Source organism: Massilia sp. MP_M2 (assembly GCF_039123635.1).
GTDB lineage: Bacteria > Pseudomonadota > Gammaproteobacteria > Burkholderiales > Burkholderiaceae_D > Telluria.
This window is the reverse complement of record NZ_JBCHJF010000014.1, coordinates 57,672-103,141: the sequence shown is the minus strand read 5'-3', so window position 1 is coordinate 103,141 and position 45,470 is coordinate 57,672. Positions and strand designations below refer to the sequence as shown.

The following is a 45,470-nucleotide window of genomic DNA, read 5'->3' as shown; positions in this document are numbered from 1 at the left end:
GTCCAGCGTGGTCAGGTTCTGGCGAAGCCAAACTCGATCAAGCCGCACAACCACTTCACCGGCGAGATCTACGTTCTGTCGAAAGATGAAGGCGGTCGTCACACTCCGTTCTTCAACAACTATCGTCCACAGTTCTACTTCCGTACGACTGACGTGACCGGTTCGATCGAACTGCCAGCAGACAAAGAAATGGTCATGCCAGGCGACAACGTGTCGATCACTGTCAAGCTGATCAACCCGATCGCGATGGAAGAAGGCCTGCGTTTCGCAATCCGCGAAGGCGGCCGTACTGTCGGCGCCGGCGTGGTCGCAAAGATTCTGCCTAACTAAGCAGAGTAGAGGGAAGCGGAAGTCATTTCCGTTTCCCTCGAACAGCATTGTCAGTGGGCGCACGCTTGCTGTATAATGCTGGATTCAGATGGAAGTTTTCGTAGGGGTGTAGCTCAATTGGCAGAGCGTCGGTCTCCAAAACCGAAGGTCGCGGGTTCGATTCCCTCCGCCCCTGCCACCGAATTCTGGTGCCAGGCACCGAAAGTAAAGAAGAATGTCTAATCAATCCGTGCAAACTGTCAGCACCTCGAATGACAAGTTCAAGGTCGCGCTGGCGGTGGTTGCAGCGATTGCAGGCGTCGTCGGGTTCTTTTACCTGACAGGCCAGAACAAACCAGCCTTGGTCGCCGCAGGCGCACTTTTGGCTGGTTTAGTTTTTGCTGTCCTGCTTTTGTGGACTTCCACCACCGGCCGTGATTTCCTGAGCTTTGCCAAGGAATCGGTGCGCGAGACCAAGAAGGTCGTTTGGCCGACCCGCCGCGAAGCCTTGCAAATCACCGGCATCGTGTTTGCCTTCGTGGTTGTGATGGCAATTTTCCTGTGGGGCACCGACAAGATTCTCGAGCTCCTGTTGTACGACTTTGTCCTGGGTTGGAAATAAACATGAGCGAAAACGTACAAGAAGATACCGCGCCGGAAGAGATTCCGGCGGCCGGCGCTCCGGCGGCCGGCGCTCCGGCGGCCGGCGCTCCGGCGGCCGGCGCTCCGGAAGAAGGTGTTCCAGAGCAGGAAGCAGCACCAGAAGCAGCTGCACCTGTGAGTGTCCCGGTCAGTAACAAGCGCTGGTACGTCGTTCACGTCTACTCGGGTATGGAAAAGAGCGTCATGCGCGCCCTGACCGAGCGGATCGAACGCGGCGGCATGCAAGAACAGTTTGGCCAGATCCTGGTGCCAACCGAGGAAGTCGTCGAGATGCGCAACGGCACCAAGGCCGTTACCGAGCGCCGCTTCTTCCCGGGTTACGTGCTGGTCGAGATGGAAATGACCGACGAAACCTGGCATTTGGTGAAAAACACCAGCAAAGTCACCGGTTTCATCGGCGGCAAGTCGAACAAGCCAACCCCTATCCCGGCGCGCGAGATCGACAAGATCATGCAGCAGGTCCAGGAAGGTGTCGAGAAGCCTCGGCCAAAGACGCTGTACGAAGTGGGCGAACAGGTCCGGATCAAAGAAGGCCCGTTCACCGATTTCAACGGCAACGTCGAAGAAGTCAATTACGAAAAGTCGAAGGTGCGAGTTTCTGTTACCATCTTCGGCCGCGCGACTCCAGTCGAACTGGAATTCGGGCAGGTAGAGAAAGTATGACCATTGTGGGAAAGAGTTTAGCGAAGCCTCGCGCAGCGCGGCGCAGCGGTACTCTGTCCCCAACATATCAAATACAAACGCCATAATCGGAGCGTCGCAGTTGTCAGGCGGAATCCGGTAAGAGGAGCCCCGCCGGAGACGAGTAGTCGCGGTGGGGCGCTACTACTCAAGTCAAAGATAGGAGCCTTTCATGGCAAAGAAAATCATTGGCTTTATCAAGCTGCAAGTTCCAGCTGGTAAAGCAAACCCATCCCCACCGATCGGTCCAGCACTGGGTCAGCGCGGTCTGAACATCATGGAATTCTGCAAGGCGTTCAACGCCCAGACCCAGGGTGTCGAGCCAGGCATGCCAATCCCGGTCGTGATCACCGCGTTCGCCGACAAGTCGTTCACCTTCGTGATGAAGACTGCACCGGCAACGTACCTGATCAAGAAAGCCGCTGGCATCACCAAGGGTTCGGCCAAGCCGCATACCGACAAGGTTGCATCGCTGACCCGCGCTCAAGCTGAAGAAATCGCAAAAATCAAGCAGCCGGACCTGACCGCCGCCGACATGGACGCAGCAGTGCGTATCATCGCTGGCTCGGCACGTTCGATGGGCATCACGGTGGAGGGTCTGTAATGGCTAAGCTGTCCAAACGCGTTAAAGCTATCAAAGCTAAAGTAGACCGCAATAAAGTCTACGCCTTCGACAACGCTCTGTCGCTGGTTAAAGAATTCGCCACTGCCAAGTTCAACGAGTCGATCGACGTCTCGGTGCAACTGGGCGTGGACCCGAAGAAGTCGGACCAAGTGGTTCGCGGTTCGGTCGTGCTGCCAGCTGGCACCGGCAAGACCGTGCGCGTTGCTGTGTTCGCAACGGGCGAGAAGGCTGAAGCTGCACGTGCAGCCGGCGCCGACATCGTCGGTATGGAAGACCTGGCCGAGCGCGTCAAAGCTGGCGACATGCCTTTCGATATCGTCATCGCGTCGCCAGACACCATGCGTATCGTCGGTACCCTGGGTCAGATCCTGGGCCCACGCGGCCTGATGCCTAACCCGAAAGTCGGTACCGTGACGCCTGACGTCGCTACCGCTGTCAAGAACGCCAAAGCCGGTCAGGTTCAGTACCGTACCGACAAGGCAGGTATCGTTCACGCAACGATCGGCCGTGCATCGTTCACCGACGCAGATCTGAAGAGCAACCTGGTTGCCCTGATCGACGCTCTGAACAAGGCCAAGCCAACCACGTCGAAAGGTGTGTACCTGCGCAAGGTTGCCCTGTCGTCGACGATGGGTGCAGGCGTGCGCGTTGATCACGCTTCGATCGCTGCTGCTTAATCAGCAAATTCAAGTCCTCGCGCTGTTGGCGCGGGGCGAATCTTTGGGCTGTCGCAGCAACTGAACGCTGCGGCAGACAATCAAAGACCGTTGGGCCAAATGCAGAGGTTGAGCATGCGGTTAAAAGACAACCCAACGCAGATGGTGTACCCGAACAAGTTTTGTAGTCCAGCTGCGTGAATTCATCCGCTCAGTTTAAGGCTTCTTAACTTCGGACGCCGTGTGTTCGAACCGATGTGAACATCTCGTTCTCATCATTTAAGGAGATTGACCGTGGGTCTTAATCTGAATGACAAAAAGGCCGTCGTCGAAGAAGTTTCCGCAAAAGTAGCATCTGCGCAAACCATCGTCGTCGCCGAGTACCGTGGCATCCAGGTTAGTCACTTGACCAAGCTCCGTGCATCCGCACGTGCCCAGGGCGTGTACCTGCGTGTTCTCAAGAACACGCTGGCGCGTCGCTCTGTCGAGGGCACGCAGTTTGCCTCGCTGGCTGATTCCATGACCGGTCCGCTGATCTATTCGATCTCGGACGATGCCGTTGCTGCCGCTAAAGTCATCAATGACTTCGCTAAAACCAACGACAAACTGGTCATCAAAGCCGGTAACTACGCAGGTAAGCAGCTCGACGTAGCTGGCGTTACCTCGTTGGCAAGCATCCCATCCCGTGAAGTTCTCATCTCGCAGCTGTTGGGCGTCATGTTGGCTCCGGTGTCGGGCTTTGCACGTGGTCTGGCTGCCCTGGCAGCGAAAAAAGGCGAAGGTTCTTCCGAAGCAGCTCCGGCCGCAGAAGAAGCAACTGCAGAAGCGTAAGCTTCCCTTTTTTTTCAAGTACCAACCTGAACTACATACAAATCAAAACTGGAGTTTCAAATGGCAATTAGCAAAGACGATATCCTGAACGCAGTGAGCGAAATGTCCGTCATGGACCTGAACGAACTGGTCAAGGCATTCGAAGAGAAGTTCGGCGTGTCGGCAGCTGCAATGTCGGCTCCTGCAGCTGGTGGTGGCGCTGGCGCCGCTGCTGTTGAAGAGCAGACCGAGTTCAACGTTGTTCTGACCGAAATCGGCGCGAACAAAGTCGGCGTCATCAAGGCAGTCCGTGAAATCACCGGTCTGGGCCTGAAAGAAGCCAAAGACGTCGTCGACGGCGCTCCTAAGACGGTTAAAGAAGCCCTGCCAAAAGCAGAAGCTGAAGCCGCCAAGAAGAAGCTGGAAGATGCAGGCGCCAAGGCTGAACTGAAGTAATACATAGGCAAAGGGCGCTGTTCGCAGCGCCTGATGCGGGAGTCAAAGCTTGCAAAACTTGCCGGAAGGCGGGAATTGCGGCTTTGGCTCTTTTGTCGTCCCTGCGACAGACGTCGGCAAGGAATGACAGAATAGAGTCGGCAGCACCGGCTCCGAAATATCGTAACACAGCAGTTTGCTTGTCCTTTTCATCTGGCGCGAAAGAGTAAGAGACTTCAGGAATTGTGTGTGGTGGTGGCGCGTGCCACTGGCAAATCCTGAATTCTTCATCCTTTCTGTCACTCACGGAGTGTCCATGCACTACTCATTTACTGAGAAGAAGCGTATTCGCAAGTCGTTCGCGAAACGCGCCAACGTTCACAACGTTCCCTACCTGCTGGCTACCCAGCTGGAATCCTACGAGAACTTCCTCCAGGCTGATGCTGTCCCATCGGGACGCAAGGCCGAGGGTCTGCAGTCGGCTTTTTCTTCGATCTTCCCTATCGTGTCGCACAATGGTTTTGCGCGCCTCGAGTTCCTGTCGTATGTGCTGGGCGATCCTGCGTTTGACGTGAAAGAGTGCCAGCAGCGTGGCCTGACCTTCGCGTCGCCGCTGCGCGCCAAGGTGCGTCTGGTGATCCTGGACAAGGAATCGCCGACCAAGCCGGTCGTCAAGGAAATGAAAGAGCAAGAAGTCTACATGGGCGAGCTGCCACTGATGACCACGAACGGTTCGTTCGTGATCAACGGCACCGAGCGCGTGATCGTGTCCCAGCTGCACCGTTCGCCGGGCGTGTTCTTCGAGCACGACCGCGGCAAGACGCACTCGTCGGGCAAGCTCCTGTTCTCGGCACGGATCATTCCTTACCGCGGCTCGTGGCTCGACTTCGAGTTCGACCCGAAAGACATCCTGTTCTTCCGCGTCGACCGTCGTCGCAAGATGCCAGTGACGATCCTGCTCAAGGCCATCGGCATGACGCCGGAACAGATCCTGGCGAACTTCTTCGTGTTCGACAACTTCGTCGTGCGCAACGACGGCGGCGAACTCGAGTTCGTTCCTGAGCGTCTGCGCGGCGAAGTGGCGCGTTTCGACATCGTCGATCCGAAGTCGGGCAAGACCATCGTCACCAAGGACAAGCGGATCAACGCCAAGCACGTCCGTGACATCGAAGCTGCCGGCATCAAGACCATCTCGGTCCCTGAAGACTACCTGCTCGGCCGCGTGCTGGCCAAGAACATTGTCGACCAGGACACCGGTGAAGTCATCGCCGTCGCCAACGACGAACTGACCGAAGAACTGCTGGGCAAGCTGCGCGACGCAGACGTGACCGAAATCCAGACGCTGTACACCAACGATCTGGACCAGGGCGGCTACATCTCGCAAACCCTGCGCACCGACGACACCGCTGACCGCACCGCGGCGCGCGTGGCGATCTACCGCATGATGCGTCCTGGCGAACCGCCAACCGAAGAATCGGTCGAAGCACTGTTCAACGGCCTGTTCTACATGCCGGAACGCTACGACCTGTCGGCAGTCGGCCGCATGAAGTTCAACCGCCGTATCGGCCGTGATGAACTGACCGGCGACATGACCATGTCGAACGAAGACATCCTGGCCGTGATCAAGATTCTCGTCGAGCTGCGCAATGGCCGCGGCGAAGTCGATGACATCGATCACCTGGGTAACCGTCGCGTCCGTTGCGTCGGCGAACTGGCTGAGAATCAATTCCGTGCTGGCCTGGTCCGCGTGGAACGTGCAGTCAAGGAACGTCTCGGCCAGGCCGAAGCGGACAACCTGATGCCGCATGACCTGATTAACAGCAAGCCGATTTCGGCCGCGATCCGTGAGTTCTTCGGTTCGTCGCAGCTGTCCCAGTTCATGGACCAGACCAACCCGCTGTCCGAAGTGACGCACAAGCGTCGCGTCTCGGCTCTGGGCCCTGGCGGTCTGACCCGCGAACGTGCTGGCTTCGAGGTGCGCGACGTGCACCCGACCCACTACGGCCGCGTGTGCCCGATCGAAACGCCTGAAGGCCCGAACATCGGCCTGATCAACTCGCTGGCACTGTACGCTCGTCTGAACGAATATGGCTTCCTGGAAACCCCGTACCGCAAGGTCGACGGTTCGAAGGTCACCGAGCAGATCGATTACCTGTCGGCAATCGAAGAAGGCCGCTACATCATCGCCCAGGCGAACGCTGCGATCAACGAAGAAGGCCGACTGGTCGACGAGCTGGTCTCGTCGCGTGAAGCCGGCGAAACGATCCTGGTCTCGCCAGAGCGCGTCCAGTACATGGACGTTGCTCCAGGCCAGATCGTGTCGGTCGCTGCCTCGCTGATTCCGTTCCTGGAACACGATGATGCGAACCGTGCACTGATGGGCGCCAACATGCAGCGTCAGGCCGTGCCTTGCCTGCGTCCTGAAAAGGCCGTGGTCGGTACCGGTATCGAACGTACCGTGGCAGTCGACTCGGGTACCACCGTGCAGGCTCTGCGTGGCGGTATGGTCGATTACATCGATGCGGGCCGCGTCGTCATTCGCGTGAACGACGATGAAGCGCAGGCTGGTGAAGTCGGCGTCGACATCTACAACCTGATCAAGTACACCCGTTCGAACCAGAACACCAACATCAACCAGCGTCCGATCGTGCAGGTTGGTGACCGCGTCGCCCGTGGCGACGTGATCGCCGACGGCGCATCGACCGACCTGGGCGAACTGGCCCTGGGTCAGAACATGCTGGTGGCGTTCATGCCGTGGAACGGTCTGAACTTCGAAGATTCGATCCTGATCTCGGAAAACGTCGTCAAGGATGACCGCTACACGTCGATTCACATCGAAGAGCTGTCGGTCGTGGCACGTGACACCAAGCTGGGCGCGGAAGAAATCACCCGCGACATCTCGAACCTGGCAGAAAACCAGCTGGCGCGCCTGGATGAATCGGGCATCGTCTACATCGGCGCCGAAGTGCAGGCTGGCGACGTGCTGGTCGGTAAGGTCACGCCAAAAGGCGAGACCCAGCTGACACCGGAAGAAAAGCTGTTGCGCGCGATCTTCGGCGAAAAAGCGTCGGACGTGAAAGACACCTCGCTGCGCGTGCCTTCGGGCATGGTCGGCACCGTGATCGACGTCCAGGTGTTCACCCGCGAAGGCATCCAGCGTGACAAGCGCGCCCAGCAGATCATCGATGATGAACTCAAGCGCTATCGCCTGGACCTGAACGACCAGATGCGTATTGTCGAGGGCGATGCCTTCGAGCGTCTGGAGCGCATGCTGATCGGCAAGATCGTCAATGGCGGTCCGAAGAAGATGGCCAAGGGCGCGGCGATCACTGCCGACTACCTGGCGGACCTGGACAAGTTCCACTGGTTCGACATCCGTCCGGCAGAAGACGACACCGCGAACGCCCTCGAAGCGATCAAGGAATCGATCAACGAAAAGCGTCACCAGTTCGATCTGGCCTTCGAAGAGAAGCGCAAGAAGCTGACGCAAGGCGACGAGCTGCAGCCAGGCGTGCAGAAGATGGTCAAGGTCTACCTGGCCGTCAAGCGCCGCCTGCAGTCGGGCGACAAGATGGCAGGCCGTCACGGTAACAAGGGTGTGGTCTCGCGTATCGTTCCGGTGGAAGACATGCCGTTCATGGCGGACGGTCGTCCTGCCGACGTCGTGCTGAACCCGCTGGGCGTGCCATCGCGCATGAACGTCGGTCAGATCCTGGAAACCCACCTCGGTTGGGCGGCCAAGGGCCTGGGCTGGCGCATCGGCGAAATGCTGCAGGCGCAAGCGAAGGCACAAGACCTGCGCGTGTTCCTGGACAAGATCTACAACGAAACCGGCCGCAAGGAAGACCTGGACAGCTTCAGCGATGAAGAGATCCTGACCCTGGCGGGCAACCTCAAGAACGGCGTGCCGTTCGCGACCCCGGTCTTCGATGGCGCCCACGAAGAAGACATTCGTCGTATGCTGGATCTGGCGTTCCCGGATGACATCGCTGCCAACCTGGGCATGACCCCGTCGAAGAACCAGGTCACGATGTTCGACGGTCGTACCGGCGAAGCATTCGAGCGCAAGGTCACCGTCGGCTTCATGCACATGCTGAAGCTGCATCACCTGGTTGACGACAAGATGCACGCGCGTTCGACCGGTCCGTACTCGCTCGTGACGCAGCAGCCACTGGGCGGTAAAGCCCAGTTCGGCGGCCAGCGCTTCGGTGAGATGGAGGTGTGGGCACTGGAAGCGTACGGCGCATCGTACGTGCTGCAAGAGATGCTGACTGTGAAGTCGGATGACGTGAACGGCCGTACGAAGGTCTACGAGAACCTGGTCAAAGGCGACCACGTGATCGAAGCCGGCATGCCAGAGTCGTTCAACGTGCTGGTGAAGGAAATCCGTTCGCTGGGTATCGACATCGATCTCGAGCGCAACTAAGCAGGCCAGCAAGGCCGCCAGCCTTCGGGCTGGCTCTTCGACCTTCGAAGTCGTCGCCCCGGAGCAGTCCGGGGCCTAAGCCCGGTGAATCAGCCGGCAAACTTGGATTCCCGCCTGCGCGGGAATGCCGGTTTCTAGGGTAGTGGGTTATGCAAGCACTGGCGAAAATCAGTGAGGAGCTGGCGGCAAGCAAGTCAGTAAAGAATTCAATCACCTGGAGTGATACATGAAAGCACTGCTCGATCTATTCAAGCAAGTTCAGCAAAACGAAAGTTTCGACGCCATCAAGATTGGCCTGGCGTCGCCTGAAAAAATCCGTTCGTGGTCGTTCGGCGAAGTCAAGAAGCCGGAAACCATCAACTACCGCACGTTCAAGCCTGAGCGCGACGGCCTGTTCTGCGCAAAAATCTTTGGTCCTATCAAGGACTATGAATGCCTGTGCGGCAAATACAAGCGCCTGAAGCACCGCGGCGTGATCTGCGAGAAGTGCGGCGTTGAAGTCACGCTGGCCAAGGTGCGCCGTGAGCGCATGGGCCACATCGAGCTGGCTTCGCCAGTCGCGCACATCTGGTTCCTGAAGTCGCTGCCATCGCGTCTGGGCATGGTCCTGGACATGACGCTGCGGGACATCGAACGCGTGCTGTACTTCGAAGCATACGTCGTCACCGATCCAGGCATGACCCCGCTCAAGAAGAGCCAGATCATGTCGGAAGACGACTACGCCGCCAAGTACGAAGAGTACGGCGACGACTTCACCGCCTTCATGGGCGCCGAAGGTATCCGTGAACTGCTGCGCTCGATCGACATCCACCGCGATGCCGACGCGCTGCGCGTGGAACTCAAAGAGTCGAAGTCCGAAGCCAAGATCAAGAAATACGCCAAGCGCCTGAAAGTGCTCGAAGCGTTCCAGCGTTCGGGCATCAAGCCTGAGTGGATGATCATGGAAGTTCTGCCGGTCCTGCCGCCAGAGCTGCGTCCGCTCGTCCCGCTGGACGGTGGCCGTTTCGCCACGTCCGACCTGAACGACCTGTATCGCCGCGTCATCAACCGTAATAACCGCCTGAAGCGCCTGATGGAACTGCGCGCACCAGAGATCATTACGCGTAACGAAAAGCGCATGCTGCAAGAAGCAGTCGATTCGCTGCTGGACAACGGCCGTCGCGGTAAAGCGATGACCGGCGCCAACAAGCGTCCGCTGAAGTCGCTGGCCGAGATGATCAAGGGTAAAGGCGGTCGTTTCCGTCAGAACTTGCTGGGCAAGCGCGTCGACTACTCGGGCCGTTCGGTCATCGTGGTCGGTCCACAGCTGAAACTGCACCAGTGCGGCCTGCCGAAACTGATGGCTCTGGAACTGTTCAAGCCATTCATTTTCAACAAGCTCGAACTGATGGGTCTGGCAACGACCATCAAGGCGGCGAAGAAGCTCGTCGAAGTGCAAGAGCCAGTGGTCTGGGACATCCTTGAAGAAGTCATCAAGGAACACCCGATCATGCTGAACCGCGCGCCGACGCTGCACCGTCTGGGTATCCAGGCGTTCGAACCGGTCCTGATCGAAGGCAAGGCCATCCAGCTGCACCCACTCGTCTGCGCGGCGTTCAACGCCGACTTCGACGGTGACCAGATGGCTGTCCACGTCCCGCTGTCGATCGAAGCACAGATGGAAGCACGTACGCTGATGCTGGCGTCGAACAACATCCTGTTCCCATCGAACGGCGAACCGTCGATCGTGCCGTCCCAGGATATCGTGCTGGGTCTGTACTACGCATCGCGCGAGGCAATCAACGCCAAGGGCGAAGGCATGATGTTCCCGGACGTGTCGGAAGTCATCCGCGCGTACGACAACAAGGAAGTCGAACTGGCGACCCGCATCACCGTGCGTATCGTGGAATTCCCACGCAACGCCGAAGGTGGCTTCGACCAGACCCTGACCCGCTACGAGACCACGGTCGGCCGTGCGATCCTGTCCGAGATCCTGCCAAAAGGCTTGCCATTCTCGGTGCTGAATCGTTCGCTGAAGAAGAAAGAAATCTCGAAGCTGATCAACACGTCGTTCCGCAAGTGCGGTCTGCGTGCGACTGTCGTGTTTGCCGACAAGCTGATGCAGTCGGGCTTCCGCCTGGCAACGCGCGCCGGTATCTCGATCGCCGTCGACGACATGATGATCCCGGACGTCAAGAAGGGCATGATCGCTGCCGCTGAAGCCGAAGTGAAACAGATCGAGCAGCAGTACAGCTCGGGTCTGGTCACCGCCGGCGAGCGCTACAACAAGGTCGTCGACATCTGGGGCAAGACCTCCGATGAAGTCGGCAAGGCGATGATGGACCAGCTGAAAATCGAGCCGGTCACGAAGCGTGATGGTACCCAAGGCACCCAGGAATCGTTCAACGCGATTTACATGATGGCCGACTCGGGCGCCCGCGGTTCGGCAGCCCAGATTCGTCAGCTGGCCGGTATGCGTGGTCTGATGGCGAAACCGGATGGTTCGATTATCGAAACGCCGATTACCGCGAACTTCCGCGAAGGCCTGAACGTGCTTCAGTACTTCATTTCGACCCACGGCGCTCGTAAAGGTCTGGCCGATACCGCGCTGAAGACCGCAAACTCGGGTTACCTGACCCGTCGTCTGGTCGACGTGACGCAGGATCTGGTGGTGATCGAGGACGATTGCGGCACCAACAACGGCACGCACATGAAGGCGCTGGTCGAAGGTGGTGAAGTCATCGAAGCCCTGCGCGACCGTATCCTCGGCCGTGTCACCGGTACCGATGTCGTCAATCCTGAAACCCAGGAAACCCTGTTCGAAGCCGGCACGCTGCTGGACGAAGACATGGTCGAAGAGATCGAACGCGTCGGCATCGACGAAGTCAAGGTTCGTACACCACTGACCTGCGACACGCGCTTCGGCCTGTGCGCCAAGTGCTATGGTCGCGACCTGGGCCGTGGCAGCATGGTCAACGCCGGCGAAGCAGTCGGTGTGGTTGCAGCGCAGTCGATTGGTGAGCCGGGTACCCAGCTGACCATGCGTACGTTCCACATCGGTGGTGCGGCATCGCGTGCGGCAGTGGCCTCGTCGGTCGAAGCCAAGTCGAACGGTACGGTTCGCTTCACGGCAACCATGCGTTACGTCACCAACGGCAAGGGCGCGCAAATCGTCATTACCCGTTCGGGCGAAGTGCTGATCACGGACGACCATGGCCGTGAGCGCGAGCGTCACAAGGTGCCGTACGGTGCGACCCTGATCGTCAAGGATGGCCAGGCTGTCAAAGCCGGTATCGCCCTGGCGACCTGGGATCCGCTGACCCGTCCGATCATCACCGAGTACGCCGGTATCATCCGCTTCGAAAACGTGGAAGAGGGCGTCACCGTCGCTCGCCAGGTCGACGATGTGACCGGTCTGTCGACCCTCGTCGCGATCGATCCGAAGCGTCGTGGTTCGGCCGGCAAGGTGCTGCGTCCGCAGGTCAAGCTGCTGAACGAAGAGAACCAGGAAGTCAAGATCGCGGGCACCGAACACGCCGTGGCCATTGGTTTCCAGATCGGCTCGCTGATCATGGTCAAGGACGGTCAGCAAGTGTCCGTCGGTGAAGTGCTGGCACGTATCCCGACTGAATCGCAGAAAACGCGAGACATTACCGGTGGTCTGCCACGCGTTGCCGAGCTGTTCGAAGCACGTTCGCCAAAAGACGCCGGCATGCTGGCGGAAGTCACAGGTACTGTCGCATTCGGTAAAGAGACCAAGGGCAAGCAACGCCTTGAGATCACCGACATGGACGGCAACAAGCACGAGTTCCTGATCACCAAGGACAAGCAAGTGCTGGTTCACGATGGTCAAGTCGTGAACAAGGGCGAGATGATTGTCGACGGCCCAGCCGATCCGCAAGACATCCTGCGCCTGTTGGGTATCGAATCGCTGGCCCGCTACATCGTCGACGAAGTGCAGGACGTGTACCGTCTGCAAGGCGTGAAGATCAACGACAAGCACATCGAGGTGATCGTTCGCCAGATGCTGCGTCGTGTTCAGATCGTCGAAGCAGGCGACACCGACTACATCATCGGCGAGCAGGTCGAACGTTCGGAACTGCTGGACCAGAACGACCGCATGAACGCTGCAGGCAAGCTGCCGGCAACGTACGAAAACGTGCTGCTGGGTATTACCAAGGCATCGCTGTCGACCGATTCGTTCATCTCGGCCGCATCGTTCCAGGAAACCACCCGCGTGCTGACCGAAGCGGCGATCATGGGCAAGCGCGACGGTCTGCGCGGCCTGAAAGAGAACGTCATCGTCGGTCGCCTGATCCCGGGCGGTACGGGTCTGGCATTCCACCGCGCTCGCAAAGAGAAGGAAGTGTGGGAAGCGGAAGAACGTCAGGCACTGCTGCAGCAAGAGAAGGCCAATATGGCCGCCGAGCTGCAAGCGATGGAAGACCAGCAAGTTGCGTCGGCTTCGGCTGAGCAGCATAACGACGGCGAGTAATCGTCTGAGTTGAAAATGAAACGACACCCTGCGGGGTGCCGTTTTTTTTTGTCTGCGTTTTCGGCAAACGCCGTCAGCAGATACTGCCACCGATGCTCTTGCCGCTAACGAGGTCGAATCCGAAGCTGCACACGTAGTCGTTCTTTTTGCCCAAGGTACAAGTCAGATGCTCGCGATCCTTGTGACGGACTCGCATCCCGCTACCTTCTGTGCACGGGTCACGCTTGTCCGGTCCGATGGCATCGAAAATCTGCTTCGCCGCCGCGCCTTCGATGGAAAATGCCACTTTCTTGTCGTTCGGCCCGGCCGCGATTGGATCCCCAAGCCCGCCGCCATAGATTCGGTACGAGGCAGCCGTTTGCAGATACGGCCCCGGATCGGTGTCAGCTGCGATGACAGGCGACGCGAGTAGAAAAATGAGCGGGTATAAGCGCTGAATCTTCATGGAGGAGCCTCAGTGTAGATCGATATGGACATGAACGTCATGCCTCTGGTGGGGTACGTCAGGTCACGCTTTTTCGATGCCAGACATAGCCTGCAAGTAGCCCACACAGCGGCAGGCCAAAAGCCGCATATGCCTGCAGGAAGTAAATAGCGCCTTGTTCGAGACGTAGGTGAGGGCCAACATCAGAAAAGTGAAGTTCCAGGAACCGGCTCCCGAACCACATTGCAACGGGTAGAAAGCAGATGATGCCGAGCCACGGTTTCATGCGGGTGCCGAGTAAGCAGATGATTGCTGCAGCCAGGCCGATTTTCCAGAACAGATCTGCAGAGGGCTCCTTGTCACTGACCTCGGCGAACACGGTCGCTGGGTAGACCAGCATCGTCAGCGTGACAAGTTTCAATATTGCACTGTGAGTGGAATGTAGCATTCCGGACGCCCCCCTGATTGATGTCCTCGATGACTAGATGGCTTGGTGGGATGCACCACCTGAGGATAGTCTGCCATTCCGCATCGTTCTGGCTTATGCGCAGTCAAGCAGCAAAGTTATCTCCGCAGCAGGGCCAGACGCTGTCTTGGGAACGGCTGCATATCTGCCGCAAAAATGACGAGCGAAAGGACGCGGCCATGTTCACCAGATGCAGATTTTTTAGAACCCACGACCTAGCAGATTGACACTGGTTGCCGAATATCCTGCTGTGTTAGTTTAGCCATTCCGCCATAGAAGAATCAGCATGCCCCAGCCACCAGCCCTGATCATGATCGACATGCAGCAAGACATGCAATTCGAAACCCTGCCACCCCGCAACAACCCGACCGCCGAAGACACGATCGCCCGCTTGCAAGCCGCCTGGCGCCACGCAGGGTATCCAGTCGTCAGCGTCCGCCACATCAGCCGCTCACCAGATTCCGTCTTCGCACCAGGCCAATCCGGTGTGGAATTCCAGCCCCGCTTCCATCCACTGGCCCATGAACACGTCGTCGAAAAGAATGTCCCCGATGCCTTCGTCCACACCGGACTCGAGCGCTGGCTGCATGCGCGCAGCATCACGCACCTGGTCATCGTCGGCGTCAGCACCAACAATTCGGTCGAGGCCAGCGTACGCACCGCAGGCAATCTGGGGTTCTCCACCATCGTGGTGTCGGATGCGACCTTCACGTTTGACAAGACGGATTTTGGCGGCACGCAGCGCAGCGCCGAGGATGTTCATTTGATGGCGTTGGCGAATCTTCACGGCGAATACGCCGACGTCACGTCGTGCGACGACGTGCTGCGCCGCTACGAATTAGGCACCGCGTGACAGAAAAATAGCCATCCAGCCCCGACCAGCGTGCCATTGCCATTACCCGCAAGCCCTGGTCAGCCGAACACCCCCTCCGCATGGAATGCTCTACACTGACTTGTCTTTTCAATATCCCAAAATTCTGCCAAGGAGTGAACCATGAACAAACAATGGATGAGTGCTGTCCTGTTCGGCGCCGTGTGCGCCTCCGCCAGCGCGGCTGACATGTCGGTCACGCTGAAAATGGCCACCGATAAAGGCGAAGGCGCCAGCATCGGTACCGTGAAGGTCAGCGAAACCCAATACGGCGTCGTGTTCACTCCCGAGCTCAAGGACCTGACCCCGGGCCTGCACGGCTTCCACGTGCACGCCAACGGCAGCTGCGCGCCAAACCAGGCGGACGGCAAGACCGTCCCGGCAGGCGCCGCCGGCGGTCACCTCGACCCGGCCAACACCAAGAAGCACAGCACCCCATGGGGCGATGGTCACCTGGGCGATCTGCCAGGCCTCTCTGTTGACGCCAAGGGCATGGCCACCAACCCGGTGCTGGCTCCGCGCATGAAGATGGCTGACCTCAAGGGCAAGGCACTGATGGTGCACGTCGGTGGCGACAACCACGCCGATCATCCGGCGCCACTGGGTGGTGGCGGCGCCCGCATGGCTTGCGGCGTGATCCAGTAATCCGGTAGACGCACCAGCAGCAAATGCGCAGGGCCCATCGCTTGTACAACAAGCGATGGGCCCTGCGTCGTTTCAACTATCCCTGGAAGATTCCCGCGGCCCGCTGCTGTCCCGGGCCGCGCGAAGCCACTGGTCTGACCAATAGCGGCGCGCGATCGACTGCGCGCCGCCGTCGTTACGGCTGCGGGTTCCAGCCTTCTCCCGCCCCAAACGCCGAGAACACCTGGGCGCGGGTCGCAAAACCTGCTTCGACCTCATCGGCGCGCAGCAGGTAGCCGCCGACGCGGCGCGACAGGTCCAGCGGCACGCCGGCCAGGTCGGTGCTGCCGTATTCGCGCCAGCCGCTGACCGCATTGGGCACCACCGGATTGGGTGCGGGCTGGCTGTTCACGCCCAGCCCGGCCCAGCCTGCTGGTGCCACATGCCGGTCCATCCGGGTGTTGATGAACGCGATGTTATCGTTGGTTGCGGTGCCGCCCGGGCTGCGCGCCAGCCAGGTGGCGCCGTCCGGCACCTCGCTCTTGAGCGGGCCGCGTCCCGGGCCACGCGTCAGCGCGCTGTTGAGGAACACAAAGCCCTTGTCGGCCGGATTGATCACGCGTGCCTGCAGCACGTAACCGCCGCTGGTCGGGCTGGAGGTGTCGCCGATCGTGCGGATCTCGCTTTCTTCGAACAGCGCGGCGCGGCTGCCGCCCCAGATGAAGTCGACGTTGCCCGATACCAGGCTGCGGTAGAACCAGTTGAACCCCTTCAGGTTGAGCGTGTCCTGCTCGCTGTAGAACGCGCTGTTTCGCGCGATCAGGCGGCCGCCATCATTGTTGAAGTACAGCGTTTCGGCCTGGCCGGTGGTGGGACCGCGCAGCGTCGTGTTGTCGATGCTGAGGTTCTCCAGGCTGAGCATGTCCGACGTCTCGACCAGCATCACGGCGCGCCCGCCAGTCGCTGCTGCGGTGGCGTTTGCCACCTGGCTGGGGCCGGTAAATGGATTGAGCGTGTTGTGGTTGGTATAGCGGATCACCACGCCGTCGCGGCTCTGGCCCACGATGCTGACATTGTCCTTGCCACGCAAAAAGAGCAGCTCCTCGTACGCGCCGTTCATCACCCGGATCGTCACCGGCTCGGCCTTGGCGAAGTTCTTCATCGCGTAACTGAGCGCGCCCTGCACGGTGCGGAAATCGGCCACGCCATCGTCGTCGACCGTCACGCTCGCACCACTCGGCGCAGCCGCCCGGGTGGTGAATGCCCATCCACCCGGCTTGCCGATGCCCCGGAACGGCACACCGCCGAGGCTGGTGCCGGTGAATACGCCGTCGGCGATCGCCACGTAATACCCGGTGTTGTAGTCCAGTTTGTTGCTGTGCAGCTTGATGGTCACCGTGTTGCCGGCAATCTGGATCGGCGTCGTGTTGACCTTGCGGATCTGGTCCTGGCCCGGGTAACCGATCATGTCGGTTTCAGCGGTCAGCTTGATCACATCCACCAGCGCGTCATCGGCCTGGCGGAAGACGCGGATCGTGCCGCCCGCGCCGAGGACCGGCGGTTTGTCGAATACCAGCCTGAGCGTGCTGTCGACGTAGGCGGCGCCTTCCATCGCCGCCGGAGCGACTACGCCGTCGAGCTGATACACCTGGGTCGGCTGGACGAATTGCGGCGAAATCGTCACTGCAATCGAACGCGTCATGGTCGCGTCCGAACCGGCCCGGAACAGGATGTTGGCCGTGCCCGCGCCCACCGGCGTGATGGTCGCCGTCGCGCCGTCGAGCGTGACGGTGGCCACCGCAGGATTGCTCGATTCGGCGGTGAAGCTGTCGGGCGTGCCATCGGCCGCCACGGCATTGACCTGCACCTGCAGCGGGGCATCGCCGGCTTCGGCGGCCCAGGTGGGCGTGCCGGGGGCGAGCGTGAGCTGCACCGGTTTCATGCGCGGATCGCCAATGCGCACGTCGTCGATCTGGAAGCTCTTGTTGGCCGTGTACAGGCCGACCCTGCCGCGCGCGGCAAAGCTGCTGTCGGTCACCGAGCCGAGATTTTCACCGTCGAGATACACCGTCAGCGTGGCGCCGACCATCTCGAAACGCACCGTATAGAACTGGGCATCCATCGCGATCGGTTTGCGTACCGCGCGCTGCCGGTTGAGTGCTCCGGCGAGCAGCTTGACGATCTCGACCTGGGTACTGGTGGTGGCATTCTGCACATTCAGGCCCGCGCCGTACCAGTTGCTGACATCGACGTAGCGGGTCACGAGGAACAGGAACTTGTTCCCGGTGGTGCCATTGGTCATCGGCCGGATGCGGGCTTCAACGAAGTAGTCGCCCGATGGCACGGCGCCCATCTCGCTGTCCTTGATCAGGGCGAGCACGCCGCCGGTGCTGGCTGCGGTGTATTGCAGCACCTTGTTGGCGCTGCCGGCAGCTTCCGTCACCACGCTGAAGCTGCCGTTCGGGCCCGGCAATGGCTTGAGGTCCCACTTGGCGCTGCCGCCATTCTGGAAGTCGTCGCAGAAGTAGAAACCTGTCGCTGGGCAAGCCAGGCTCGGGCCGGTATCGACGACGACCTTGCCGGTGCCGCTGATGGTCGTTACCAGCTTGCCGCCGCCGGCCTGCGCCAGTGCGTTGGCCTTGACCAGCGGGATCGGCCGCGCGCTGAAGGCATACGGCGGGGTCCAGGTGACGGTCGTCGGCACGCCGCAGGCGCCGAGCGGTTTGGCGTTGAGCAGCGAACCGGTGTCCTTGAAGGCGCCGGGAATCGTGCCGCCGAAATTCTCGACGACGTCGCTGCAGGCGGTAGCGCCCGCGACCTCGAACACATTATTGTTCGACAGGATCTTGGCGGCCTGGCCAACGCCGACGAAATAGCTGGTGGGGTAGACCGGATGCGACATCGAGCCGGCGTGGTAGTTGTTGAACAAGTGCACCTGGCCATAGCGCACGCGCGGCGCGCGGCTGGCCACGTCGCGGAACACGTTGTTGCTGAACGTGACGCGCAGCTTGCCTTCGTCAGTCGTTGCACCGTCGCTGCCGCCGACCAGGTTGTTCTTGTTGTGCTCGCCGAAAACGTTGTACGACACGGTAACGTAGTCGGACGCGTTCGTGATATCGACCGCGCCGTCATGGCACTGCTTCACCTTGCCGTTCTCGACAGGCAGGAAATTGTCCGTGCGCGGCGCGTCGGTGAAGCTGTTGTGATCGATCCAGACATGGCTCGAGCCGGTCACGGAAATGGCGTCGAAGGCGCTGTTCCAGTTGCCGCTCGCGCCGTCGTTCGGGTCCCAGACGGGCGCAACGTCGCACGGATTGACGAGCTTGAGGTTGCGGATGATGATCTGCGAAACGTTCGACAGAATGATGTGGCCGTTGACGATGCCCGCATTGGCGTCGCCAATCAGCGTCGTGTTGCTTTTCAGGCGCACCGCGCCGCGCGCCGCCTGGTCCGCGTTGCTGGCATAGGGCTGGCCTTCGCTCATGTCGAGCACGCCGACGAGCTTGATGATCTTCCGGTTATCGCCGCCGTTCTGGATCGCGGCCAGCAGCTGGGCGCGGTTGGTGACCGTGTAAATCTGGGATTCGATGGCATTTGCGCCGCCGACGGTGCCGCCAGCTTGGCTGGCCCAGCCGTCGGCAGGGGCGCTCTGGCGCGCCGGATCGACTGCGGCCGCAGCGTGCGCGCCGCTGGCAAAGAGTAGCGCAGCGCACAGCGCTGCATGCAAACCTGGATAGTGCATGTGTTTCTCCTGGTGGAGGAAATGAGGCCGCAAGCAGGCCGCCGCGCTTGAAGCGCTGCCGTACTGCCCTCGAGCGGCTAAAGCGGTGAGGTCAGGCGCGTGGTTTGCGTCCGCGACGCCCGTTTTGCACGAGCGCCAGTGCTGCCAGGCCGCCCATCAGGATCGCGGGCGCACCGGGTTCAGGCACCGCCACCGCCGGACCGGTTTCAAGGCGCGCGCTCAGTGAGCTAAATTCGCTCCAGTCGACCCCGCTCAGGTCGAGCGCAATCGTGTGACTGTCGATGATCGACAGGCCAGGAATGCCGGTGAGGCCTTCCATGCCTGTCAGCGTGAACGCCGTAATCGGACTGATCGGCAATGCGCCACCAAGATCGAAACGCATGCTGTAGGCGCCGGGCGCGACGGCATAGTTGGCGATCACGGTCAGCAGGCCGTCAGCGGAAAAGTCGATGCCGAACAGGAAATCGGACGTGAGAAACTCCACGCCGGTGTCAGTAGGATCGAGCTTGGTGGTATTGGTGCCCGGTCCGGCTGCGAAGTCGTGATCCAGTCCGAGCATGCCGTCGGCCGCGCCGTTGTACGTGGCAGTGATGCTGGCGTCTTGCAGCATCAGGGGCGCCGCGTGCACGGCGCCCTGACCCAGTGCGACGAGCGCAAGGGCTTCCAGTAGATGTTTGGTTTTCAAAATGTCTCCGGCTTGTATTTTTTTAACTGCGAAGAGCGTCGCTGGCAGCGAATCGCTGAATGGAACACGTCGCGTGTCCCGTGCCATATCGACGAAGGCTCGATGTCAGAGCCTGGGCCGATCTGGTTGATGCGGCAGGTCGCCGGACGATGGAACCGGTATCCGGTTCATCGATTCTAGATTGGCCTGACCAAATTTGCAATTTGGTTAACCAAAGATGGGAGATTCTTACAACAATTTTAATAATTGACGCCAGGTAGCCCAGCGTCAGTTCAGCCAGCCAATACGCTTTAACTGTGCTTTGACGAAGGCGTAGATCACGGGCGCGGCGACCATCCCGGCCGGCCCGAACATGATTTCGAACGCGAACAGCACGATGAGCAGTTCCCAGACTTTCGCGCCGATTCGATGCCCCTGAATACGCGCGCTCAGGAAATATTCCAGCTTATGGATGACGAGGAGGAACACCGCTGACATGACGGCGGCCGGAAACGCAACGCTCAGCGCGATCGTGCAGATCAGGGTGTTCGACACGATATTGCCCACGACGGGCAGCAGACCAAACAGGAACGTCGCCAGGATGAGGGTTTTGACGTAGGGCAGCTCCCAGCCCAGGGCCGGCATGACGGCCAGCAGGTACACCCCCGTCAGCGTTGCGTTGATGGCGGCAATCTTGGTCTGTGCCCAGGCCACGTTCCTGAAAGCGGTGGCCAGCATGCTCCAATGGCGGTGCCAGGTCCTGTAGAAGACGGAATGCCTCGCTTCGTCGGTTGGTGTGACGGTAATGCTCACTGCGGCCAGCACCCCTGTGATCCAGCCAATCACAGTCAAGAGCAGGCTGCGGAGGATGCCCGAGCCAAAGCCCGCGACTGCATTGACATGCTCTTTCAAGGTGTCCGACGCCAGTTCGCGCATCTCGAAGAGTGATTGAGGCACGTAGTCAGCCAGCGCTGGCGGCAGGAATTGCTTGATCTGCGTGATCGTCTCGGCCAGTTTCAGCGAGAACGCCCGCAACGATTCGCCCTCGAGCAGCCGGACCACCAGAATGGTGATGATGCCGAGCACGGCGATCGAGCCCAGGCCGACCACGAAGCTCGCAATGAATTCATGCGAGCGCAGCTTTTTGTACAGGTCGCGCGTGCGCAGGACGTCCAGCAGGCCGCGCGTGAGCACGAATGCCAGGAGTCCAGCCAGCAGCGCCGGTACCGCGTGCAGCATCAAGGCCAGAAGCAGGCAGACGACGAAGATCGCGGTCGCCGCCTCGCGCGGGAGGTTGAATTTGTAAGGGGTCATGACGTGATGATGAGCGGGGAGCATTCGTTTGCGCCCAACAGGGCACTGGTGCAAGCCGGTGTGACCGGAAACCTGAACAGCAACGGTCAGCGTACCTGTTACCCGTCGCTGGCCTGCTCCCGCAACCACGCCAGCGCCGACGCCGCACTGTTCAATACCGAGATATGCCCGTCATCCGGCCGCTGCCACAGCCGCGCCGAGCGGCAGCTGCGCGCCAGCCATTCGCTGTGCGCGCACGGCACCACGCGGTCCTGCGCGCCATGCACCAGCAGCACCGGCTGCACGATGCGCGCGCAATCGAAGCCCCACGGCGTGACATACGCCAGGTCGTCGTCGATCAGGCCACCCGGGCCTTCGCTCAGCGCCGGCCGGACCACGCTGTCGAACCACGACCACGTGCCGGACAGTTCGGCCCAGTCCTCGGGCGTGAACATCTCGCGATCGAACTCCTGATTGAGCCCTTCGTGCTGCACCTTGGCCGCGTGCCCCTGCGCAGCGGCCCGCAGCGATGCCGCGCCCGATGCCGTCATTCCCCCGAACCAGTCCAGGCCCGCGGCATCGAACGGCGCCAGGCCCGCGATGCTGACGGCGGCAATGACGCGCTTGGGCAGCAGCGCCGCGCAGGCCAGTGCGTGCGGTCCGCCGCCCGAGTGGCCCATCACGGCGAAGTGTTCGATCCCGAGCTGGTCGGCGATGCGCGCGACGTCTTCGGCGCACGAGGCGACATCGCGCCCGCTTCTTGCGCTCGAGCCGCCGTAGCCGGGCCGGTCGTAGCCGATCCAGCGGATGCCCATCTCGAGCGCGGCGGCAAACAGCGGGGCAGGCGGCTTGCCGATGTTCGGGGTGCCGTGGTGCCAGAACACCGTCAGCTCAGGTTCTTCGAACTCCGGCTTCCAGTCGTAATAGTGCAGCACCCGGCCATCGCCCAGCGTCAGTTCGTTCTCCTGCATTGCATGCCTTTCATCGCTCGATGGGGTGATGCTACAACGAGAAACGGGCTGGCGCGCATTCGTCATGCATGCCAGCCCGTTCAGGTCCTGCTGCCAGAGCGAATTACTTGCTTGTTTCGCGCGCTTTGCCGAACGGATCGCCCGCCTTCCAGGCCGGCATCTTCGGCGCATCGGCCACCGCGCGGCCCAGGTTCAGCGTGAACTGCGCCTGCTGCACCATGCCCGCCAGATCCCAGCTCGGATCGTATTCGTCGCCCACCTGGTGGTATTTCTCGCGGTAGGTCTTGGCCTTGGCGTTGTTGGCGTCGACGTCCTTGACCCAGCTGCTGCCGTAGCCGACCGAGAAGGCGGGCACGCCGGCCTTGGCGAAGCTGAAGTGGTCGCTGCGGAAGTAGCCGCCGCTCAGGTCCGGCTTGCGCGGCGCAATCACCATGCCCATCGATTTGGCGACGCCCGCCGCCATGGCGCCCAGCTCGGTGCGCTCGCTGCCCGGCACGCTGACGTCCTTGACCAGGCCAACCCAGTTCAGGCTATCGAGGTTCAGGTTGGCGGCGGTCTTGGCGATCGGCCACAGGGGGGCGGCCACATAGGCGGCGCTGCCCAGCAGGCCTTGCTCTTCGGCGCCGACCCACAGGAACATCTGGCTGCGCTTGGCCGGGTTCTTCACCGCTTCGGCGGCCATCGCCAGCAGCGCGCCGGTGCCCGATGCGTTGTCGACGGCGCCGTTGAAGATCGTGTCGCCCTCGGTGCCTTGCTTGCCCATGTGATCCCAGTGCGCCGAGTAGATCACCACTTCGTCTTTCAGCGCCGGATCGGTGCCCGGCACGACGCCGGCCACGTTGAACTCTTCCAGCGAGCGCACCTGCGCGCGCGCTTCGCCCTTGACGCGGGCATTCAATGCGACCGGCTTGAAGTTCTTGTCTTCGGCGGCCGCGCGCAGCTTGTCCAGATCCTGGCCGCCGGCCGCGAACACCTTGCGCGCCGTGTCGTCGGTCATCCAGCCCTGCAGGCCGCTGCCCACTTTGCCTTCGGTGAGCTGGAAGCGCTCGGCGTTGGCCCAGCTGTTCTGCACCACGCTCCAGCCATACGAGGCCGATGCATCGGTGTGGATCAACAGGACACCGGCTGCGCCCTGGCGCGCCGCTTCTTCGAGCTTGTAGGTCCAGCGACCGTAGTAGGTCAGGCCGGCGCCATTGAAGCGGTTCGCTTCGGCGGCGGTGGGCGCCGGATCGTTCACCATCATCACGATCACCTTGCCCTTGACGTCCATGCCCTTGAAGTCATCCCACTTTTCTTCTGGTGCCACGATGCCGTAGCCGACAAAGACCATCTCGGCGTCGAGCGTGTGATCGGCCTTGCCATCGCCCGGCCCCCAGACCCAGTCTGCGCCAAACTGCAGCGGCACGGCCTTGCCGTTGGCGACGATGCCGACATTGCTCTTCTCGGGCAGCGAGCGCACGCCGGCGATCTTGACCGGTTGGCGGAAGCTCTTGCCGTTGCCGGGTTTCAGGCCCACGGCGGCGGCTTGCGTTTCAAGATACGTGACGGTCAGCTCGCCGCCGCGCTGGCCGGTACCGCGGCCTTCGAGCGCGTCGGACGACAGGAACGCCATGTGCGCGCGCAGCGGCGCTTCCTGCACGGTGGCTTTGGTCCTGGTCTGGGCATGGGTGGGGAAGGCCAGCGCCAGGCTGCCGGCGAGGGCGGAGAGGATGAGGGAAGAGACGATCTTGTGCATGGATTCCTGCTGCGAAGTAAATGCCGCGAAGTTGACGCTGCATAGTTAATCAAGCCATTCATCGGGAAGGGCGCACTCGTGGCGCGCGCGGCCATTTTATGACAACTTGTCAGTAAAACCGCAGGATATCGGTCGACACCGTCCTGCCCAGCTGCGGCGCCACGCCTTGTGCGCCCGCTGGCAAGAGGTGCCGTGGCAGGCCTGGCATGTGTTCCTGCACCGTGATGGAGAAGATCTCGTTGGGCGCACTTTCGATCTCCAGCTGCAGCACCCGGTCCCCCATCCCGTACAGCGACAGCGACCACGCGCTTTCTTTGTCACTGAGCGTGACGCCATCGACGCGCGAGCGCAGCGCCCTGGCGCCCTGCATGGCCAGTGCGATGTGCGGGGCGCGGTTGGCCGAGCGCACCGTGAATCTGGCCAGCCGCACCTTGCCGACGTGGTTGCGCAGGATGAAGCAATCGGGGAACGCGATCGCATCGTCACGTGGCGCGACGGCGTACCACTGGGGCGCGCTGCGCAGGCCAAAGACCTCGGCAAAGGCGGTCGGCCTGGTGCGGCCCGCGAACAGGTCGCGGCGCCAGTCGGCGAGCGGCTGCTGCGGCAGCAGCCAGTAGGCGCGCCACGCGTTCATGTCCTTGTAATAGACCAGCCCCTCGAGGTCCCCGGGTGCGACCGCCTGCCCATGTGGCGCCACCGCGTCCTCCGGCAGTGCCAGGCAGGCCGCCAGCGCCAGCACCAGCGCGCCGGTGACGGCAAACCCGCTGCGCAGCATCAGCAGGGGGCCGGCAAAGCACAGCATGGGCAGCGCCATCAGCATCGGCGGAACATGCATGTGGCCTGGAGCGAGCAGGATCCAGGCATCGCGCAGCGCCGGCGGGAGCAGGCTCGCGGCCGGGGCCAGGCCGGCCAGCAGCACCAGCAGGCGTACGCCGTGGCCTTGCCGTTCGCCCCAGCGCGTATGCAGCAGCGTGAAGGCGCCGAGCGCCGCCACCAGTGGCCAGGCCAGCAGCGGGGCGAGCGTCGGCAGGAACACGGCGGCAAAGAGCAGCACCAGCGTCGGCCAGGCCAGTGCGCCGAGCACCGTCGCGGCCGTGCCGACACTGCGGCGCAGCAGGTACAGGCCGGCCACGAACACACCGGCCGTGACGACGGCAACGGTCAGCGGCAGGCGGTGTTCACCGGCCAGGCCGTCGGCAGCCAGCTCGCGATCCCAGCTCCAGGTGCCCACGCGTACCACGAGCAGCAGGAAGCACACGCCGAAGGCGCCCTGCGCTGCATCCAGCACACCGTCCTGGCCGAACTGGCCGCGCCATGCGCGCGCCAGCATCAGGCAGGACAGGATCGCCGGCACCCACACCAGCCACGCCGCATGGTGGACGGGGCCGATGACCGGCAGCGAAAAGTGGACGTGCGCTGCCTGGCGGTGCGGTGCCAATGGCGCCGCACCATAGGCGCGCGCGAGGCGCAGCATGGCGTCGCCCAACTGGCGCGGTGCGGTGCCGGCTGCGCGTAGTTCGCCACCACCGAACAGCAGCACCGGCGCATCGAGCCGGGTCAGCGGGCCGATATGGGGCGCGTCGCCCAGCAGCCATGCCAGCGTCGCGTTCGCGGACGTGCCGCGCAGTTCGGGCGCAGCCTGCATCCAGCCCGCCAGGGCCGGCGCACCCGCGCCGCTCGCCTCCAGCATGCGTAGCGGGCCATGCACGGCACCATCGAACCGGAGCGCCATGCCGATGCGCCCTGCCAGCGGGTGCTGTTCGACAAATCCCCTGGACCCGAGCATGCCAATGCGCTCGCCGTCGGCAAACAGCAGCACGATATCGTTGGCCGGCGGCGTGGCCCGCAATGCCCGCGCGGTGTCGAGCAGGGCGCTGACGGTGGCCGCACCTGGCAGGGCGTCACGCGGCGCCGCGCCGCTGTCGTAGTGGGTTGCCAGCAGCACGGCGGGGCGCCGCGCTGCATCGGGCGCGGTGCCCGGAATCGTCGCGACGATGTTGTGCACGACCCCGATCGTGTGGTGAATGCCGCCGAACAGTCGGGTGACCGAGGTGCGCACGGTGGTGCGCTGCACGGCAGGCGCCAGTCCCATGGCGCGCAGTTGTGTCATCAAGTAGGCGCGCGCGTGCGCATTGTCGCTGCCCCCGATCGAGCGGGGGCTGGCCGCCAGTACCCGTTGATGTTCGCTGACGCGCGCGGCCCACGCGGGGGCCGCAATCGAAGCGCCAGGTGCCGGGATGACGGGTGGCGCCAGCGCCAGCCAGGCCAGGACGGCGAGGGCGGCCAGAGCGACAGCGCCGGCGACGGCATGTCTGAACCCCGTGATGTTGAAGGCTGGTGTTACGGCGCGGACGGCATCCATCGGTTGTTCTCCATGCACCTGTCATAAGGGCGAAAAAAAGCCCGCCGGGTCAAGAGGGGCGGGCGAAAGAGGGGCGGTGTTGACTACTCGAGTGTCCAGACATAGGCCAGCCTGGCCCACCCGGCTTCGGCGACGCCGCCCTGCATCGCTGGCTGGAAGGTGCACGTGCTCAGGGCGTTGACGGCGGCGCGATCGAGCTCCCGCGAGCCGCTCGACGACTGGATGCGCGCGTCCTGTACGCGGCCATCGGCGCCAACCAGCAGCGCCAGCGTCACGGTGCCGGTGTCGCCATTGCGCGCGGCGCGCACCGGATAGTCAGGCTTGGCGCAGCCATTGGCATCGGCCAGCACGACGCTGCGTAGTTGGCCGCTGTTGGTCGATGGTTGGGCGGGTGGCGCCGGTGGCGCTTCCGCTTGCAGCGGCGGGGTCGGCTCTGGTGCTGGCTCGGTGCTGGCCTGGACGGCAGTTTGGGGCGGCGGCGTGGCAATCTCGACCTCGACCTTCGGCGCCACGATGTCGGGCAGGGCAGAGCGCACTTGCGGCTTGGGCGGCTCTGGCGGGGGCGACGGCGGCGGTATCTCGGGGCTCATCCACACCATCGGCGCATCAAACACGGCGGGCAGCGATATCGTCTTCGCATTCATGACGTGCATGACGCCTAGCGCAACCAGCACATGCAGGCCGGTGACGAGGACAAACTTGCCGGCCTTGCCGCCAGCGCCATCGTGGATGTGAGAACCATGCATATCGACCTCCCGGGTATGGTTGAAGGGTGCATATCTACCGCTGATGGAATCAATATATGCTAGAGGCTAGCAATTTGCAAATCCATAATGAGGTAATTCTTGTTCTATTTGTGTGAGCATACGAATGCGCGGAGTTGGCGCAAACATGCCTGATGCGTCAAGCCGGTGCCCTGGCCCGTCACGCATCGCATGCCTTGCGCGCCCTTTTACCCATCGCTTCCCCGCCCGTTGTGTGAAATAATTCCCCTCTATTCCGGGGCCCATCGCCCCGGCCGTGCATGCCGCACCCAGGCAGCGCATGTGCACCACAGGCCCCCGCGCCAGGAGAACAAATTGGCAGATCAGAACAAACCCATCCGCGTCATGCTGGCCGACGATCACCCCATCGTCATGACCGGTTTTGCCATGTCGCTTGAAGCGGCCGGCATGCAGGTGGTGGGCCAGGCCAAGACCCCGAGCGAAGCCACCGCGCTGTATGCGACCGAACAGCCGGATGTCGCCGTGCTCGACATGCGCTTTGGCACCGAGCTGACCGGCATGGACGCAGCCCAGGCCATCCTCAAGGCCGACCCGTCGGCCAAGATCGTTTTTCTCAGCCAGTTTGACCAGGATAGTCTGATCAAGGAAACCTACCGCCTCGGCGCCCACGCCTTCGTCACCAAGGATTGCGACCCGGCCGATCTGGCCACCGCCGTGCGCCACGCGCACGAGGGCAAGCTGTACTTCCTGCCGCATATCGCCTCGCGCCTGGCCAGCATGGCCGTGCGCGGCGAAGTCACGCCGCAGTCGCAGCTCGACGAGCGCGGCCTGGAAATCTTCAAGTTCATGGCCGAGGGCATGACCAACGCCGAAATCGCCGAGCGGCTCGATCTGTCGACCAAGACCATCAGCAATATCAGCCAGTCGATCAAGGAAAAGCTGGGCGTGCACCGCCAGGCCAGCATCACCCTGCTGGCCGTCAAGCATGGCCTGATCGAGCCGTAAGCGATGGCCACGCTCCTGCGCCGGATGCAGAACGCTTCACGCGCGCGTTCACTGGCCCCCTTGATCGCCATGACGCTGGCCTTGGCCGCCACCGGCGCCCATGCCGTCCAGGCCCGGCAAACGGAGCGCGAGCGCGAAGACGTGCAGGGTTACCGCTTCCAGATCATCACCGGCGACGACAGCGCGGTCACGCACCGCATCGTCGACGACCTGTACAAGCGCCTGGTGCCGACCTTCGCCGCGTTTCGCACCGAGCTCGCGCAAAAGCGCCGCATGCTCTACATCGCGATCGGCCCGACCGCGCTGCGCGACGCGCTGTCACGCCGCTGCGATTGCGTCGTCATCTCGGCCTATACGTCCAGCCAGGTATGGCGCGGCCTGACGGCGCGCCTGCCCAAGCCACGCCGCACGGCCATCACGGCGGTATACGCCGAACCGGCGCCGAACGACCAGATGCGCCTGGCCGAACTGGTGTACGGCCGCCCCGTGCGCGTGGGCGTGCTGCTCGGCCCCGACACCGCCTTCCTGCGCCCGGTGCTGCACGACGCCACCGAGATCCAGATGTTCACGCCGGGCGACGATTTGAATCACACGCTGAACAGCATGACGCGCGCCGAGACGCTGCTGGCGCTGCCCGACAGCGACATCTACAACGCCGAAAACGTGCGCAACATCCTGCTCTCGACCTACCGTCGCAAGCAGGGCGTGATCGGTTTTTCGGCTGATATGGTCAAGGTCGGCGCGCTGGCGACCACGTATTCCGAAGTCGAAGAGATCAACGCCCAGGTGGCCGAGCTCACGGCCGATTTCGTGCGCACCGGCGAACTGCCTGCGCCGCAGTTCCCGCGCTACTTTCGCACGATCATCAACGAAGGCGTGGCCAGCTCGCTCGATCTGCGCGTGACGGACACCGCGCGCAACTTCGCCCGCCCAGTGCCGGCGCCGGCGGCGCGATGAACCTGCGTTTCTGGCGCGGCTGGGGTGTCGGACGGCGCATGGCCGTCATCACGATGCTGCCGGTGATCCTGCTGTTTACGTCCTTCGTCTGGTACTCGTGGTACGCGCACCGCGCGCAGGTGGCCGAAGAACTGGCCGAGCGTGGCCGCATCCTGGCGCGCGCGTTGTCCGAGACGTCCGAGTACAACGTCATCTCGGGCAACCTGTCCGACCTGCGCCTAACGATCAATGGCCTGGTGCAGTCCGACCGCAGCATCTACCGCGTCGACGTCATCGACGGCAGCGGGCGCGCCGCCGTGCGCGTGGTGTCCGAATCGGCCCTTGACGCCCAGTCCCACTACTACGAAGCGCCGATCCGCAAGCAGGTCGTGTGGATCAACCTGTTCTCAGACAACGGCACGCCGCACGTGTCGGCGTCGAGCGATTCGCGTCCGCCCACGCTTACCACCGAAGTGGTGGGCTGGGTGCGGGTCACGATGTCGCCGGCGAACATGATGGCCAAGCAGACCGACCGCTTCCAGATCGAGCTGTCGATGGCGGCGCTGGCGCTGGCCGCCAGCGGCATCCTGGCCTGGGTATTGGCGCGCTCGCTGATCGTGCCGCTGCGCGAGGCGATCGGCACGCTGCGCCAGATCCGGGGCGGTAACTTCCGCGTTCATCCGCCGGTCACCACCGGCGGCGAGATCGGCGAGCTGCAATCGTCGATCGGCGAGATGTCGCTGGCCCTGGGCGAATCCAAGCGCGACCTCGAAAACAAGGTGGCCGAGCGCACGCGCGACCTGCTGGCCTCGCGCAACGAAGCGCTGCGCGCCGACGCCGACAAACGCAAACTGATCCAGAAGGTCAACGAAATCATCGAGGACGAACGCAAGAGCATCGCGGTCGAAATCCACGACGAACTCAATGCGTCGCTGATCGCGGCGCGCCTCGAAGCGCAGGCGATCGGCCTGCTGGCGGCCAAGGCCCCGCCCGGCCCCGAGGTGGTGGAAATCAAGCGCAAGTCTGAAGCGATCACCAAGCTCGCGCTCGACCTGTACGCCAACGGCCGGCGCCTGGTGCGCCGCCTGCGCCCCGAGGTGCTCGACATGCTCGGTCTGCACGGCGCGGTCGAAGAGATGGTGCGCCACTATGACACCACGTCCGGCTGCCGTTTCGACCTGCACAGCGAGGGCGACTTCGCGCGCCTGTCCAACGAGCTGGCCATTTCGGCCTACCGGATCGTACAAGAGGCGCTGTCGAACGTCATGAAGCATGCTGCCGCGCGCTCGGCGCACGTCAGCCTGCTGCTTGACGAAGGCAAGGGCATGCTGCGCATCCGCGTGGTCGATGACGGCGCCGGCTTCGACACGGCCAGCGCCTCGGAAGGCATCGGCATCATCGGCATGCGCGAGCGCGCCTATGCGCTGCACGGCACGATCGAGGTGCGCTCGAGCCCCGGCGAAGGCACCGATGTCGCCATCGCCCTGCCGTTGACGCTGGCGCCGCCGGTGCCTACCGCGCCTGCCGCACCCTCCAGCGTCATTCTGTAAGCCTTACCTTTATTAGCGAAGACCACCATGGCTACTGCAACCCTCACGCCCTACGAACAAGGAAACCTGAACCAGACCACCACCTGGGCCGATTGCATCGCCTGGTACGACGAGCTTGCGCGCCTGTATCCAGCGGTGCTGCGCTTCGAGCAGGTGGGCGTGTCCGATGCCGGCGTGCCGATCCACGCTGGTGTGGTCAGCAGCGACGGCGCGTTCGACCGCGCCGCGATCAAGGCTGCCGGGCGCGCAGTCTTCTTCAACAACAACGGCATCCACCCGGGCGAGCCGGAAGGCGTCGATGGCTGCATGGCGCTGGTGCGCGACTTTTGCGTCGATCCCGAGCGCCTGGCTGCGCTGGGCACGACCGTGTTCCTGTTTGTCCCGCTGTACAACGTCGACGGCGCCTTCAACCGCGCCGACACGTCGCGCGTGAACCAGGACGGGCCGGAGCAGTTCGGCTTTCGCGGCAACAGCCGCCACCTCGACCTGAACCGCGACTTCGTCAAGTGCGACACGTTGACGGCGCGCGTGTTCAACGAACTGTTTACGGCCTGGGACCCGGACGTGATGGTCGATACCCACACGTCCAACGGCGCCGACTACAGCTACACGATGACGCTGATCCACACGCAGGCCGACAAGCTCGGTGGTGGCCTGGGCGAGTTCCTGCGCGCCGAGATGCTGCCGGCGCTGTACGCCGGGATGGATGCGCGCGGCTGGCCGACCTGCCCGTACGTGAACCCGGTGCAGGACAGCCCCGACCACGGCATTGCCGAATTCCTGGAAACCGCGCGCTTTTCCACCGGCTACGCAGCGCTGCACCACACGATCGGCTTCATGCCCGAGACGCACATGCTCAAGCCGTTCAGGGATCGCTACGAATCGATGCGCGCGCTGGTCGATGTCGCGCTGGCCTTCACCGTGCAGAACGCCCCGCGCATCCAGGCGCTGCGCCGTGCGGCGAAGGATGCGGGCCGCACGCAAGCCGAGTGGCCGGTACGCTGGAAGATGGACGAGACCAATCCGTCGAGCTTCCGTTTCAAAGGGTATGAAGCCAAGTATAAAAAGAGCGTGCTGGGCGACTATTCGCGCCTGTACTACGACCGCAGCAGCGTCTGGGAGCGCGACATCGCCTACTACAACCGCTTCCCGGTGGATGCGAGCGTGCCGGCGCCGCAGGCCTACGTGGTGCCGCAGCAGTGGCGTGAGGCGATTGAGCGCCTGCAGTGGAATGGCGTGCGCATGGAGCGCATCGACGCCGACCGCATGCAGCATGTCGCGTACTATCACATCGACAGCGTGACCTCGCGCCCGACGGCGTACGAAGGCCATATGTTCCATGACGACGTGGTGCTCGAACGGCGTCACGCCAGCGTGCAGCTGCGCGCCGGGGATTATCTCGTGCCGCTGGACCAGGACAATGCGCGCTACGCGGTCGAGACGCTCGAGCCGCTGGCGCACGACAGCTTCTTCCGCTGGGGCTTCTTCAACAGCGTGCTGGAAAAGAAGGAAGCGTATTCGGAGTATGTGTTCGAGGACGAGGCCGAGCGACTGCTGGTGCAGGAGCCTGCGCTGGCAGCGAAGTTCGAACAGTGGAAGAGTGAACATCCTGGCTTGCTGACGAATCAGGAAGCGGTGCTGGACTTCATCTTCGCCAACTGCGCGCGTTACCGCGAGCCGGAATGGCGCCGGTATCCGGTGTTCATGATCGAGCGTTGAACCTGACGGTGGACGGCCTGGCCGTCCACCGTACCGGTCTTACTTCGACGCTGCGATCCAGCGATCGACCTTCGCCTCAAGCACTGCCAGCGGCAGCGTGCCTTCATCGAGCACCACGCGGTGGAATGCGGGCAGGTTGAATTTGTCATCCAGCGCCGCCTGCGCGCGCTGACGCAGTTCCATGATTTTCAGGGCGCCGATCTTGTACGCCAGTGCCTGGCCCGGCATGACCATGTAGCGCTCGATCTGGGCGCGCGCTTCCAGTTCCGAGTACCCCAGCGTCTCGCGGAAGTACGTGATCGACTGATCGCGGCTCCAGCCCTTGGTATGCATCCCGGTATCGACCACCAGGCGCGCCGCGCGCAGCATCTCGTCGTTAAGGTGACCGAAATAATCTTCCGGCTTGTCGAACAGGCCCATCTCCTTGCCCAGCGTCTCGGCGTACAGCGCCCAGCCTTCGGTAAATGCCGTATTGCCGCCGAACTTGCGGAAATTCGGCAGACCGAGTTCCTGGGTCAGCGCGATATGGAAGTGGTGGCCCGGCTGGCCTTCATGCAGGTATAGCGTGACCATGCCGGTGCTGCCGTACTTGGTCGGATCGTTCACTACCGACCAGAACACGCCGGGCCGTGAACCGTCCGCCGCCGGTGACGAATAATGGTCCGATGCCGTCTCGCGCGTCAGTTCCGGTTCCAGGCGTACTTCGAGCGGTGCCTTCGGCATCAGCGAGAACAGTTTAGGCAGCTTGGTGCGCACGTCAGCGTCGATCTTCTCGAACACCGCGATCACCTGCGCATCCGACGTGAACGGCTTGTACTTCGGCTGCTCCGACACCCAGCGCGGCAAGCCGGCCGCAGGGCCGGTGTAGCCCATCTTCGGGCCGATCTTGCCGTACTCGCCCTGGATGCGCGCCACTTCCTTTTGGCCGATCTCGTGGATCTGCTCGGGCGTCAGGGTCGTGGTGGTCATCGCCGCCACGCGCGCCTTGTACCACTCGGCGCCGTTTGGCAGTGCGCCCCAGCCGGCCGTCGTGCGGGTGGCCGGCAAGTAGTCCTTCTCGACATACGTGGCCAGGCGCGCCAGTGCCGGATTGAGCTTCTCGCCCACCGTCTTGCGGTACGACGCCGTCAGCTTGTTCTTGTCGGCGCCCGAAAAGCCCGCCGGCAGCGCCTTGATCGGGCTGTAGAAGATGCTGGCCTCGGGCGTGGCCGCGACCAGTGCCTTCAATTGCGGCAGCAGCGACATCATCGGTTCGCGTGGATGCACGACGCCGCGCTTGACGCCTTCGCGCATATTGGCGATCGCCTGGTCGATGTAGGCGACCATCTGGTCCAGGCGGCTCAGGTAATTGCGGTAATCCTGCGGCGTGGCGAGCGGCTGCGCGCCCTGGCCGCCGGCGTAGTTGGCCATGAAGACCGGCATGTTGAACATCTGGTCCACCGGCAGCAGGTGCTCGGGGAAGGCGCCCAAACGCAGCGCGGTCTCGAGCTCGAACTTGACGACGTCATAGCTTGCCTGATCGCGCGGAGCGAGACGCGCGCGCGGGATCGTGCCCAGGCGTTTCAGATAGCCGCGGTACAGCGCAAACTGGGCGTCGCGGTTTTTCGGCGCGATCGGCAGGCCAAGCTGGCCGTCGAAGCGGCCGTCGCCGGACTCGGTCGCCCAGACCGGCTCGAAGCGCGCATAGGCGTTGTAGTACTCGTCCACCAGCTTGTTGATGGCCTTGCCGGCCTGGGGATCGGCAGCCGATGCGGATGCAGGTGCGGGGGCCGTGACTGGCGCGGCGCCGGCACTGGCGCACATCAGCAGGGCGGCCGTGGCCAGTGCGCCGAGTTTGAAGGATGGGTTCATCGTGATCGAGGTCCGGGTAAAAAATCAGTAGCTGGCCAGTGGCATGAGAGCGCCGTTCTTGAATGTGTACACCGTGACGGCGGTTTTTTTCAGATTGCCCTTGGGGTCATAGCCGTACATGCCGACCACGCCCTGATAGCTGATCGTGTGCATCGCAACGCCAACCGCCTTGGCGTCGACCGTCTTGGCCGACTGAATCGCTTGCGCGATGAACTTGGTCTGGTCGTAGAACGAGGGTGCGTAGACGTCTGGCTCGCGGCCGAAGCGCTTCTTGTAGCTGGCCAGGAAAGCCGCGCCGCCCGGTTGTTTGGCGACGATCGCGCCGGCCTGCGCGCAGCGCACGTTCTCGCCGACGGCATCACCGCCGAGCCTTGCCATCTCGGGGCTGCACAGCGTATCGCCGCCCAGCAGCGGCACGTTCAGGCCGAGCTGCTTCATCTGGCGCACCATCGGCGCGGCCTGCGGAGCGTAGCCGCCGTAGAAGATGGCGTCGACTTTCTTGGCGCGCAGCGCGGTGAGGATCGCGGCGAAGTCGCTCGCCTTGTCGTTGGTGAACTCGTGGCCGGCGATCTTGATGCCGGCCAGCTGCGCCTGGCGTTTGAATTCCATCGCGATGCCCTGGCCGAACGCCGTGCGATCGTCGATCACGCCGATGTTCTTGATCTTGAGTTCCTTGGCCGCGTAGCCGGCAACCGAAGCACCGACCTGCGTGTCGCTCGCGACGATACGAAACACGGTGGGATAGCCGCTGGCCGTGATCTTGGGATTGGTGCCGACCGTCGACATCAGGATGCCGCTGTCGTTGTAGACGCGCGAGGCCGGAATCGCCACGCCCGAGTTGTACGGGCCGAGCACGAACTTGACGCCGGCGTCGGCGAATTTCTGGGCCACGGTCACGCCCTGTTTCGGGTCGCCCGCGTCGTCTTCGGATTGCAGCACGAAGCGCAGCACGTTGGCGCCCACCTGGATCTTCTGTGCGTTGAGTTCTTCGATGGCCAGGCGCACGCCGTTTTCATTGTCCTTGCCGGCGAACGCGTTGGCGCCCGACAGCGGACCGCTGACGCCGATCTTGACGACCTGTTCGGCAGCGTGCGCGTGCACGCCGATGGTGGCAATCAGTGCAGCCAGCGCCAGCGGCGCCATGGTGATTTTCGATGGCATTGACTCAGTCTCCCGTTGATGTGGACGGGCGCCATCATCGCACGATTTACGCACCCGGCGAAAGCGCACAACGCGTGTAAAGACTCAGGTTGGCGTGCCGTGCGAGATCAGTTCGAGGGGCAGGGCGGTGGTGGATTTGATCTGCTCCATCGAGAACGCCGACGACACGCCGGTCAGGCGCGCGGTCTTGATCAGCTTCTTGTAGAAGCGGTCGTAGCCGGCGATATCGGTGGTGACGACCTTGAGCAGGTAATCGACGTCACCGCTCATGCGATGGAACTCCAGCACTTCGGGCAGCGCGATCACGGCGGCGGCAAAGCGCGCCAGCCATTTTTCATCGTGTTCGGGGGTCTTGACGCTGACAAAGACGGTGACCGGCAAGCCGACTTTTTCGCGATTGACGATGCTGACGCGGCTTTCGATGAAGCCTTCTTCTTCCAGGCGCTTGACGCGTTTCCAGCAGGGCGTACTGGACAAGCCCACCTTTTCGCTCAGGCCCGAAATGGACAAGGTGGCATCCGCCTGCAGAGCAGCGAGGATCGCGCAATCAAACTTGTCGAGTGAATTCATATTCCGCATTGCTTATTATAAGAATAATTATCCTACTGTTTGATCGGAAACCAGAAAGTTTAGAACGTATTGACCGTCTTTAGACCGTACCATATTACTGAACAATAACATGTTGTGCGATACCTTTTTTATATTTTTGGCACCTATTCATGCAGACCGAAATCTACCTCGATACCAATGCAACCTCACCGGTATTGCCGGCCGCCGCCACTGCCGCCATGGCCGCCATGCAGGATGGCTTCGGCAATCCGAGCAGCAGCCATGCGACGGGCCTGCGCGCCCGGGCGCTGCGCGAGAGCGTGCGCGCCAGTGCGGGCCGGGTGGTCGGCGCGGGGGAGGGCCGGTTGATGTTCAACAGCGGCGCCACCGAGGGCATCCAGACGGCGGTGCTCTCGGCCCTGTGCGCGGTGCGCGAGCGGCGCGCGCGCGGTGACGCCTGCGGCGACATCGTCCTGATTGGCGCGACCGAACACAAGGCGGTGCCTGAAAGCCTGGCACACTGGAACCGGCTGCTCGGCACGGGCCTGGAGCTGCGCGTGCTGCCGGTCGATGGCGATGGCCGCCACCGGCTCGACGTGCTGCGCGCGCTGGCGCCGCGCGCGGCGCTGGTGTGCACGATGGCGGCAAACAATGAAACGGGCGTGGTGTCCGACCTGCACGGCATCGAGGCGGTGCTGCGCGAGGCCGGGAGCGATGCCGGCAGCGATGCCCTGTGGCTGGTCGATTGCGTGCAGGCGCTGGGCAAGCTCCCACTCGACCTGGCCGCGAGCCGCATCGACTACGCGCCGTTCTCGGGGCACAAGCTGTATGCGCCAAAAGGCATCGGCATGCTGTACGTGCGCCGCGACGCCCCGTACACGCCGCTGATGTGCGGCGGCGGGCAAGAAGACGGCCAGCGTTCCGGCACCGAAAACATGGCCGGCATCGCGGCGCTGGGCGCGGTGTTCTCGGCGCTGGAGCGGGGCGACACATTCCGCGACGGCGCCGCGCTGCTGGCGTGCCGCGCGCGCCTGGTGGCGGCGCTCGAAGCGGCCTTGCCCGGCATCGTGTTCAATGCGCCCATGGCGCATTCGCTCCCCACGACCATCAACTTCTCGGTGCCGGATGTGGCCAGCGCCACGCTGCTCGACCTGTTCGATGCCGCCGGCATGCGTGTCAGCGCCGGCTCGGCGTGTTCGGCGGGGAAGGCCGGATCCAGCTACGTGCTCGATGCGATGGGCGTGCCGGCCTGGCGCAGCGCGGCGGCGGTGCGCCTGTCATTTGGCGCGCTGTTTGATGACGCCTCGCTCGACCTGGCCTGCGAGCGCATCGCGCGCTGCGGCGCTGCGCTGGCCGCGCCGATGCCGATGCCAGGCGCCGAGCCGGCGATGGATGGCGTCATCGACAGCGCAATGCTGGTGCCCGCCGCTGCCGCCCGCGACTGGCTTGCTGCGCATCCGGACGCGCTCGTGATCGACGTGCGCAACCTGCGCGAACACAGCGTCGCGGGGGCGGGGGCGGGTGGGGGCGCGGTTCGGCTGCACGACCATGCGGTACGCAACGTGCCGCTGGCCTGCGTTGCCGACCACGCGCCGCAGTGGCTGGGCGCGACGGCGCCGCTGCTGTTCGTCTGCCGCAGCGGCGCCCGCAGCGCCCGTGCGGCGCAAGCCTTGCGCGCCATGGGCCATCCCGGCGCCTGGTCGCTGGTGGGCGGGTTCGCACTCGCCATCTGATCGCCGGGGCGCGGCTGCCTTCAGCCCATCGGCGGGGTGTGTTCGTCAGCGCACAGTAACGACGCCCGTCTTTGCCTAGGATAAGATGAGCCGTGCGCGCCCAGCGTTTCCTGCCCTGATCCGTCCCGGACGCCACTGTGCTCCAGCGGTCTGCTGCGCACGCTTAGTCCCGAGGCCCCGTTGAACGTCAAGAACCACAACCTGCCCGCCGGGCAGCGCGCGCCGCATGATGCGACGCGTGCGACCGGCGACGATGCGCCATGGCGCGCAGCACCTCTCGGCGCGCTCCAGCGCGCGGAGCACGCACGCCAGTTGGCGGCACGTCACGTACTGCAACCCACCACGGCCGGCAAGGCCGCCGCCCAGGCCCTGCGCGCGTTGCTGGGCACGAACGCCGATGCCATCGCTGCCTCGTGCGACGCGCTCGACCAGGCCGCACGCGCCGGCTTTGCGCTGCCGCCTGCCGGCGCACGCCTGCTCGACCAGCACCACCTTCTTGACGCGCAGGTACGCCTGGCGCGTGACGGCTTGCGGCCTGGCGCCGCGGTCCTGCCGACACTGGCGCCGGATGGCGCCGTGCGCGCCTGGCGCCTGGTGCTCGACGTGGTCGCGCATGGCGATGGCCGCATCGACGCCGAGGAACTGGCGCTGTTCGTGAGTGCATACCAGGAAAGCGCGCTCCTGCGCATCGCCGAACTCGACGCGCTGCCGGCGCTGCTGCGCCTGGCCCTGATCGACAACCTGCGGCGCCTGGCCGCGCGCGCGGCGCGTGCCTGCGCTGCGCATGAACAGGCCGCCAGCTGGGCGGTGCGCCTGCTGGACACGGCCGAGACGCGGCCCGGTGACCTGATCCTCTTGGTGGCCGACATGATGCGCAGCGTCGAGGCCAATGACAGCTTCATCGCCGAACTGGCGCGGCGCCTGCATGGCCGCGGCGGCGCCGTGACCCAGGTCCTGGACTGGCTCGACGCACGCCTGGCCGATGCCGGCACCAGCATCGCGCAGCACACGCAGCGCGAACACAGCGAACAGGCCGAGGATGCCATCTCGGTCGGCAACACCTTGGCCAGCCTGCGCCTGCTTGGCGGGATCGACTGGCGCGCCTTCGCCGAGACGCATGACGCGGTCGACGCGCTGCTGCGCACCGACCCGGATGGCAGTTACGCCGCCATGGACGGCGCCACGCGCGACAGCTACCGGCACGCCATTGCGCGTCGCGCCCGCACTGCCAGGGTCGACGAAGTCGACGTCGCGCGCGACGCGCTGACGCTGGCCGGTACGCACCGCGCGCCGGGCGAAGGTGGCCTGGACGTGCGCACCCGCCACGTCGGCCACTACCTGCCTGCGCTGGCGCAGAAGGCGCACCTTGTCACGCGCATCGGGGCGGCCGCGGTCCTGACGCTGCTGTTGACGATATCCATTCTCGTCCACGCACGCCAGGGCGATGCCGGCGCGTGGCTGCTGGCGCTGATTGGCCTGCTGGCGCTGCCCGGTGCCAGCGCGTTGGCGCTTTCCCTGGTGCGCATGATGGAACGCTGGCGCACCCCGCCTGCCACCACGCCGCGCATGGATTTCAGCGCCGGCATCCCCGATACCTGCCAGACCGTTGTCGCCGTCTGCGCGCAGGCAGGTGACGCTGCCGCGATCGACCGGCTGCGCGAAGAGCTCGAAGTGCGCTACCTCGGCAACCGCGACCCGAACCTGCGCTTTTGCCTGCTGCTCGATCTGCCCGATGCCGCCAGCGCAACGCTGCCGGCGGACGACGCCTTGCTCGCGCAGGCGCGCGCCGCCATCGAGACATTGAATCGCCAGCATGGCCGTGACGGTGACGGTGAGGGTGACGGGCCATTCATGCTGCTGGCGCGGCCACGCACCTGGAGCATCGACCAGCAAGCCTGGATCGGCCAGGAACGCCAGCGCGGCCAGATCGCCGACCTGAATGCCTGGCTGTGCGGCGCGCGCGAACGCTTTCTGCTCGCCGCCGGCAACACCGGCGCTGGCGCCGCGATGCGCTACGTGATTGCACTGGACGCCAATGCCGGCCTGCCGCGCGACGCCGCGCGCAGCCTGGTGGCCGCGATGGCGCATCCGCTGCACCAGCCGGTGCAGGACGACAGCGGCCGCGTGCTCGAAGGGCACGGCATGCTGCTGCCGGCACGCGGTCCCGCGCCACCGGGCCATCGCGCGCCGCGCTTTGCCCGCATGGGCGGGGCGGTGCAGGACGCAAGCCACGGCTGGGTCGCGATCCATGATGTCGATGTCTGGCGCCGTGCCTGCGGCGACGTTCTGCACGACGATGGTCGCGCCTGGCCCGGCGCGGTCGAGCGCGATCGCCTGCGCGCCGGCGGCGTGGCGGACGTGCGCGTGGACGCACTGCGCACGCCAAACTACGGTGAGTACATGCTGCGCCGGCACCGCGCCGTGCGGGCGGCCTGGCAATCCGTGCACCGCCTCGGTCCCGGTCCCGATTACCTCGAGCACGCACCGGCGCGCTGGATGCTGTTCGACCAGCTGCGCGCCAGCTTGGTCGCGCCGGCGTCCCTCGCGTTGCTGATCTTTTGCTGGAGCCTGCTGGCTGCGCCCGTGTTCTGGACCACGGCGGTGCTGGGAATCGTGTTCGTGCCGACGGTCATTGGCCTGCTGGTGGCGCTGGGAGACCGGCCACTTGACGCACCATGGCGCCAGCACCTTGACGGCTGGGCGCGCGGCGCGCGCTTGACGCTCACGCGCGGTGCGTTGTGGGCGGCCTTCCTGCCGCATGCAGCGCTGGTCGATGCCCACGCCCTGGTGCGGGGCCTGTGGCGCCGGCACGTGACGCAGCGCGGCTTGCTCGATACGCAAGCGGGGGCAGTCCCGGGCCGCTCGCTGGAAATCAACGGGCGCGCCATGTGGTTCCCGCCGCTGCTGGCGATGGCCATCGCGCTGCTGGTGAGCTTTGCCAACCCCTACGCCCTGTTCGCCACGGCGCCGCTGCTACTGGTATGGTTCCTGTCGCCGGTACTGGCATGGTGGACAGGCCTGGTGACGCGCCGCAGCGTGCGCCTCGCGCCGGCGCAGGACGCGTTCCTGCGCGCGCTGGCGCGTCGCACCTGGGGCTTCTTCGAACGTCACGGCGTCGATGGCCATGGCCTGGCGCCACACGCCGTGCTTGAACACCCCGAGCCTGCCATCGATGCGCGCATCTCGCCCGATGGCATCGGCCTTGGCCTGCTGGCCACACTCAGCGCGCGCGACTTCGGTTTCCTGCCACTGGGCGGCCTGCTGGAACGCAGCGAGCGCGTGTTTGCCTCGCTGGCGCTGCTCGAACGGTGGCAGGGCCATTTGCTGCACTGGTACGACGGTGCGACGCTTGCTCCGCTCGAGCCACACTATGTCGATACCGCCGCCAGCGGCAGCCTGGTGCTGGCGCTGCGCACCTTCGCTGTCGGCATGGACGAACTGGCGGACCAGCCGATCGCCGCTGCGGCGCCCGACGGCATTCGCGCCACCTTGCTGGTCGTACGCGAGCACGCGCACGCTGCGCCAGCGTCTTTCCTGAACGTGCTGGACGACATGGACGGCGCCATGGCGCCCGAGCGCTGCCGCGCCCTCGACACGCTGCCGGGTCTTGTCGATTGCCTGCGCCTGGCGCTGGCCAATGCCGAGCGCCTGATGGCCAGCCTGCCTGAAGACGTCGATTCGCATGCCGACTCTGCGCTGGCCGCCTGGGTCGAGCGCTTGCTGGCACACTGCGCCGCGCAGCTGGACGACCTGTACGCGCTGGCGCCGTGGATGCGCGCAGTCCAGGAATACGTACTCGAGGCCAGACTGACACGCATCCCGACGCTGCGCGAACTGGCGCAGCTCGACGCGCCGACAACGGGCGGCGCTGGCCTGGCGGCATTGGTGGACGCGGGCCGCGCCTGCGCGCAGGCGCGCATCGAACGGCTGGCCGCGCTGGCGGGCGCCGCGCGCGACGCCGCGCGCATGGACTTCGGTGCATTGGTCGATTCGACCACTGGCCAGCTGGCCGCCGGCTACCACGTGCGCGACAAGCGCCTGGACAGCGACAGTTGCGACTTGCTGGCGTCCGAATCGCGCATGGCCAGCTTTGCCGCCGTGGCCCAGGGCCAGCTGCCGCAGCAGCACTGGTGGTCGCTGGGACGCCCGCTGCGCATGGCGGGTGCCAATACGCTGCTGCTGTCGCGCCGTGGCGCCATGGCCGACTTGCTGGCGCCGCAGCTCTGGATGCCGGGCTGGCGCGATACGCTGCTCGATGGCGCCGCCCGCGCGCTGGTGCGCGCCCAGGTTGCGCATGCCAAAGCCAGGGACGTGCTGTGGGGCTTTTCGTCATCGCGCTGCAATGCCGTGGACGGCGCCGCGCGCTACCGGTCCGGCCAGTTCGGCTTGCCCGCCGCCGCGTTGCAGCGCCAGCGCGATGACGACCTGGTGGCGGCGCCGTATGCCGCCGCGCTGGCGCTGGACGTGACGCCGGGCCTGGCCAGCACCAACCTGCGCGCCTTCGCGGCGCAAGGCATGCTGGGTGAGCTTGGCTTGTACGAGGCGCTCGACTACGCGCCGGCGCGCTTGCCGCAAGGCGAGCGCCAGATCGTCGTGCGGGGCTATGCCGCGCGCCACCAGGCGATGACGCTACTGGCGCTGGCCCGCCATCTGCTGGGTGAGCCGATGCAGCGCCGCTTCTGCCGCGATCCCGAATTCCGGGCCGCCCTGCCATTGCTGCAAGAGCCGGTGCCGGTCTCCGGTGCTGCTGCCGAACGACGCTACACCGGCGCAGCGGCAACAAGCCAGGGCGTGACCGCGCGCCCGTATGCCCGCGTGATCGGGAGCGAGCCCCCGGCGCTGCCCGAAGTCCAGCTGCTGTCCAATGGCCGCTATCACCTGGTCGTTGCCAGCGATGGCACTGGCACCAGTCGCTGGGATGACAAACAGATCACCCGAAGCGGCGCCGGCGAAACCGGCTTGATGTGCCACGTGCGCGACGTCGCATCCGGCCAGGTCTGGCCGGGCCTGTTGCCCGATAGTGAGCGCGAAACGGTGTTCTCCGAAGGCCGGGCCAGCGTGCGCTGTCTGGACAACGCTCTGGCCATGCACACCGATATCGTGGTGGCGCCGGACGACGACGTCGAGCTGCGCCGCATCCGCATCGTCAACCAGGGGCAGCAAGCGCTCACGCTGGAACTGACCAGCAGCGTGGCACTGGCCGGACCGGCGCTCGAGCCGGGTGGCCGCAGCCATGTCATGATCGAATTCGACGCCATCAACGACAGCCTGCTGTGCGTCACGGCGGCCGACGCCCCGGTCGTCATGCATCGCATGGCTGTGCGCGACATCGCGCCCGCATTGACGATGGAAACGGACCGCGCGCGCTTCATCGGCCGCGGCCACGATCTGCGCGCACCCCGGGCCATCGGGACTGGCGGCGCGTTGCCCGGCCTCGTGACCGAACCCGATGAACCGCTGCTGGCCTTGCGCCGCACCGTCACGCTGGCGCCCCAACAAGAGATCACGGTCGACCTGGTGCTGGGTGTGGCCGCCAGCCGGGCGATGGCGCGTGAACTGGCGGCCCGCTACAGCGCCGGCCATGCGGTCGACCGCGCGATCGACGCCGCCTGGACCCAGGCCCAGGCCTTCCTGCGCCGCATGGACGTGAGCGAAGCCGATGCGCAGCTGTGCAACCGCCTGGCTGGCTGCCTGCTGCAGCCGGTACCGGCCCTGCGCGCTGACCCGGCCGTCATCGCGCGCAATGTGCGCGGCCGCGCCGACCTGCTGGCCTGCGGCATTGATGGCGTGCAGCCGGTGCTGCTGCTCCAGCTGTCGGATGGCCCGGACACGGGCCTGGCGCGCCAGGTGCTGCAGGCGCATACCTACTGGCGCAATCGCGGCTTCGCGGTCGACCTCCTGGTGCTGTGCGACAGCCGCGCCGTGCGCGAGGGGGTGATGATGCTGGCCATGGCGTTGGTCGATCCCGACACCTTCGATGCATCCGGCGGCGTGCACCTGTTCCTGCGCGAAGACGTCGCGCAGGAAGACCGCATCCTGCTGCGCTCGAGCGCGCACGTGCTGCTGCTGTCTGGCCGTGGCGACCTGGCCGACCAGCTGCGCCGCGCTGCGCGGCCTGGTGTCGCCTTGCCGTCGCCACTCGTGGCCGGCGCAACCACGCCGTGGATGACGGAAGCATTGCCAACCGTGCAGCCGGAACGCGTGTTCGACAATGGCATCGGCGGCTTCACGCCGGATGGTCGCGAATACGAGGTGCGCAGCAGCGCCTCGGTGCCGGTGCCGCAGGCGCCCTGGGTCAACCTGCTGGCCAACCCCGGCTTCGGGTCTGTGCTGTCGGAACGCGGCCATGCGGTCACCTGGAGCGGGACACGCGCTGCGCGCCTGACTGCTGGCAGCGACGATGTCGCACCGCAGGACGGCGAAGCGTTCTACCTGCGCGACGAGGACAGCGGCGCATTCTGGTCGCCCACGCCGTGGCCGGCGCCATCGTCGGAACCGTATATCACCCGGCATGGCGTCGGCTACACCGTGTTCGAGCACGGCGCGCACGGCATCCATTCGGCACTGCGCTGCTTCGTGGCACCGGATGCGCCGCTCAAATACAGCGTGCTCCGACTGCGCAACGACAGCGATGCGCCGCGCCGCCTGAGCGTGACGGGTTTCGTGGCGTGGCAGCTCGACAGGGTCGACGCCACGCCCGGCCTGCAGGTCGTCACCGGCATCGACCTGGCCAGTGGCGCGCTGTTCGCGCGCAATGCGTTCAGCGACGACTTCCGCGACCAGGTGGGGTTCTTCCATGTCGACGCCGAGGATGTCGCCGCGACCTGCGACCGCGACGAATTCATCGGCCGCCAGGGCAGCATTGCGCAGCCGGCGGCGCTGGGCCGCAGCGGCCTGTCCGGCGCCAGTGGGGCAGGGCGCGCACCGTGCGCGGCCTTGCAGGTGCCGGTCACGCTGGCGCCAGGCGAAGAGCGCGAGCTGGTGTTCGTGCTGGGCGTGGCCGGTCCCGGCACGCTCGACGCCAGCCGCGAGGTGCAACTGCACGGTGGCGCGCGCGCCGCCGCTGCCGCGTGGGAGCGCCTGCGCAACTGGTGGGATGGCACGCTGGGCGCGGTCGAACTGCACTCGCCCGACGCCTCGCTCGACCTGCGCGTGAACACCTGGCTGCCGTACCAGGCGATCAGCGCCGCGTGGGGCGAGCGTTGCGTCGCTACGCGCCTGCAGTCGCTGCTGGCCAGCGTGCATGCCCGCCCCGAGCTGCTGCGTGACGCGTTGCTGCAGGCAGCGCGCGAATTCGCCACGGCGCAGTCCAACCTGCCGCCACCCGCGCTCGACGATTTCCTGTGGTTGCCCCATGCGCTGACGCGCTACCTGGCCGTGACTGGCGACCACGCGCTGCTGGCAGTGCTGCCATTTGGCGCCGATCCCGGCGAAGCAACGCGGCTGGCCGCGGGGGACGACCTGTACCAGCACTGCGTGCATGGCCTGCGCGGCTGCCTGCGCTTCGGCCAGCGCGGCCTGCCGCTGGCGGCGGCGCGTCTGCACGACGATGACGTGACGGGCCGTGTCGAAAGCGTGCGCACGGGCTTTTTCATGGCGACCGTGCTGCAACGCTTCGCCGACGTGGCCGACCGGCGCGGCGACTTCGGTTTTGCCACCACCTGCCGCGGCGCCGCGCTGGCGCTCAGGGCGCAGTGCGAAGAGCATGGCTGGGACGGCGACTGGTATCGCTGGACGTGGCTGGACAGCCGCAATGTGCTTGGCTCGATCGCCAACGCCGCCTGCCGCGTCGAGTTGTCGACGCAGGGCTGGGCCGTGCAGGCCGATGCCGAACACGGTGCTGCCGCGCTGCGCGCCGCCACGCAGCGCCTGGTCGACGAGGCGCACGGCGTCATGCTGCTGTGTGAGCCGGCGGTCGACGGGCACTGGAGCGAGCGCGTGGTGGCCAGCCCCGGCCAGGACCACGGCGCGGTCGCGCTGGCAGCGACGGGCTTTGCGCGGCTGGGCGAC

General features: G+C 64.4%; 28 protein-coding genes, 1 tRNA gene and 1 pseudogene (1 of these 30 only partly in view). 18 read left to right on the top strand and 12 right to left on the bottom strand.

Annotated elements, in window-relative coordinates:
• The 10 genes and pseudogenes from tuf to rpoC all read left to right on the top strand — a co-directional run.
• A pseudogene (tuf, locus tag RCH14_RS23005) lies at positions 1 to 330 on the top strand (elongation factor Tu); the annotation flags it as partial.
• Between the two features lie 102 nt (positions 331 to 432).
• Positions 433 to 508: transfer RNA gene (locus RCH14_RS23000), tRNA-Trp, on the top strand.
• Between the two features lie 36 nt (positions 509 to 544).
• Complete coding sequence (gene secE, locus RCH14_RS22995) at positions 545 to 931, top strand: preprotein translocase subunit SecE (RefSeq protein ID WP_183554440.1); 387 nt, start codon at positions 545 to 547, stop codon at positions 929 to 931.
• Positions 932 to 933: 2 nt separating this feature from the next.
• A complete protein-coding gene (gene nusG, locus RCH14_RS22990) occupies positions 934 to 1,635 on the top strand; it encodes a transcription termination/antitermination protein NusG (RefSeq protein ID WP_343028427.1) in 702 nt (233 codons plus the stop codon).
• 190 nt (positions 1,636 to 1,825) lie between these two features.
• Positions 1,826 to 2,257 carry a 50S ribosomal protein L11 gene (gene rplK, locus RCH14_RS22985; RefSeq protein ID WP_258837103.1) on the top strand — a complete coding sequence of 144 codons (432 nt, stop codon included), beginning with the start codon at positions 1,826 to 1,828 and terminating at the stop codon, positions 2,255 to 2,257.
• Complete coding sequence (gene rplA, locus RCH14_RS22980) at positions 2,257 to 2,955, top strand: 50S ribosomal protein L1 (protein WP_343028426.1); 699 nt, start codon at positions 2,257 to 2,259, stop codon at positions 2,953 to 2,955. The genes rplK and rplA overlap by 1 nt, the downstream gene beginning before the upstream one ends.
• Before the next feature lie 273 nt (positions 2,956 to 3,228).
• On the top strand, positions 3,229 to 3,765 hold the full coding sequence (rplJ, locus tag RCH14_RS22975; protein WP_343028425.1) for a 50S ribosomal protein L10: 537 nt from the start codon (positions 3,229 to 3,231) through the stop codon (positions 3,763 to 3,765).
• Between the two features lie 60 nt (positions 3,766 to 3,825).
• Positions 3,826 to 4,200, top strand: a complete 375-nt coding sequence (rplL, locus tag RCH14_RS22970) for a 50S ribosomal protein L7/L12 (protein WP_343028424.1) — start codon at positions 3,826 to 3,828, stop codon at positions 4,198 to 4,200.
• A 295-nt stretch (positions 4,201 to 4,495) separates the two neighbouring features.
• Complete coding sequence (gene rpoB, locus RCH14_RS22965; RefSeq protein WP_343028423.1) at positions 4,496 to 8,605, top strand: DNA-directed RNA polymerase subunit beta; 4,110 nt, start codon at positions 4,496 to 4,498, stop codon at positions 8,603 to 8,605.
• A gap of 226 nt (positions 8,606 to 8,831) precedes the next feature.
• Positions 8,832 to 13,079 (top strand): DNA-directed RNA polymerase subunit beta', encoded by a 4,248-nt coding sequence (rpoC, locus tag RCH14_RS22960; RefSeq protein ID WP_343028422.1) that lies wholly within the window; start codon positions 8,832 to 8,834, stop codon positions 13,077 to 13,079.
• A gap of 73 nt (positions 13,080 to 13,152) precedes the next feature.
• Here the strand turns inward: rpoC and RCH14_RS22955 are convergent, their stop codons facing one another.
• On the bottom strand, positions 13,153 to 13,524 hold the full coding sequence (locus tag RCH14_RS22955) for a hypothetical protein (RefSeq protein WP_343028421.1): 372 nt from the start codon (positions 13,522 to 13,524) through the stop codon (positions 13,153 to 13,155).
• A 58-nt stretch (positions 13,525 to 13,582) separates the two neighbouring features.
• Positions 13,583 to 13,951, bottom strand: coding sequence for a hypothetical protein (locus RCH14_RS22950; RefSeq protein WP_343028420.1), 369 nt, complete (start codon positions 13,949 to 13,951; stop codon positions 13,583 to 13,585).
• 304 nt (positions 13,952 to 14,255) lie between these two features.
• Here RCH14_RS22950 and RCH14_RS22945 point away from each other — a divergent pair, with 304 nt between their 5' ends.
• Positions 14,256 to 14,822 carry a cysteine hydrolase family protein gene (locus RCH14_RS22945; protein ID WP_343028419.1) on the top strand — a complete coding sequence of 189 codons (567 nt, stop codon included), beginning with the start codon at positions 14,256 to 14,258 and terminating at the stop codon, positions 14,820 to 14,822.
• A 141-nt stretch (positions 14,823 to 14,963) separates the two neighbouring features.
• Positions 14,964 to 15,485 (top strand): superoxide dismutase [Cu-Zn] SodC, encoded by a 522-nt coding sequence (gene sodC / locus RCH14_RS22940; protein WP_343028418.1) that lies wholly within the window; start codon positions 14,964 to 14,966, stop codon positions 15,483 to 15,485.
• A gap of 175 nt (positions 15,486 to 15,660) precedes the next feature.
• Here sodC and RCH14_RS22935 read toward each other — a convergent pair whose 3' ends face one another.
• From RCH14_RS22935 to RCH14_RS22905, 7 genes are all read right to left on the bottom strand, one after another.
• A complete protein-coding gene (locus tag RCH14_RS22935; protein WP_343028417.1) occupies positions 15,661 to 19,206 on the bottom strand; it encodes a pectinesterase family protein in 3,546 nt (1,181 codons plus the stop codon).
• 91 nt (positions 19,207 to 19,297) lie between these two features.
• The gene (locus RCH14_RS22930; protein WP_343028416.1) at positions 19,298 to 19,891 is read right to left on the bottom strand and encodes a hypothetical protein; all 594 of its coding nucleotides are present in this window, start codon (positions 19,889 to 19,891) and stop codon (positions 19,298 to 19,300) included.
• Between the two features lie 267 nt (positions 19,892 to 20,158).
• Positions 20,159 to 21,184, bottom strand: a complete 1,026-nt coding sequence (locus tag RCH14_RS22925) for an AI-2E family transporter (protein ID WP_343028415.1) — start codon at positions 21,182 to 21,184, stop codon at positions 20,159 to 20,161.
• 98 nt (positions 21,185 to 21,282) lie between these two features.
• Complete coding sequence (locus RCH14_RS22920) at positions 21,283 to 22,134, bottom strand: alpha/beta hydrolase (RefSeq protein WP_343028414.1); 852 nt, start codon at positions 22,132 to 22,134, stop codon at positions 21,283 to 21,285.
• 103 nt (positions 22,135 to 22,237) lie between these two features.
• Positions 22,238 to 23,869, bottom strand: coding sequence for a M28 family peptidase (locus RCH14_RS22915; protein WP_343028413.1), 1,632 nt, complete (start codon positions 23,867 to 23,869; stop codon positions 22,238 to 22,240).
• 109 nt (positions 23,870 to 23,978) lie between these two features.
• A complete protein-coding gene (locus RCH14_RS22910; protein WP_343028412.1) occupies positions 23,979 to 26,231 on the bottom strand; it encodes a M28 family peptidase in 2,253 nt (750 codons plus the stop codon).
• Positions 26,232 to 26,314: 83 nt separating this feature from the next.
• Complete coding sequence (locus tag RCH14_RS22905) at positions 26,315 to 26,977, bottom strand: energy transducer TonB (protein WP_343028411.1); 663 nt, start codon at positions 26,975 to 26,977, stop codon at positions 26,315 to 26,317.
• A 333-nt stretch (positions 26,978 to 27,310) separates the two neighbouring features.
• Here RCH14_RS22905 and RCH14_RS22900 point away from each other — a divergent pair, with 333 nt between their 5' ends.
• The 4 genes from RCH14_RS22900 to RCH14_RS22885 are packed head-to-tail and all read left to right on the top strand — an operon-like array spanning position 27,311 to position 32,166.
• The gene (locus RCH14_RS22900; RefSeq protein WP_343028410.1) at positions 27,311 to 27,961 is read left to right on the top strand and encodes a response regulator transcription factor; all 651 of its coding nucleotides are present in this window, start codon (positions 27,311 to 27,313) and stop codon (positions 27,959 to 27,961) included.
• Between the two features lie 3 nt (positions 27,962 to 27,964).
• Entirely contained in the window at positions 27,965 to 28,918 is a 954-nt protein-coding gene (locus RCH14_RS22895) for a hypothetical protein (protein ID WP_343028409.1), read from the top strand.
• A complete protein-coding gene (locus tag RCH14_RS22890; protein WP_343028408.1) occupies positions 28,915 to 30,447 on the top strand; it encodes an ATP-binding protein in 1,533 nt (510 codons plus the stop codon). The genes RCH14_RS22895 and RCH14_RS22890 overlap by 4 nt, the downstream gene beginning before the upstream one ends.
• A 27-nt stretch (positions 30,448 to 30,474) precedes the next feature.
• Complete coding sequence (locus RCH14_RS22885; protein ID WP_343028407.1) at positions 30,475 to 32,166, top strand: M14 family zinc carboxypeptidase; 1,692 nt, start codon at positions 30,475 to 30,477, stop codon at positions 32,164 to 32,166.
• Positions 32,167 to 32,205: 39 nt separating this feature from the next.
• Here the strand turns inward: RCH14_RS22885 and RCH14_RS22880 are convergent, their stop codons facing one another.
• From RCH14_RS22880 to RCH14_RS22870, 3 genes are all read right to left on the bottom strand, one after another.
• Complete coding sequence (locus RCH14_RS22880) at positions 32,206 to 34,017, bottom strand: DUF885 domain-containing protein (protein WP_343028406.1); 1,812 nt, start codon at positions 34,015 to 34,017, stop codon at positions 32,206 to 32,208.
• 24 nt (positions 34,018 to 34,041) lie between these two features.
• Positions 34,042 to 35,178 (bottom strand): branched-chain amino acid ABC transporter substrate-binding protein, encoded by a 1,137-nt coding sequence (locus RCH14_RS22875; RefSeq protein WP_343028405.1) that lies wholly within the window; start codon positions 35,176 to 35,178, stop codon positions 34,042 to 34,044.
• Between the two features lie 84 nt (positions 35,179 to 35,262).
• On the bottom strand, positions 35,263 to 35,748 hold the full coding sequence (locus RCH14_RS22870; protein WP_343028404.1) for an Lrp/AsnC family transcriptional regulator: 486 nt from the start codon (positions 35,746 to 35,748) through the stop codon (positions 35,263 to 35,265).
• 149 nt (positions 35,749 to 35,897) lie between these two features.
• On the opposite strand from RCH14_RS22870, the gene RCH14_RS22865 reads away from it, so the two are divergent.
• On the top strand, positions 35,898 to 37,460 hold the full coding sequence (locus RCH14_RS22865) for an aminotransferase class V-fold PLP-dependent enzyme (protein WP_343028403.1): 1,563 nt from the start codon (positions 35,898 to 35,900) through the stop codon (positions 37,458 to 37,460).
• A 180-nt stretch (positions 37,461 to 37,640) separates the two neighbouring features.
• Positions 37,641 to 45,470 carry the 5' portion of a GH36-type glycosyl hydrolase domain-containing protein gene (locus tag RCH14_RS22860; protein ID WP_343028402.1) on the top strand. The gene runs 453 nt beyond the window's last position, so only the first 7,830 of its 8,283 coding nucleotides appear in the window; it begins with the start codon at positions 37,641 to 37,643; its stop codon lies off the right edge, out of view.

Coding starts and splice junctions, on each gene's coding strand:
- secE (WP_183554440.1), top strand. CDS start 545: ATGTCTAATCAATCCGTGCAAACTGTCAGCACCTCGAATGACAAGTTC.
- nusG (WP_343028427.1), top strand. CDS start 934: ATGAGCGAAAACGTACAAGAAGATACCGCGCCGGAAGAGATTCCGGCG.
- rplK (WP_258837103.1), top strand. CDS start 1,826: ATGGCAAAGAAAATCATTGGCTTTATCAAGCTGCAAGTTCCAGCTGGT.
- rplA (WP_343028426.1), top strand. CDS start 2,257: ATGGCTAAGCTGTCCAAACGCGTTAAAGCTATCAAAGCTAAAGTAGAC.
- rplL (WP_343028424.1), top strand. CDS start 3,826: ATGGCAATTAGCAAAGACGATATCCTGAACGCAGTGAGCGAAATGTCC.
- rpoB (WP_343028423.1), top strand. CDS start 4,496: ATGCACTACTCATTTACTGAGAAGAAGCGTATTCGCAAGTCGTTCGCG.
- rpoC (WP_343028422.1), top strand. CDS start 8,832: ATGAAAGCACTGCTCGATCTATTCAAGCAAGTTCAGCAAAACGAAAGT.
- RCH14_RS22955 (WP_343028421.1), bottom strand. CDS start 13,524: ATGAAGATTCAGCGCTTATACCCGCTCATTTTTCTACTCGCGTCGCCT.
- RCH14_RS22950 (WP_343028420.1), bottom strand. CDS start 13,951: ATGCTACATTCCACTCACAGTGCAATATTGAAACTTGTCACGCTGACG.
- RCH14_RS22945 (WP_343028419.1), top strand. CDS start 14,256: ATGCCCCAGCCACCAGCCCTGATCATGATCGACATGCAGCAAGACATG.
- sodC (WP_343028418.1), top strand. CDS start 14,964: ATGAACAAACAATGGATGAGTGCTGTCCTGTTCGGCGCCGTGTGCGCC.
- RCH14_RS22935 (WP_343028417.1), bottom strand. CDS start 19,206: ATGCACTATCCAGGTTTGCATGCAGCGCTGTGCGCTGCGCTACTCTTT.
- RCH14_RS22925 (WP_343028415.1), bottom strand. CDS start 21,184: ATGACCCCTTACAAATTCAACCTCCCGCGCGAGGCGGCGACCGCGATC.
- RCH14_RS22920 (WP_343028414.1), bottom strand. CDS start 22,134: ATGCAGGAGAACGAACTGACGCTGGGCGATGGCCGGGTGCTGCACTAT.
- RCH14_RS22915 (WP_343028413.1), bottom strand. CDS start 23,869: ATGCACAAGATCGTCTCTTCCCTCATCCTCTCCGCCCTCGCCGGCAGC.
- RCH14_RS22910 (WP_343028412.1), bottom strand. CDS start 26,231: ATGGATGCCGTCCGCGCCGTAACACCAGCCTTCAACATCACGGGGTTC.
- RCH14_RS22905 (WP_343028411.1), bottom strand. CDS start 26,977: ATGCATGGTTCTCACATCCACGATGGCGCTGGCGGCAAGGCCGGCAAG.
- RCH14_RS22895 (WP_343028409.1), top strand. CDS start 27,965: ATGGCCACGCTCCTGCGCCGGATGCAGAACGCTTCACGCGCGCGTTCA.
- RCH14_RS22890 (WP_343028408.1), top strand. CDS start 28,915: ATGAACCTGCGTTTCTGGCGCGGCTGGGGTGTCGGACGGCGCATGGCC.
- RCH14_RS22885 (WP_343028407.1), top strand. CDS start 30,475: ATGGCTACTGCAACCCTCACGCCCTACGAACAAGGAAACCTGAACCAG.
- RCH14_RS22880 (WP_343028406.1), bottom strand. CDS start 34,017: ATGAACCCATCCTTCAAACTCGGCGCACTGGCCACGGCCGCCCTGCTG.
- RCH14_RS22875 (WP_343028405.1), bottom strand. CDS start 35,178: ATGCCATCGAAAATCACCATGGCGCCGCTGGCGCTGGCTGCACTGATT.
- RCH14_RS22870 (WP_343028404.1), bottom strand. CDS start 35,748: ATGAATTCACTCGACAAGTTTGATTGCGCGATCCTCGCTGCTCTGCAG.
- RCH14_RS22865 (WP_343028403.1), top strand. CDS start 35,898: ATGCAGACCGAAATCTACCTCGATACCAATGCAACCTCACCGGTATTG.